Here is a 55,534-nt window from a genome sequence, read left to right on the forward strand (position 1 = left end):
CCGAGCCGCGGCTCTCCGTCAGCCGGGCGGCGGCGCTCACCGGCCTGCCGCGCCCGGCGGCGCGGCGCTGCCTCTATACTTTGGAGCGGCTGGGCTACCTGGCCGCCGAGCATGGCGAATGGCGGCTGCGCCCGCTGCTGCTGACGCTGGCGCGGGCCTACCTCACCTCCACCCGCTTCGCCGAGGCGGCCCAGCCGCACCTCGACGCCCTGCGCGACACGGTGGGCGAATCCTGCTCCATCGGCGTGCTGCAGGGGGGCGACGTGGTCTATGTCGCCCGCTCCGAAACCCGGCGCATCCTTTCCATCGCGCTCCAGGTGGGCAGCCGGCTGCCGGCCTATTGCACCTCCATGGGGCGGGTGCTGCTGGCCGCATTGCCGGCCGAGGCGCGCGAGGCCGCTCTGGCCGGGGCGCCGTTTCCCGCCCGCACGCCCTTCACCCGCACCGGCGCGGCGGAGCTGCGCGCGGAGCTGGAGCGGGTGGCGGCGCAGGGCCATTGCGTGATCGACCAGGAGCTGGAACCGGGGCTGCGCTCCATCGCCGTGCCGGTGCGCGATCCCGCCGGGCGCGTGGTGGCGGCGCTGAACGTGGGGGTGGCCGCGAACCGGGCCGGGGCCGCGGATCTCGTCGCCCGCATCCTGCCGCAGCTCCTGCGCACGGCGGCCGAACTGCGGGAGCTGGCGGACCTTCCTGCCTGACCTTCCCGCCTGACTTTCCCGCCCGACTTGCCTGTCCGGCTCTCCCGCCTGACTTGCCCGCCCGACCTGCCCGCCCGACTCTCCCGCCCGACCCGCGGCCGGGCGGGTCCTTTTCGATTCCATGAGGTGGACCGCGCCTACGGCGGCAGCAGGCGGTTTTCGGAGAGCTGGAGCCAGTCGGGCTGCGCCGCATACATCTCGCGGATCAGCTGCTTGATCTCCTCGATCCGGCCGGAGCGGTCGTTGGCGCGGTAGCTCATGATGATGGGCGAGACCAGCTTGCGGTCGTCGAAATGGCGATAGGCCACGTCGTAGCTGCGCAGACGCTGGGCCGCCGCGGGCACGATGGTGACGCCGGCATCGGCGGCCACCAGCCCAAGGGCCATCTGCAGCTCGCGCACCTCCTGGATCGCCGCCGGCCGCACGTGCCGGTCGGCCAGCAGCGACAGCACCTCGTCGGCGAAGCTGGGGCGCGGCTCGGAGGGATAGAGGATGAGGCTCTCCTCCTCCAGCGTGGCCAGGGGCAGGGGCGCCTTGGCGGCGGCCTTCGGGTGGTCCAGCGGCAGGGCCAGCACGAGGCGTTCCTCCCGCAGGATGATGCGCTCGATGGCCGGATCGGTGACGCGCACGCGGCCGAAGCCCACGTCGATGCGCCCTTCCTTCAGGGCCTGCACCTGCAGGCTGGAAATCATCTCCTTCAGCTCGATCTCCAGGTCCGGCCAGAGCCGGCGCATGCGGCGGGCGAGGTCGGGCATGCCGCCATAGAGGGTGGAGGCGACGCAGCCCACCACGAACAGGCTGCGGCCGGAGCGGCCCAGCTGGCGGGTGGTGTCGCGGATCTGCTCCATGCGGCCGATCATCTGCAGCGCCTGCTCGTAGAAGAAGCGCCCGGCCTCGGTGAGCTTCAGCGGCCGCTCGCTGCGGTCGATGAGCAGGACGCCCAGGTCCTCCTCCAGCGCCTGGATCTGCCGGCTCAGGGGCGGCTGGGCGATATGCAGGCGCTCGGCCGCGCGGCTGAAATTGCGCTCCTGCGCGACGGCGACGAAATAGCGAAGCTGGCGAACGTCCATCATACCCTGAGGGTATACAACCAGACCAACTCGGTTTTGGATTTGCCTCATCGTCGCGCCTATCACATTCGCATGACGATACATGCGACCCCTTCCAAGCCTGCGCTGAGCGTCGAGCGGATCGAGACCCTTCTCGTTGATCTGCCCACCATCCGGCCCCATCGCCTGTCGGTCGCGACCCTGGAGGGGCAGACCCTCATGCTGGTCCGCCTCCACATGTCCGATGGCATCGTCGGGGTGGGGGAGGGCACAACCATTGCCGGCCTGGCCTATGGGCCGGAAAGCCCCGAAGGTATGAAGCTGGCCATCGACACCTATATGGCGCCGGTGCTGCTGGCGTGTGATCCCGCCCGCATCCAGGCCACCATGGCCACCATCGGCAAGGTGGTGAAGGGCAATCACTTCGCCCGCTGCGCTATCGAAACGGCGCTTCTGGATGCCCAGGGCAAGCGGCTGGGCCTGCCGCTCTCGGAACTGCTGGGCGGGCGGGTGCGCGAGCGCCTGCCGGTGGCCTGGACGCTGGCCTCCGGCGACACCGGCCGCGACATCGCCGAGGCCGAGGAGATGCTGCAGCGCCGCCGCCACCGCATCTTCAAGCTCAAGATCGGCCGCCACGAGGTGCGCACGGACGTGGCCCATGTGGCCGCCATCAAGGCGGCGCTGGGCGATCGCGCCAGCGTGCGGGTGGATGTGAACATGGCGTGGAGCGAGAGCGAGGCGGCCTTCGCTCTGCCCGCCCTGGCGGATGCCGGCTGCGACCTGGCCGAGCAGCCGGTGGCCTCGGGCGCGGCGCTGGCGCGCCTGACCGCCCGCGGCCACCTGCCGGTGATGGCGGACGAGCTGCTGCAGGGCCCGGCCAGCGCCTTCGAGCTGGCCGCGGCCCGCGCCGCCGATGTGTTCGCGGTGAAGATCGAGCAATCGGGCGGCCTGTTCGCCGCCGGCCGGGTGGGCGCCATCGCCGATGCCGCGGGCATCGGCCTCTACGGCGGCACCATGCTGGAGGGCGCGGTGGCCACCACCGCCGCCGCGCACCTGTTTTCCACCTTCCCCAACCTCGCCTGGGGCACCGAGCTGTTCGGCCCGCTGCTGCTGACCGAGGAGATCCTGGCCGAGCCCCTCGATTATCGCGACTTCGAGCTTGCCGTCCCCGCCGGCCCCGGCCTCGGCCTCACCCTCGACGAGGACCGCATCGCCCGCTTCCGCCGCGATGGCGCCCGCCGCACCCTGTCCATCGCCGCGCTGAAAGTGGGGGCCTGAGCCATGCTGTTTCAAGTGGAAATGGATGTTCGCATTCCCCGCGACCTGCCAGAGGCCGAAGCCGCCGAATTGAAGAGCGTGGAGCGCGCGCGCGCCCAGGAGCTTCAGCAGGCGGGCAAGTGGCGACATCTTTGGCGCGTCGCCGGACGCTACGCAAACATCAGCATCTTCGACGTGAGCAGCCCCCAAGAGCTGCACGACATCCTGTCCACCCTGCCGTTGTTTCCGTTCATGGAAATCGCGGTCACCCCCCTGTGTCGCCACCCCTCGTCGATCCGCGAGGACGACACCTGACCCCTGCCCGACGCCGCATTCTGGAGGAAACGCCAATGCCCAAGAACATCATGGACAAAGCCACCATCGGCACCCTTGCCGACCGCGCCGCGGGCCTCGACGCCGCCGGCGGCAATGCCCGCCTCAAGGAGATCGTGCGCCGCCTGACCTTCGACCTCATGGTCGCCATCGACGACCTCGACATCTCCATGGATGAATTCTGGACGGGGGTCACCTACATCGCCGCCGCCGGCCGCAGCAACGAGCTGGGGCTCATCGTTCCCGGCATCGCGGTGGAGCATTATCTCGATCTGCGCCTGGACGAGGCCGAGCGCCTGGCGGGCCTTGCCGGCACCACCCAGCGCACCATCGAAGGGCCGCTCTATGTGGCCGGCGCCCCGCTCTCCACGGGCGAAGCGCGGCTTGACGACGGCTGCGACGACGGCGAGGTGCTGTTCGTGCAGGGCCGCGTCACCGGCACCGACGGCCGCCCGGTGGCGGGCGCCATCGTGGATGTGTGGCACGCCAACACCATGGGCAATTATTCCCACTTCGATCCCACCCAGCCGGCCTTCAACCTGCGGCGCCGCATCGAGACGCGGGCCGACGGCACCTACGGCTTCCGCACCATCATGCCCTCCGGCTACGGCTGCCCGCCCGGCTCCCAGAGCCGGCTGCTGATGGAAAGCCTCGGCCGCCATGCGGAGCGCCCGGCGCACATCCATTTCTTCGTCACCGCACCCGGCTATCGCAAGCTCACCACCCAGATCAACATCGAGGGCGACACCTATCTCGACACGGACTTCGCCTTCGGCACCCGCGATGGCCTCGTGCCGCCGGTGCGCCGGATCGACGACGCCGGCGAGATCCATGCGCGCGGGCTGAACAAGCCGTTCGCCGTCATCGACTTCGATTTCTCCATCGCCGCGCAGGCCGAGGGCGTGGCGGGCACCGAGGTCAGCCGCCCCCGCGCCGCGGCCTGAGGCCGACCCACCCGGTTCCCCACCCCTTCAACACCCCGCAGGGCCCGCCGCACCCGCCGGCGGGCCGCAGCGGAGGGAGGACAGCCATGACTGCACACGCCCCCATTCCCCCGGCCGCATCGGTGGCCGCCCGCATCGACGGCGCGGTGGTGGAGGACCGCGCCAACGGCCTCTACCGCTGCCGGCGCGACATCTTCACCGACCCGGAAATCTTCGAGCTGGAGATGCAGCACATCTTCGAAGGTAATTGGATCTACCTGGCGCATGAGAGCCAGATCCCCAATCCCAACGATTATTTCACCACCTTCATCGGCCGCCAGCCCATCGTCATCACCCGCGACCGCAAGGGCGAGCTGCACGCCCTCGTCAACGCCTGCTCCCACCGCGGGGCCATGCTGTGCCGGCACAAGCGCGGCAACAAGGCGACCTACACCTGCCCGTTCCACGGCTGGACCTTCGCCAATTCCGGCAAGCTCTTGAAGACCAAGGAGCCGGACGGCGCCGGCTATCCCGAAGGCTTCAACACCGATGGCTCCCACGACCTCGCCCGGGTGCCGCGCTTCGAGAATTACCGGGGCTTCCTGTTCGGCTCGCTGAAGCAAGATGTGCTGCCGCTGGCGGAACATCTCGGCGAGGCGGCGAAGATCATCGACATGATCGTGGACCAGTCGCCCCAGGGGCTCGAAGTCCTGCGCGGCAACTCCACCTATGTCTTCGACGGCAACTGGAAGGTGCAGGCGGAGAACGGGGCCGACGGCTATCACGTCTCCTCGGTGCACTGGAACTATGCCGCCACCGTCAACGCCCGCAAGGCCGCCGCCGCCGCCGCCGCGGGCAAGGACGACGTGCGGGCCATGGATGCGGGCAGCTGGGCCAAGCAGGGCGGCGGCTTCTATTCCTTCGCCCACGGCCATCTTCTGCTGTGGACCCGCTGGGCCAATCCCGAGGACCGCCCGCTCTACGAGCGCCGGGCCGAGCTGACCCAGACGTTCGGCGAGGCCATGGCGGACTGGATGATCAGCCGCTCGCGCAACCTGTGCCTCTACCCCAACGTCTATCTGATGGACCAGTTCTCCTCGCAGATCCGCACCTTCCGGCCCATCAGCGTGGATAAGACCGAGGTCACCATCTATTGCATCGCCCCCCGCGGCGAGAGCGCCGAGGCGCGGGCACGCCGCATCCGCCAGTATGAGGACTTCTTCAACGCCTCCGGCATGGCCACGCCCGACGACCTGGAGGAATTCCGCTCCTGCCAGATGGGCTTCATGGCCAAGGCCGCGCCCTGGAACGACCTGTCCCGCGGCGCCGCCCACTGGATCACCGGGCCCGACGCGGGCGCCGCCGCCATCGGCCTTCAGCCCCTCCTGTCGGGCGCGAAGACCGAGGACGAGGGCCTATTCGTGGTCCAGCACCAATATTGGAAGGACGTGCTTTCCGCCGCCCTCTCCGGCGACGCGCCGCGCGCCGCGGCGGCCGAATAGTCCGCCGCCATCGTGAAACAAGACGGCGATGCAGGACCGCCCGCGGCCGCATCGCAGGGGAGGACCACATGAACGTGACCCGCGAGGCGGTAGAGGCCTTTCTCTACCGCGAAGCCCGCTATCTCGACGACAAGGACTGGGACAGCTGGCTCGCCCTCTATGCTCCCGACGCGGTGTTCTGGATGCCGTCCTGGGATGACGACGACCTGCTGGTGGAAGATCCGCAGAAGGACATCTCGCTGATCTATTACGGCCAGAAGCAGGGGCTGGAGGACCGGGTGTTCCGCATCCGCACCGAGCGTTCCAGCGCCACCAGCCTGCCCGAGCCGCGCACCTCCCACAATCTCACCAATATCGAGATCCTGGAGGACACCGGCGCCAGCTTAAGCCTGCGCTTCAACTGGTTCACCCTGAGCTTCCGCTACAAGACGACGGACACCTATTTCGGTGCATCGTTCTATACGCTGGATACCAGCGGAAACGACTTCAGGATCAAGAACAAAAAAGTCGTGCTGAAGAACGACTACATTCATCAGGTGATCGACATCTACCACATCTGACCGCCGGATCGAACGTCCGGCCGCCCTCCGGGGCGGCCGCCGGCACGCGCGCGGGAGGCGGGCAATGACACACACGATCGCGTTGAGTTTCGAGGACGGCGTGACCCGCTTCATCGCCTGCGGCACCGGGGAAACGGTGGCGGATGCGGCCTACCGCTCGGGCATCAACGTGCCCTTCGACTGCCGCGACGGCGCCTGCGGCACCTGCAAGAGCTTCTGCGAGGCCGGCAGCTACGACGCGGGCGACTATATCGAGGATGCGCTGGCAGCGGACGAGGCGGCGCAGGGCTATGTGCTCACCTGCCAGATGCGGCCGAAAAGCGATTGCGTGGTGCGCATCGCCGCCACTTCGGCCATGTGCAAGGCGGCCGCGGGCACCTTCACGGCGCGGCTCTCGCGGGTGGAGCAACTTTCGGCCACCGCCATCCGCTTCGCCGTGAAGCTGGAGGCGGGGGCGCAGCTGTCCTTCCTGCCCGGGCAATATGCCAACCTGGCGGTGCCCGGCGGCGGCGAGGTGCGGGCCTATTCCTTCGCCTCGCTGCTGCGGGAGGGAGAGGTGGAATTCCTCGTCCGCAACATTCCCGGCGGGCGCATGTCGTCCTATCTCTCCGAGCGGGCGAGGGTGGGCGATGCCATCGCCTGTTCCGGCCCCATGGGCTCCTTCTACCTGCGGCCGGTGACGCGGCCGCTGCTGTTCCTCGCCGGCGGAACCGGGCTCGCGCCGTTCCTCGCCATGCTGGAGCTCTTGGAGCGCGACGGCCTCGGCGTGCCGGCGCACCTGGTCTATGGCGTCACCTCCGACCGCGACCTGGTGCTGGTGGACCGGCTGGAAGCGTTTGCGGCCCGCCTGCCGGGCTTCAGCTTCGTCACCTGCGTGGGCGATGCCGCCAGCACCCATCCGCGCAAGGGCTATGTGACCCACCACCTTGCGCCCGAGCACCTCCACTGCGGCGCGGTGGACACCTATCTGTGCGGGCCGCCGGCCATGGTGGATGCGGTGCGCCAGCACCTTGAGGCCGCGGGCGTGGTGCCCGCCGCCTTCCATTATGAGAAGTTCGCGCCCGGCGCGCAGGCGAAGGCGGCATGAGCACCCCCGGCATGAGCACCCCCGGCATGAGCGCCCCCGGCACGGCCCGCCCGGCCCGCTTCGCCGGCAAGGTGGCGGTGGTCACCGGCGCCGCCCAGGGCATCGGCCAGGAGGTGGCGCGGGGCCTTGCGGCGGAAGGGGCCTGCGTGGTCATCGCCGACCGTTCCCCCCTGCTGGCGCAGACCGAGGCGGAGCTGGCCGCGGCCGGCGGCACGGTGACGGCGGTGACGGCGGACCTGGAGGCCTTTTCCGGCGCCGTCGCGGTGATGGAGGCGGCCACGGCGCGCTTCGGCCGCATCGACATCCTGGTCAACAACGTGGGCGGCACCATCTGGGCGAAGCCTTACGAATATTATGCGGAAGCGGAGATCATCGCCGAGATCAACCGCTCCTTGTTCCCCACCCTGTGGTGCTGCCGCGCCGCCCTGCCGGTGATGCTGGGGCAGGGCGGCGGGGTGATCGTGAATGTCTCCTCCATCGCCACCCGCTCCATCCACCGCACGCCCTATGCGGCGGCCAAGGGCGGGGTGAACGCCATCACCGCCGCGCTGGCGTTCGAATATTCGGGCCGTGGCATCCGCGTGGTGGCCACCGCCCCGGGGGGCACCGAGGCGCCACCGCGCCGGATTCCCCGCAACAGCGCCGGGCGCTCCGCCGCCGAGGAGGCCTGGTACCAGGAGATCGTGGACCAGACCGTCTCCTCCAGCCTCATGAAGCGCTACGGAACCCTTGCCGAGCAGGCGGCGCCCATCCTGTTCCTGGCCTCCGACGAGGCCTCCTACATCACCGGCGTGACGCTGCCCGTGGGCGGCGGCGACCTCGGCTGAGCCGACCCGGCCGCAGCGGCCCAATAAGCCTGAAGAAAAATCTTCGCCCCGAGAGGAAACCCCGAGAGGAACCCCCATGTCTGCCAAAAGAACCATCAATGTCCAGCAACTGATAGACGACAGTCCCATCTCGCGTTTCCAGCTGCTCATCATCGTCCTGTGCTTCGTCATCGTGGCCGTGGACGGCTTCGACACGGCGGCGGCGGCCTTCATCGCCCCGGCCATCCGCGCCGAATGGCAGCTTGCCCCCGCCATGCTGGGGCCCATGTTCGGGGCCGGCCTGTTCGGGCTCATGGTGGGCGCCCTCGTCATCGGCCCGTTCGCCGACCGCTTCGGGCGCAAGCCGCTGCTGGTGTGCTCGGTGTTCTTCTTCGGCCTCGCCTCGCTGGGGGCGGCGTGGTCCGGCTCCATCACCGAATTGACCTGGTGGCGCTTCGTCACCGGGCTGGGCCTGGGCGCGGCCATGCCCAGCGCCATCACCCTCACCTCCGAATACTGCCCGCAGCGGCGGCGGTCGTTCCTGGTCACCGCCATGTTCTGCGGCTTCACCCTGGGCTCGGCCATGGGCGGCCTGCTCGCCGCGCACCTGGTGGCGGATTATGGCTGGCGCTCGGTGCTGGTGGTGGGCGGGGTGGTGCCCATCGCCATCGCCGTGCTGCTGCTGGTGCTGCTGCCGGAATCCATCCGCTTCCTGGTGATGAAGGACGAGCGCTCCGCCGCCGCCGCCCGCAACCTCGCCCGCATCGCGCCGGGAACCGACTTTTCGGGCGCCACCTTCGTGGGGCCGCAGAAGGCCAGGGGGCTGCCGGTGCAGCAGCTGTTCTCGCGCCATCTGGTGGGCGGCACGCTGCTGCTGTGGCTCACCTTCTTCATGAGCCTGCTGGTCTATTACCTGCTCACCAACTGGCTGCCCACCTTCATCAACAGCGCTGGCGCCACCATCCAGCAGGCGGCCCTGGTCACCATGCTGCTGCAGTTGGGCGGCACCCTCGGCGGGGTGGTGCTGGGCCTGTTCATGGACCGGGTGAACCCCCATGTGCTGCTCGGCTGCGCTTATGCGGCGGGGGCCTTGTGCGTCACCGCCATCGGCTATTCGGCGGGCGTGCCCGGCCTGCTGCCGGCGGCGGTGTTCGGGGCCGGCTTCTGCATCGCCGGCTCGCAGATCGGCATCAACGCGCTGGCGGCGGCCTTCTACCCCACCGCAAGCCGGGCTTCCGGGGTGAGCTGGGCCAATGGCGTCGGCCGCAGCGGCTCGGTGGTGGGCTCCATGGTGGGCGGGCTGCTGCTGTCCTTCAACTGGGGCTTCGACACCATCTTCGCCATCGCCGCGATTCCGGCGCTGCTGGCGGGCCTTGCCATCTTCCTCAAGGGCCGCCTGCAGGGCGAGGCGCCGGCCGAGGCGGCGCCGGCCGGCGAGGCGGTGCAGAACGCCTGAGGCGGAGCCGGCCCGCAGGGGCGGGGCGGTAAATTCGGCGCCCGGGCGGGTTCAACCCGGGCGCCGGCCGCACTAATCTGCCGCCCCGCGGCGGCTCAACGCCGCGCCAAGAGGAACGCACCATGGTCTATGAGGTCGCCACCATCGACATCAAGGAAGGCTCGGAAGCTGCCTTCGAGGCGGCGGTGAAGGAAGCCGCGCCCTATTTCCAGAAGTCGCGCGGCTGCCGCGGGCTGTCGCTGGAGCGCTCGGTGGAAACGCCCACCCGTTATTATCTCGTCGTCACCTGGGACAGCGTGGAAGACCACATGGTGCACTTCCGCAATGCGCCCGAGTTCCAGGAATGGCGCCGCCTCGCCAGCCCCCATTTCGCCAGCGCGCCGACGGTGGAGCATACCAGCGTCGCCGTCACCTGCTTCTGACGCGGCGGCGTCCGGCCCGGTTGCGGCAGCCGGACGCCCCGCTGCCCGGCCCTATCCGTAATGTCCCTCTGTTGAGCGATATTCCTGTGTGGATATAGCTTGTTCCATCTCAATGCGCCCGCCGCACCGCGTCGGCGAGCGTGGGGCAGCCCGTTGCGGGCGGATGGAATATTTGGAGGGTTTCGGTGGCGCAGCGTGATGAAACCCAGGGAGGGCCGGAGGCCGGCCCCGCCGCCTTCTTCCGCGCCCAGCATGCCGCCTTCGCCGCCACCCTCGGCGCCCACGCGGCCAGCGCGGAGCTGCTGGATCGCATCTGGATGCAGGCCTTTTCCAGCTATGAGCACAATGTGGCGGAACAGACCGGCGGCCTGCCGCCTTTGGCCTGCCGCAAGGGCTGCGGCACCTGCTGCCGCATCCTGGTGGTGGCCACCGCCCCCGAAGTGCTGATGGTGGCGCGCTACATCCGCGGCATGGCGGCTGGCTTCCGCACCATGGGCATCGACCTGCCCGCGCGCCTGGCCGCGACCCCCGATGCGCCGGCCGGGGCCTCCGGCACCATGGCGCTGGGGCACGATTGTCCGTTCCTCGTGGAAGGCATCTGCGTCATCTATCCGGTGCGCCCGCTGGCCTGCCGCGGCCATGCCTCGTTCGATGCCGACGCCTGCATCGCCGCGCTGGAGGGGGAGGCGGACGAGGTGCCGGTGTCCGAGCCGCACCGCACCGTGCGGGCCCTGGTGCAGGGCGCCCTGCAATCGGCCCTGCGCGATGCCGGGGCGCCGTGGGGGCTTTATGATCTCGTGGCCGCGCTCAAGATCGCCCTGGCCCGTCCCGATGCCGAGGCCGGCTTCGCGGCGGGATGCGATGTGCTTCACCCCGCTTTGGTGGACCATGTGAGCCGCGAGGAGATGGGCCGCACCTTCGACCGGCTGAAGGGGTAGGGCTCAGCCCTCCGCCTTCTGCGGCCGGGCCATCAGCGCCTCGATGGCGCCGTCGATGGACAGGCGGCCGCAGAGCACCGCATCCACCGCCGCGCTCACCGGCACATCCACGTTCCGCGCCCGGGCCATCTCCACCAGCACGCTGGCGGTGAAGGCGCCTTCCGCCAGCCTGCCGCCCCCCGCCGTGCCCGCGCCCAGGGCCTGGCCGAAGGCGAAATTGCGCGATTGCGGGCCGGAGGTGGTGAGGATGAGATCGCCGAGACCGGACAGGCCGGTGATGGTTTCCGCCTTCGCCCCATAGGCGCGGCCGAAGCGCATCAGTTCCGCAAAGCCGCGCGCCACCAGCGCCGCCGCCGCGCTGGCCCCGAGCCGGCGCCCGGCGACGATGCCGGCGGCGATGGCCAGCACGTTCTTGGCCGCGCCGCCGATCTCCACCCCGCGCACGTCGGTGGAATGGTAGAGCCGCAGGGTCGTCGAGCCCAGCGCCGCGGCCAGCGCCTGCGCCAGCGCCGCATCTTCGGCGGCCAGCGTCACCGCCGTGGGCAGGCCCGCCGCCACGTCGCTGGCGAAGCTGGGACCGGAGAGCACGGCGGGCACCGCGTGCGGCGCCGCCTGGGCGATCACCTCGCTCATGAAGGCGCGGGTGCCGCGCTCGATGCCCTTGGCGCAGGAGATCACCGGCGCGCCGGGGCGCAGCAGCGGTGCAAGGCGGCCGAGGGCCTCGCGGCAGGCCTGCGCCGGCACCACCAGCAGCACCGCATCGGCGGCGGCGAGGGCGTCCAGATCGCCGGTGGGGGTGACGGCGGGATCAAGGGCGATGCCAGGCAGGTCCGCCTGGTTCTCCCGCAGGCGGGCCATCTGCGCCATGGCGGGGGCATCGCGGCCCCACAGCACCGCCTGTTGCCCCGCGCGGGCAGCGGCATTGGCAAGGGCAGTGCCCCAGGCGCCGGCCCCCATGACGCCCACGCGCCGGAAGTCCCGGGTGCCCACGCTTCAGGCCCGCGCCGTGGCCGAGGCGGCCGCCGCCGGGTCCAGGGGCCAGCGCGCGCGCGGGCTCACGTCGAGCGTGTCGCGGATGCCGCGGGACAGCCGCTCGGCCCCCGCCCAGGCGATCATGGCGCCGTTGTCGGTGCACAATTCCGGCGCGGGCAGGGCGAAGCGGGTGTTCAGTTCCGCCGCCACCTTGGCGAGGCTTTCGCGGATCATGCCGTTGGCAGCCACGCCGCCGGCCACCACCAGAGCGGTGGGGCCGCGGCCCAGCCGGTCGCGGAAGGCGCGGGCGCCGGCGCGCACCCGGTCGGCGATGAGGTCCACCACCGCCGCCTGGAAGCTGGCGCACAGGTCCGCCACGTCGTCGTCGGAGAGCGGGGCGAGGCGGTCCGCCTCCAGCCGCACGGCGGTCTTCAGGCCGGAGAGGGAGAAGTCCGGCTCGCGCCGGCCCAGCATGGGGCGGGGGAAGGCGAAGCGCGCGCCGTAGCCCAGCTTCGCCTGCGCCTCCACCTGCGGCCCGCCGGGATAGGGCAGGCTCAGCATCTTGGCCACCTTGTCGAAGGCCTCGCCCACGGCGTCGTCCAGCGTGGTGCCGAGGCGGGTGTAGCGGCCCACGTCCTCCACCGCCAGAAGCTGGGTGTGGCCGCCGGACACCAGCAGCAGGAGGTAGGGAAAGGCCACCCCGTCGGTGAGGCGGGCGGTGAGCGCATGGGCTTCCAGATGGTTCACCGCAATCAGCGGCTTCTTCGCGGCGAGGGCGATGGCCTTGGCGGTGGTGAGCCCGACGATGACCCCGCCGATGAGCCCCGGCCCCGCCGCCGCCGCCACGCCGGACAGTTCGGAATAGTCCACGTTCGCCTGGTGCATGGCCTCGGCGATCACATGGTCGAGGATTTCCACATGGGCACGCGCGGCGATCTCCGGCACCACGCCGCCATAGGGGGAATGGATCTCCACCTGCGAGCGGATCACGTTGGAGCGGATGTCCGCCGCCCCCGAGGGCGAGCGCGCCACCACCGCCGCGGAGGTCTCGTCGCACGTGGTCTCGATGCCGAGGACCAGAAGATCCGCCAAACCCGTCACCCCTGAACGTTGTGCGCTGCGCCGGAACGCCGCTCTATTTTATTTCGATTCCGTTGAGCATTGTACGCGCCCGGGAACCAGAACGCGAAATGTGCCAGAACACCAGATGAGCCAGATCCCCACATCCGACACCGATTCCGCCGGCGCGGTGCTGCGCATCGGCACCCGTGGCAGCCCTTTGGCCTTGTGGCAGGCCCATGCGGTGCAGGCGGCGCTGGCGGCGGCCCTCGGCGTGGCGGCGGAGCGCATTCCCATCAGCGTCATCCGCACCTCGGGCGATGCCATCCAGGACCGTGCCCTGTCCGAGGCGGGGGGCAAGGGCCTGTTCACCAAGGAGATCGAGGAGGCGCTGCTGGACGGCCGGGTGGACCTGGCCGTGCATTCGGCCAAGGACGTGGCCACCGTCCTGCCGGAGGGGCTGCATCTGGCCGGCTACCTGCCGCGGGCGGATGTGCGCGACGCGCTGATCCTGAAGGCGGGCCACAGCCTGGCGGACCTTGCCCCCGGCGCCCGCGTGGGCACCGCCTCCCTGCGGCGCGAGGCGCAATTGCGCCGCATCCGGCCCGACCTGAGCGTGGAATTGCTGCGTGGCAATGTCCACACCCGCCTCGCCCGGGTGAAGGACGGCGATCTCGACGCCACCCTGCTGGCGTTCGCCGGCCTCAGCCGCCTGGGCCTTGCGGCGGCGGCGAGCTGCCTGCTGGAGCCGGGCGATTTCCTGCCGGCGGTGGGGCAGGGGGCGGTGGCCATCGAATGCCGCATGGCCGATCCCGCCACCAATGCCGCCATCGCCGCCATCGCCTGCCGCGACACCGGCATTGCGCTGGCCGCCGAGCGGGCCTTCCTGGGCGCGCTGGACGGCTCCTGCCGCACGCCCATCGGCGGGCTCGCGGTGGTGGAGGGCGACACGGTGCTCCTGCGCGGGCTGGTGCTGGCGCCCGATGGTTCGGATGCGGCGCAGACCGAGGCCCGCGCCCCGGTGGCCGATGCCGCCCGTCTCGGCGCCGAATGCGGCGCCCGCCTGCGCACCAGCGCCCCCGCCCGCGCGCTGGGCCTGTAAAGCCCGGCCGGACCTTGCCCCGGCCGGCGGCGCGCGACTGGGACAAGCCTTTCGCCCGCGGGCTCGCGGGGCAGGGGTTCTCAGGGCATGAGCGCGCGGGACATGGGCGCGCGGGACATGAGCGCGCGGGGAAATTCGGCTCCCACCGCGGCGGATCGCACCCTGCTGCTCCACCCGGCCCCATCCAGCGCCCGCCGCGGCAAGCGGCAGAGGGGGCGGCGTCGGGTGCCCTGCGGCGTGCCGGGGAGCGGCCGCTTCGGGCTTGACGAGACGGTGCCGGAAGGCCCCGCCCGCGAACGGAGGAGCCGCCGGATTGTCCAGGTGGTGGCGCGCCACCCCCGCCCTTGGCGCCCCCTCTCCCGCTTGCGGGGGAGGGGGAGGGCCTCGCCCGCGGACGGGGGTAGCGGAGGGTGCAGGCATCGCCACGGGAACAGGCCGGCCTCACCCGTTTCCGTCCGCCACCCCGGGAAACCCCGGGCTTGACGGAAGCAGGCGGGGGATGTCGCCTCAGCTATCGTTCACCCCCTTGAGGCGACGGGCGAGGGCCACGGGGCGAGGACCATGGAGCAAGGGCCACGGGCCACGAGGCAAGGGCCACACCCCAGTTGCGGATCGCGATGAGGCCCGTCCGGCGCCAGGAGCCGTTTCGTCGCGTCCCGGTTTCAAGCAGAGATTGTCCCGACCCATGCATATTCTCATCACCCGCCCCGAGCCCGCCGCCACTGAGACCGCCGAGCGCCTCGTCGCCCTCGGCCACCAGGTGACCGTGGACCCCATGCTGCGCATCGTGCCCAACGACGCGGCCATGCCGGAGGGGGATTTCGACGCGGTGGCCTTCACCTCCATCAATGGCGTCAAGGCGCTGGCGGCGCATCCGCGAGGACCCGGCCTGTTCCATCTGCCGGCCTATGCGGTGGGCACCCGCACGGCGCGCGAGGCCCGGGCGGTGGGCTTCACCCGTGTCACCGACAGCAAGGGCAATGCGGAGGCGCTGGCCGGCACCCTGGCCGAAACCCTGCCCCGGGGGGCGCGGGTGCTCCACCCAGCGGGGGAGGACCGGGCGGCGGACCTCTCGCAGCTGCTGGCGTCGCCCGGTATCGAGGTGGTGCTGGCGGTGATTTACGAGGCGGTGGCGGCGGATGCGCTCTCGCAATCGGCGCGCGCGGCGCTGGCCTCGGGAACCGTGACGGCCGCGCTGCACTTGTCCCACCGCACGGTGGACACCTTCCTGCGTTGTGTCGCCGCGGCGGGGCTGGAGGATCGATTGCCGGGCATTCGCGAGCTGTGCCTGTCCCATCAGGTGGCGGAACCTTTCCTGAAGGCGGGGCTCGCCGCGGAAATCGCCGCGGCACCCAACGAGGACGCGCTGATCGCCTTGCTGTGACGGCCAGCCGCCGGCAGGCGGTTGCGGCGGGGCGCCGGCCGGTCTATCCCGAAGCTGAACAGCGGATCCGATCTCACGAGGGAGGCCCATGGCGAGCGAAGATCCGAAGGCGGAAGGGCTCGCGTCCCGCCCGTCCCGCACCCCGCCCACGCTCGACCTGAAGGCCGAGGACATCACGCCGCCCGCCGCCGGGGAGCCCCCGGCGCAAGCGCCTGCACCGGCCGATGCGGATGGGGCTGCGCCCGCCGACGCGCCCGCCGTCGATGCTTCCACGGACGATACCTCCACCGCCGATGCGCCTCCGGCGCCGGCCGCTCCCGAATCACCTGCGCCGCAGCAGAGCGCCGAGCAGGCCGCCGAGGCGGAGCTGGCCGCCGCGGCCGTGCCGCCGGCGCCGCCGCCCGCCCGCTCCGGTGCCGGGCTGGTGATCGCCGCCCTTCTCGCCGGTGTGATCGGCGGTGGCGCCGCGGCCGGCGGCCTGTGGTACGGCCTGCCGCTTTGGTTGCCGCCGGCGCCTGCGGTCGCTCCCGCGCCGCCCCCGCCGCCGGTGGACCTTTCGCCGCTGGAGCGGCGCATTGCCGCGCTGGAGGCCCGCCCGGTGGCGGACCCGCAGGCGGTTTCCGCCCTGGCCGCGCGGCTCGACCGCAGCGAGGCGGCGCTGAAGGGGCTGGAAGGCGCCGTGGCGGCGCTGAAGGCGGCACCTGTTCCCGCCGCCCCTGTTCCCGTCGCGCCTGCCCCGGTCGTTCCCGTCGCTCCGGTTCCGGTTGCTCCGGTTCCCCCGGCGCCCGTCGCCGCGGTGCCGGCGGCGCTGGCCCGCTCGGTGGAGGAGCTGAAGACCGGCGCCGAAGCCACCCGGGAGGCCCTGGCCTCGGCCAAGCGGGAGATCGAGGCGCTGCGCACCGCGCAGGCGGGGCTGCAGGGCGCCCTTGCCGCCGCCACCGCCGGTGCCCAGCAGGTGCAGACCCAGTTGCAGGCGCAGGTGAATGCCCAGATCCAGGCGCTGGGCCCGCGCATCGACGCGGTGGGGCCGCGCCTGGATGCGCTGAAGAAGCAGATCGAGGAGGCGGCCGCCGCCGCCACCGCCTTCAACCGCGCCGCGGCAGGGCTGGTGGTGCTGGGCAGCTTCCGCGATGCCGTCGCCTCCGGCCGCCCGTTTCCGGCCGAGCTGGCCGCCGCCCGCGTGGCGCTGGGCCCGGCCGCCGGCGCGCTGGACCCGTTCGCGTCCGCCGCGGCGCAGGGCTATGCCCCGCCGGTGGCGCTGGCCTCCCGCCTCGCCGCCGCCGGCGCCAAGGCCGTCGGCGCCCTGGCGCCGCCCCCCGCGCCCGAGGGCGAGACGCTGGTGAACCGGCTTCTGGCCTCCGCCGAAAGCCTGGTGAAGGTTCGCCCGGCCACCGGCCCCGGCGCGGTGGACGTGCCGGCCCTCATCGACCGCGCGGTGGCCCAGGTGAAGGCCGGGCAGCTTGAGGAGGCCCTGGCCACCCTGAAGCCCCTGCCGCAGCCCGTGGCGGCACAGCTCGCCATCGTGACCGCCGAGATCGAGGCCCGCGTCGCCGCGCTGCGCACCGCCTCGGCTCTCTACCAGCAGTCGCTCGCCGCCATTTCGGGGAAGGTGCCGTGATCCGCCTCGTCTTCTTCCTCATCCTGCTTGCCGCCCTTGCCTTCGGCGCCTCCTGGCTGGCCGACCGGCCGGGCGAGATTTTTGTGGTCTGGCAGGGCTGGCAGGTGGAAACCACCGTGCCGGTGGCCCTGGCCGTCCTCGCCGTCGTCACCGGCGTCATGCTTGCGGTGTGGCGGCTGCTGTCGCTGCTGCTGCGCTCGCCGAAGCTGATTGCCGCCTTCTCCCGCCGCCGCCGGCGCGAGAAGGGCTGGAATGCGGTGACGCGCGGCCTGCTCGCCGTGGGCATCGGCGATACCGCCGCGGTGCGCCACGCCCGGGCCGAGGCGGTGAAGCTGCTGCCGCGCGAGCCGCTGACCCATCTGCTCACCGCCCAGGCGGCGCAACTCGACGGCAACCACGAGGTGGCCGTGGCCGCCTTCCGCTCCATGGTGGACGACCCCGCCACCCGCCTTCTGGGTCTGCGCGGCCTGCATATGGAAGCGCGCAGGGCCGGCGACATCCGCGCCGCCTATGCCATCGCCGAGGAGGCCGCTGCGGCCGCCCCCACTTTGGCCTGGGCGGCCGAAGCGGTCATCGAGGCGCGCTGCGCCGATGGCGACTTCCCCGGCGCCCGCGCCGTGCTGGAGCGGCAGATGGCCCAGAAGGGCATCGACAAGGCCCAGTACCGCCGCCGCAAGGCCGTGCTCCTCGCCGCCGAGGCGGTCGCCCTGGAGCACAGCGACCCTCTGGTCGCCCGCGAGCGGGCGGTGGAGGCGGTGCGGCTTGCGCCTACTCTGGTACCGGCTGCTGCCTGTGCGGGCCGCCTGCTCGGCGCCGCCGGGGAGCTGCGCAAGGCGGCGAAGATGGTGGAGACGGCCTTCGCCGCGAATCCCCATCCCGAACTCGCCGATGTCGAGGCCTATCTGCGCCCGGGCGACGCCGCCCAGGACCGGCTGAAGCGCATCCGCACCCTGGTCAACCGTGCGCCGGCCCACCGCGAAAGCGCCATCGCCCTTGCCCGCGCGGCCATCGACGCCCACGAGTTCGCCCAGGCCCGCATGGTGCTGGAGCCGCTGCTGGCCGAGCCGAGCCAGCGCGTCTGCCTGCTGATGGCTGAACTCGAAGCTGCCGAACATGCCGATATCGGCAAGGCGCGGGAATGGACCGCGCGGGCGGTGCGCGCCAACCGCGACCCGGCCTGGATCGCCGATGGCGTGGTGTCCGATCGCTGGGCGCCGGTCTCGCCGGTGTCGGGGCGGCTGGATGCCTTCGTGTGGGAAGTGCCGCCCGGCGTCTCCGCCACCCCCATTCTGGAACACGAGGCGGAGCGGGTGAAAGCCGCCATCGCCGCGGTGCGCGCCAGCGAGGACGCCAAGGCGGCCGCCCTCGCTGCCGCCACGGCCGAGCCGCCCGCCCCCCCGCCGCCTGCCCCGGAGCCGCCGCCCGCGCCCGTCCCGGCGGAGCCCGCGCCCATCGCAGCCCCGGCCGAAGCGCCTTCTGCCGCAACGGTTTTCACGCCGCCGCCGGCATCGCCGGCGAGCCCCGCGCGGGCCGGGGAGCGCAGCCGGCCGGCCCCCATCATCGCCCAGCCGCCCCTGCCGGACGACCCCGGCCCCGACCCGGACCTGCCCGACGAGCCGGAGAACGGCGGCAAGAAACGCCGGCTGATGGGGCTGTGAGAACAGGGGGCGCCGGGGCGCTCCCCTTCGCCTCGACCTTGTGGCCGCCCCGCGCCGATGCTATGCGGCGCGGATGACCGCCAGCGCCCAGAAGAACATTCGCAACTTCTCCATCGTCGCCCATATCGACCATGGGAAATCGACCCTCGCCGACCGCCTGATCCAGATGACCGGCGGGCTGAGCGAGCGCGAGATGACGGAGCAGGTGCTCGACAACATGGACATCGAGCGCGAGCGCGGCATCACCATCAAGGCCCAGACGGTGCGCCTCTCCTACAAGGCGCTGGACGGCGAGACCTACGTCCTCAACCTCATCGACACCCCCGGCCACGTGGACTTCGCCTATGAGGTGAACCGCTCGCTCGCCGCCGTGGAGGGCTCCCTGCTGGTGGTGGACGCCTCCCAGGGCGTGGAGGCGCAGACGCTGGCCAATGTCTACCAGGCCATCGACAACAACCACGACATCGTCCCGGTCCTCAACAAGATCGACCTTCCCGCCGCCGAGCCGGAGAAGGTGAAGGCGCAGATCGAGGACGTGATCGGCCTCGACGCCTCCAACGCCATCGGCATTTCGGCCAAGACCGGCCTGAACGTGGACCAGGTGCTGGAGGCCATCGTCACCCGCCTGCCGCCGCCGGTGGGCGACCGCGAGGCGCCGCTGAAGGCGCTCCTGGTGGACAGCTGGTACGACACCTATCTCGGCGTGGTGGTGCTGGTGCGCGTGGTCGACGGTGTGCTGAAGAAGGGCCAGCGCATCAAGATGATGGCCGCCGATGCGGTCTATGACGTGGACCGCGTGGGCGTCTTCACCCCCAAGATGGTGGCGCTGGCGGAGCTCGGCCCGGGCGAGATCGGCTTCCTCAACGGCTCCATCAAGGAGGTGGCGGACACCCGGGTGGGCGACACCATCACCGAGGAAAAGCGCCCCTGCGCGGAGATGCTGCCGGGCTTCAAGCCGGCGCAGCCGGTGGTGTTCTGCGGCCTGTTCCCGGTGGATGCGGCCCAGTTCGAAGATCTGCGCGCCGCCATGGGCAAGCTGCGCCTCAACGACGCCAGCTTCTCCTTCGAGATGGAGACCTCGGCCGCGCTGGGCTTCGGCTTCCGCTGCGGCTTCCTCGGGCTTCTGCACCTGGAGATCATCCAGGAGCGGCTGGAGCGCGAGTTCAACCTCGACCTCATCGCCACCGCCCCTTCGGTCATCTACGAGATCCAGATGACCGACGGCTCGGTGATCGATTTGCACAATCCCGCCGACATGCCGGACGTGGTGAAGATCGAGGAGATCCGCGAGCCGTGGATCCGCGCCACCATCCTCACCCCGGACGATTATCTGGGCAGCGTGCTGAAGCTCTGCCAGGACCGGCGCGGCACCCAGATCGAGCTCACCTATGTGGGCGCGCGGGCCATGGTGACCTATGACCTGCCGCTGAACGAGGTGGTGTTCGACTTCTACGACCGGCTGAAGTCCATCTCCAAGGGCTACGCCTCGTTCGACTATCAGATCACCGAATACCGCCCCGGCGACCTTGTGAAGATGTCCATCCTGGTGAATGCCGAGCCGGTGGACGCGCTCTCCATGCTGGTGCACCGCGCCCGCGCCGACGCCCGCGGCCGGGTGATGTGCGAGAAGCTGAAGGACCTCATCCCCCAGCATCTGTTCAACATCCCGATCCAGGCCGCCATCGGCGCCAAGATCATCGCCCGCGAGACCATCAAGGCGCTGCGCAAGGACGTGACGGCCAAGTGCTATGGCGGCGACATCAGCCGCAAGCGCAAGCTTCTGGATAAGCAGAAGGAAGGCAAGAAGAAGATGCGCCAGTTCGGCAAGGTGGAGATTCCGCAGGAAGCCTTCATCGCCGCGCTGAAGATGGATGAATGAGGCTTAGAGCGCGATCCGATCAAATTGAATCCATTTGATCGGATAACGCATTCTCTAGCCTCACTCCGCCGCAACCACCTTCGTCCGGGCGGCAGCCTTCGCCGCCCGCGCCTTGCGCCCCGTGCGCTTCATCCACCACACCATCACCCCGGTGACCGAGAGCATCGCCACCACGAGGCCCATGACGGCGACGAGGATGCGCCCCGGCAGGCCGAGAATGCGGCCGGAGTGGATGGGGAATTGCAGCTGGATGAAGACATCCCCCGCCGTTCCCACGCCGGGGATGAAGGCGCTGGTGAAGGCGCCGGTCTGGCCGTCGAAATAGAGCCAGCGCGTGTCCATGGGATCGTCATGGTCGCCGAAGGCCACGCCGAACACGCCGTAATGGGGCGAATAGAAGATCTCGCCTGCCGGCTCGTCCCAGCCCCGGGCCCGGGCCTCCTTCAGCCCCGCCTCCAGCACCATGTCGAAGGAGAGCGTGCGATCGCGCAGGGGGGCCAGCATGGCGCCGGAGAAGGGCGTGGGTGTCACCTCCGAGAACAGCCCCACCACGGGCTCCACCACCTGCTGGCGCAGATTCATGGTGACCGACGAGATGGCCACTACGATCAGCAGCAGAAACAGCCACAGGCCGGCGGCGCGGTGCAGGTCGATATTGAGGCGGAAGGTGCTGCCGCCCTTGATGGCGAAGGCGGATCGCCACTTGGCGAAGAACGGCCGCCCGCGCGGAAAGGTGAGGGCAAGGCCGATGAAGCCGTCCACCAGCCACAAGACCGCGACCACGCCCATGAACAGGATGCCGTACACCCCGGGCAGGCTGAGATTGTGGTGGAATTCATAGAGGAAGGGAATGAGCTTGAGGGGCGCGAAGCAGCACGCCCCCCACAGCCGTTCAGCGAGGATTTGCCCGCTCACCGGGTCCACCTGGAACACATCGGCCTTCAGCGCAACCGGCTCGCCGGTGGCGGGATCGGTCCGGCCGATGGCGGCGGCGTCGGCGGCATGGCCGGGCTCGTTCACCAGCGACATGTACCAGACCACCCGCTGCGGATCGCCCGCCTCGATGTGCTTTGCGAGCGCATCGGGGGAGAGGGGCGCGCCCACGGCGGTCGCCCGGTAGGCCGCGGGGTTCAGCCATTCGTCGAGCTCGTGGTGGAAGGCCAGCACGCTGCCGGTGATGCCGGCCACGAACAGGAACAAAGCCGTGGCGAGCCCGAGGATGCGGTGGGCCCACACCAGGCCCGGGCGGAGACTGAAGCGGCGCTCGGCTGGCATCGGCTCGCGCTCCCGTATCACCAGCGATACTTGGCGGTCAGGAGCACGGTGCGGCCCTGCTGCCAGTACCAATAGCCCTCATTGTTCAGCGCCTCCTGCTGGTCGAACAGGTTCTTGGCGTTGAGCGCGAGCTTCCAATCGTCCTTTTCGTAGTAGATGGCCGCATCCACCGGGAACTGGGCCGGGTTCTTGTAGGTGTTGTAATTGTCGGCCCAGAAGCCGCTGAAATAGCGGATGCCTGCGCCCACGCCGAAACCCTTCATGGGACCGTCGAGGAAGGTGTATTTCATCCACAGCGAGGCCACGTTGGCCGGCATGTTCACGGGTACGTTGCCGATGGTGGCGATATCGGCGCTGTCGATGATCTCGCCCTGGGTGAAGGTGTAGGCGGCGGTCAGGTCGAGGCCCTGCGCCAGCTCCACCATGGCCTCGGCCTCGAAGCCGCGCACCCGCACTTCGCCCACCGGGCTGTAGTAGAAGGTGTTCGGATCGGCCACCGCATAATTGCTCTGGGTGATCTGGTAGGCGGCCAGGGTGAAGAAGCTGCGTCCACCCTTGGGCTGGAACTTGATTCCCGCCTCGTATTGCTCGCCGGTGGAGGGCTCCAGCACCTGGCCCTGCGAATCCACATTGGTGGTGGGCAGGAAGGAGGTGGCGTAGCTCACATAAGGCGAGACACCGGCGGCGAATTCATAGAGCAGGCCGGCCTGCCAGGTGAAGGCCTGGTCGTCGCGCGAGGCGGTGGTGATGCCGAAGGTGCTCTGGTCGGTGGATGCGAAGTCCTGCCGGCCGCCGATGGTGAAGTGCCAGCCGTCGCCGAACGACATCTGGTCCTGGGCATAGAGGCCGATCTGGCTCAGGTTCACCCCGTAAGAGGTGGTGATCGGCGGCATGACCACGAGGTTGGGGACGTTGGGATTGAAGATGTTGACCGGGGCGGCATTGAAGCCGATGCCGTAGCCGAAATCCGTCGCGCCCCAGAGATAGTCGAGCCCGCCCAGAAGCTTGTGCTGCACCGCGCCGGTGGCGAACTTGGCGGTGAGCTGGTTGTCCACCTGGAAGGTGTTGTACGTCTCCTCGTAGTTCCAGGGATAGACGCCGATCTGCGGGCCGACCTTGGTGCCGGTGGGCTCCAGCCAGAAGCTGTGATTGTCGATATGGCCGTAGCGCAGGTTCTGCCGGGCGCTTACCGCATCGTTGAAATCATGCTCCAGAATATAGCCGATCTGCTCCTGGGTCTGCTGGATGGCGTTGTAGGTGGTGCCGAGCGGAATCTTGGTGAGGATGTTGTTCGGCTGGTAATAATAGGTGCTCGACGGCAGGCGGATGTCGAGGATGCTGGCGAGCAGGGTGAGGCGCGTGGCGTCGTTCTGGAAGGTCACCGCCGGCGCGATGTAAAGCTCGTTGTTGGTGGTGTAGTCCATGGTGCCGTCGGCGGCGCGGGCGACGCCGGTGAGGCGGTAGAGCACGCTGCCGTCCTCCTTCGCCTTTCCGCCCACGTCGAACGCCACCTGGGACCAGGCGGGGTCGCCGAGCTGTCCCTCGATCTCGGCGAAAGGCGTCTCCACCGGCATTTTGGCGATGCGGTTGATGAGGCCGCCGGGCACGGTCTGGCCATAGAGCACGCCGGCCGGACCCTTGATGATGTCGATGCGCTCCAGCCCGTAGGTTTCGGTGCGCCAATAGGCGAAATTGCCCGAGCCCTGGGACAGGCCGTTGAGGAAATCGCCGCGGGAGGTGACCGGGAAGCCGCGGATGTAGATGTCGTCGAAGCGCGGGTCGTAGCCATAGGCGCCGGTGACCACGCCGGCGGTGTAGGAGACGGCGTCCACCACGTTCTGCGCCGCGCGGTCGTCCATTTCCTGGCGGGTGACGACGGAGATGGAGCGCGGCGTCTCCATCAGCGGCGTATCGGTCTTGGTGCCGGCCGCCGAGCGCTCGGCAATATAGCCTTCCACCGGGCCCCAGGCGGTCTGGCCGGTGGTTTCCACCGTGACGGTGGGCAGGCTCACGCTGGTGTCCGCCTCCTGCGCCGCCGCTGGTCCGGGCGTGAGAATCTGCGGGGCGCAGAGGGCCGTGGCTGCAAGGAGAGCCGAAAATCTCTTGCGGCGGCAATGGGATGGCTCTTGATGAAAGAACACGCGCGCCATGTAATTTCTCTCGGGAAAAACAGATCGTGGTATTTTGATATTTGGCCGGGGAGCCGGGTGCAATGCACGCGTGGCCAGATTGGAAGTATTGAAAATGATGATTTTAACTATAGTAGTTACAAAGAATAAGTATCCACACTAGAATTATTACAATTTTCATGCGGGCCGCAAGCAGGATTCCGGGTGGGGCCGTGCGGCGCCACGGCTCTGGCATGTCCCATGCTTGCCGCAGGACCGGTGATGGATGACGGAGGTGGTGGCGTGCTTTCACGGGAGAAGGAGACTGCGGCCTACAGCCTCGAATCGGTGGTCGCGCGCGCCCTGACGCGGGCGCAGGGTGACCTTTCGGGCGAGCTTGCCGCCTATATTCCCGAGCTTGCCCGCGTGCCGCCCGATGCCTTCGGCGTGGCGGTGGCATCGGTGGGCGGGGACGTCGCCGCCGCCGGCGATACGGAGGTGCCCTTCACCATCCAGTCCATTTCGAAGGCACTCGCCTATTGTCTCGCCCTTGATGTGGTGGGCACGCCGACCGTTCTTTCCCATGTGGGCGTGGAGCCCTCGGGCGATGCGTTCAACGCCATCGTGTTCGATCCGGGCACCAACCGGCCCTTCAACCCCATGGTGAATGCCGGAGCCATCACCGTCACCGGCCTGCTGGCCGGCGCGCTCGGGGCGGAGGCGTTCGACTTCCTGCTGGATCGGTTCTCCGCCGCGGCCGGGCGGCCCCTGTCGTTCGACGCGGATGTCTACCGCTCGGAGGCCGAGACCGGCCATCGCAACCGCGGCATCGCCCATCTGCTGAAATGCTCCGGGGCGCTGGCCGCCGACGTGGACGCGACGCTGGACCTTTATTTCCGCCAGTGCTCCATCCTCGTCACCGCCTCCGATCTCGCCCGCATCGGCGCGACCCTGGCCAATATCGGGGAGAATCCGGGCACCGGGGCGGCGGTGTTCGCGGTGGAGGCCGTGCGTCACACCCTGTCGGTGATGTTCACCTGCGGCATGTACAATTTTGCCGGCAACTGGGCGTTCGACGTGGGCGTGCCGGCCAAGAGCGGCGTCGGCGGCGGCATCCTCGGCGTGGTGAACCGGCAGCTCGGCATCGCCACCTATTCCCCGCGGCTGGACGCCAAGGGCAATTCGGTGCGCGGCATCGCGGCGTTTCAGGAACTGGCCGAGGATCTCGGCCTGCACGTGTTCGACCCCACCAACCGGGGGTCGGCTCTGCTCGGTGCGTTCAAGGGCTGATCTTCACCGGGCCGGAGGCGGGGCGCGACGGCGCCCCGGTTTCCATCCCGGCCGCTGCCCGCTCAGGAGCAGCGCACATAGACCATGGTGCCGTAGCGCTTGGCCACTTCGGGGTCCACGAACCGCAGCACCAGCACATTGCCGTCGAAGCGCACCACCTGCCGGTCACGCTCGCCGCCGGCGGGATCTTCGGGCGGGCCGATATAGACGGGGCCGCCGGACACCTGCTTCGACACGACCTCGGTGAGCTTGTTATCGTCGGCGAGATACATCATCACACCGCCATTGGTGCCGGCGGTGATGACATAGGCATTGCTGCACTGGGCCCGGGCCTGCGCCTCGGTGCGGGTGGCATCATCCGGGCGATGATAGGCGGCAAGGCCCCAGCGGCCCACCAGGCGATCCGGCGGGATCGGGCTGGTATATTGCGGCCGGGCCGGAGGCGGGGGCTCGGTGGGGCCGGTGGTGCACGCCGCCAGAAGAAGGGCCGTGGCGGCGAAGACCGCTCCCGCCATGCTGGTGCGGCGGGCCCGGCCGGCCGGCGACTTCGACCACGCAAACATTTTCGTCATGAGCTTTCCGAGGCCTCCCGCCGCCCTGGATCTGATTTCCACCCGCCTGAACCTTGGCAGCGTGCCGCCGACCATAAAGGGAAGCGTCGCCCGCGTCGATTCCGCGCCTGCATCAAAACCATAGGGGGGCATAGTTACCGTTTTGCTATCTCCCGCGGGGGCTTCTCGCCCGGCGGATGCTGCGCCGCGCCTTGACGGACCGGGTCCGCCACCTTATCTCCGGCAGCGAGCTTGGCACTCTCCTCCCAAGAGTGCCAGAACCGGCGAGCTCCGGCTCGCGCTCCTCCAAGAGGTAACGACCCATGTCCTTCCGCCCCCTGCACGACCGCGTCGTGGTCAAGCGCATCGAAGCCGAGCAGAAGACCGCCGGCGGCATCATCATCCCCGACACCGCCAAGGAAAAGCCCCAGGAGGGCGAAGTGATCGCGGTGGGTCCCGGCGCGCGCGACGAGGCCGGCAAGCTCGTTCCCCTCGATGTGGCCGCGGGTGATCGCGTGCTGTTCGGCAAGTGGTCCGGCACCGAGGTGAAGATCGACGGCCAGGATCTCCTCATCATGAAGGAAAGCGACATCCTCGGCGTCATCGTCAAGTGATCCCTCGCTCGGGGCGCGCCGCTTCGTGATGCGCGCCCGACGGCATTGAAATTCCCATTCAGGAGGCCGAAATGGCTGCCAAGGAAGTGAAGTTTTCCGGCGAAGCGCGCGAGAAGCTGCTGCGCGGCGTCGATATCCTCGCCAATGCGGTGAAGGTCACCCTCGGTCCCAAGGGCCGCAACGTCGTGATCGAGAAGAGCTTCGGCGCCCCCCGCATCACCAAGGACGGTGTGTCGGTGGCCAAGGAGATCGAGCTTGAGGACAAGTTCGAGAACCTCGGCGCCCAGCTGGTGCGCGAGGTTGCCTCCAAGACCAACGACCTGGCCGGCGACGGCACCACCACCGCCACCGTGCTGGCCCAGTCCATCGTGAAGGAAGGCGCCAAGGCGGTTGCCGCCGGCATGAACCCCATGGACCTGAAGCGCGGCATCGACCTGGCCGTCGCCGCTGCCATCGCCGACATCAAGGGCCGTGCCAAGAAGGTCTCCTCCTCCGCGGAAGTCGCGCAGGTGGGCACCATCTCCGCCAACGGCGATGCCTCCATCGGCGAGATGATCGCCGGCGCCATGCAGCGCGTGGGCAATGAGGGCGTCATCACCGTCGAGGAAGCCAAGACCGCCGAGACCGAGCTCGAAGTGGTCGAGGGCATGCAGTTCGACCGCGGCTATCTCTCTCCCTATTTCATCACCAATGCGGAGAAGATGATCGCCGACCTGGAAGAGCCCTACCTCCTCATCTTCGAGAAGAAGCTCTCCGGCCTCCAGCCCATCCTGCCCGTGCTCGAAGCCGTGGTGCAGACCGGCCGTCCCCTCGTCATCGTCGCCGAGGACGTGGAAGGCGAGGCGCTGGCCACCCTGGTGGTGAACAAGCTGCGCGGCGGCCTCAAGGTCGCGGCGGTGAAGGCCCCCGGCTTCGGTGACCGCCGCAAGGCCATGCTGGAGGATATCGCCATCCTCACCGGCGGCCAGGTGATCTCCGAGGACCTCGGCATCAAGCTGGAGAACGTGACCCTCGCCCAGCTCGGCCGCGCCAAGAAGGTGATCCTCGAAAAGGAGAAGACCACCATCGTGGACGGCGTCGGCGAGAAGGCCGACATCGAGGCCCGCGTGAACCAGATCAAGGCCCAGATCGAGGAGACCTCCTCGGACTACGACCGCGAGAAGCTCCAGGAGCGCCTGGCCAAGCTCGCGGGCGGCGTGGCGGTGATCCGCGTCGGCGGCTCCACGGAAGTGGAAGTCAAGGAGAAGAAGGACCGCGTTGACGACGCCCTGAACGCCACCCGCGCCGCGGTGGAAGAAGGCATCGTCCCCGGCGGCGGCGTGGCCCTGCTGCGTGCCAAGGTGGCGGTGGCGGCTGTCACCTCCGACAATCCGGACATCAAGGCCGGCATCAAGATCGTGCTCCGCGCGCTCGAAGCCCCCATCCGCCAGATCGCCGAGAATTCCGGCGTGGAAGGCTCCATCGTGGTGGGCAAGGTGCAGGAGTCCAATGATCCGTCCTTCGGCTTCAATGCCCAGACGGAAGAATATGTGGACATGATCGCCGCCGGCATCGTCGATCCGGCCAAGGTCGTGCGCACCGCCCTGCAGGACGCGGCCTCCATCGCCGCCCTCATCGTCACCACCGAGGCGCTGGTCGCCGAGCTGCCCAAGAAGGACAGCGGCATGCCCTCCATGCCCGGCGGCGGCATGGGTGGCATGGGCGGCATGGACTTCTGAGGACGTCCAAGCCAGTCCAGGAATGACAGAGGGCGCGGCTTCGGCCGCGCCCTTTTCGTTTGCGGCGGCGCCGCTCACGTCCCGCAGAACGTCCGGTATCCCTCCATCTGCGGCGGCAGGCCGGCATAGGGGGCAAAGCGCGGCTGCTCCTCGTAAGGATGCGCCAGCGCGGCGGTGAGGGCTTCGAACGGGGCGAAGTCACCATCTTCCGTGGCCGCGGTGATGGCCCATTCCACCAGATGGTTGCGGGGAATGAAGAGGGGGTTCACCCGGTCCATCCCGGCGCGGACCTGCGCACCCTCCCGCCCGCCGGTGGCAAGGCGCGCGCGCCAGCGGTCCGCCCAGGCGTCGAACGCCTCCCGGTCCAGGAACAGGTCGCGCACCCCCTCCAGCGCCGCTGCGTCCTCGGCGGCCGGGCCCAGGCGGCGGAAGGTGAGGGTGAAGTCGGCCTTGCCGGCGGCCATCACCGCCAGAAGGTCGAGGGCGAGGGCCACATCCTCCTCATTCACGTCATCAAGGCCGATCTTGGCGAGAAGTCCGGCCCGGTAGGCACCCTTGAAGCGGGCGGGGAAGGCCGAAAGCGCGGCATTGGCGGCCGCCACGGCCGCCTCCTTGTCGTCGTCCAGCAGGGGCACCAGGCATTCGGCAAAGCGGGCGAGGTTCCAATGGGCGATGTCCGGCTGGTTGGCATAAGCGTAGCGCCCCATCTGGTCGATGGAGGAGAACACCGTCTCGGGATCATAGGCGTCCATGAAGGCGCAGGGGCCGTAGTCGATGGTCTCGCCGGACACCGACATGTTGTCCGTATTCATGACGCCATGGATGAAGCCCACGTTGAGCCAGCGCGCCACCAGCTCCGCCTGTCGGCCGATGACGGCTTCCAGCAGGGCCAGATGGGGCCGCGCCGCCCCCGCAAGGTCGGGATAGTGGCGGGCGATGGTGTAGTCGGCGAGCTGGCGCAGGGCCGGCGTGTCGCGGCGCGCGGCGAAGAACTGGAAGGTGCCGATGCGGATATGGCTCGCCGCCACCCGCGCCAGCACCGCCCCGGGCAGCGCCCGCTCGCGCCAGACGGGCTCGCCCGTGGTCACCGCCGCCAGCGCCCTTGTGGTGGGAATGCCCAGCGCCGCCATGGCCTCGCTGACGATATATTCCCGCAGCACCGGGCCGAGGCCGGCGCGGCCGTCGCCGCGGCGGGAGAAGGGGGTGGGGCCGGAGCCCTTGAGCTGGATGTCGCGCCGGCCGTTCCGCCCCACCACCTCGCCAAGCAGGATGGCGCGGCCGTCGCCCAGCTGCGGCACGAACTGGCCGAACTGGTGCCCGGCATAGGCCAGGGCGATGGGCTCGGCGCCGTCGGGCACGCGGCTGCCGGCGAACATCTCCACCGCTTCCGGCGAGGCGAGGGCCTGCGGGTCCAGGCCCAGTTCCTCGGCCAAAGCGGCATTCACCTTGATGAGCGCGGGCGCCGCCACCGGCGTCGGCACGGCGGGGGCGTAAAAGCCGCCGGGAAGGCGGGCATAGGAATTATCGAAGGGAAAGGGGGCAGTGGAAACGGAAGCAGTCATGGTCCGGCAATCTCCCCCGGGGCGGGAAAGGGGCAGTCCCCGGGTTCTCTACGATCAGGGAAGGGTGAAGCCTTCCCCCCTCCCTGTCCAGATCGGGAGCCGCGCGAGGCCCCGCAAGGGCGGCCGGGCCGGCGCGCATTGCGGGGATGCGCGGCGGCGTGCGCCGCTCCCCGGATCGTGACCCGGCGCTGTCTGGAAACATTCAAGCCTGCCCGCTAGTATCCCGCTTCGGACACCTGCGTCGGGGGCGATGCCTTGTCCTTATGGGGCGCAAAGGTTCGCCCCCGTTACCCTGCCATCTGCACAGATGCGGCTGTGCCTCTCGCAATCATGAGGTTCCCATGGCCGTCACACTCAATGTGAACGGGCAGGCGCGCACTGTTGACGCCGATCCCGATACGCCCCTGCTCTGGGCCCTGCGCGACGATCTCAATCTCGTCGGCACCAAGTTCGGCTGCGGGCAGGCCCTGTGCGGCGCCTGCACCGTGCATCTGGACGGCACCCCCGTCCGTTCCTGCCAGACCGCCATCGGCGATGTGGGCGACGCCAAGGTGGTGACCATCGAGGGCGTGTCCGGTCGCGAGGCAGAGGCGGTGAAAGCCGCCTGGGTCAGCCTCGACGTGGTGCAGTGCGGCTATTGCCAGTCGGGACAGATCATGTCCGCCGTGGCGCTGCTCGCGCAGAACAAGAAGCCCACCGACGCCGACATCGACAGCGCCATGGACGGCAACGTCTGCCGCTGCGCCACCTACCATCGCATCCGCGCCGCCATCCATGATGCGGCCCGCCGGCTGGAGGCCTGACCTCATGCACATGCTCCAGAAGCTCGCACCCGACGCCGTGTCCAAGGCCGCTGCCGCGCTGGCCGGGCCGGCCGCCGCGCTCCTCTCCCGCCGCTTCGTCCTTGCCGCCATGGGCGGCGTGGGGGTCGGCCTGATGCTCGGCTTCGCCCCCGCCGCCGAGGCTGCCGCCGATGCCGGAACCGGCGCCGCGTTCAACCCGTTCGTCCGCGTCGCGCCCGATGGCACGGTCACGGTCATCATCAAGCATCTGGACAAGGGGCAGGGCACCGCCACCGGCCTTGCCACCCTGGCGGCCGACGAGATGGATGCGGACTGGTCCAAGGTGACCACCGCGTTCGCCCCGGCCGATGCGAAATACTACGGCAACGCCCTTTTCGGCGGCGCCCAGGGCACCGGCGGTTCCACCTCCATGGCCGCCAGCTACGACGTCTACCGCAAGGCCGGCGCGGCCGCCCGTGCCATGCTGGTGGCCGCCGCCGCGCGGCAATGGAGCGTCGATCCCGCCACCGTCAAGGTTTCCAACGGTATGGTGAGCGCCGGTGGCCGGAGCGCCGGCTTCGGCGCGCTGGCCGAGGCGGCGGCCAGGGAGACGGTGCCGGCCGATCCGGTGCTGAAGGCGCCGTCCGCCTTCACCCTCATCGGCAAGGAGGGCGTGCACCGGCTGGACAACGTGGCCAAGACCACCGGCGCCGGCATCTATACCCAGGACGTGAAGCTGCCTGGCATGCTGGTGGCCGTGGTGGCCCATCCGCCACGCTTCGGCGCCAAGCCGAAGAGCTTCGACGGCGCCGCGGCCAGGGCGGTGAAGGGTGTCTCCGACGTGGTGATGGTGCCGCAGGGCGTCGCCGTGCTCGCCACCACCACCCATGCGGCCATCAAGGGGCGCGATGCCCTGAAGGTGGAGTGGGACGAAACCGCCGCCGAGACCCGCAGCACCGCCGACATGATCGGCGAATATCGCGCCGCTTTGGCGAAGCCGGGCGCGCCGGTGGAGAGCCACGGGGATGTGGAAAAGGCCCTCGCCGCGCCCGGCGTGAAGCTGGTGGAGGCCGAGTTCGAGTTCCCCTACCTCGCCCATGCGGCCATGGAGCCCATGAATGCGGTGGCGCAGCTGAAGGATGGCGGCGTCATCATCTGGACCGGTTCGCAGCTGCCGGTGGCCGACGTGCCCAACGCCGCGCGCACTGCCGGCGTGGCGCCGGAGAAGGTGGATATCCGCAGCCTCTGGACCGGCGGCAGCTTCGGCCGGCGGGCGCTGGCCAGCTCCGATTTCGTGGTGGAGGCGGTGGCCATCGCCAAGGCCCATGGCAAGGGCGTGCCGGTGAAGCTGGTGTGGACCCGCGAGGACGACATGAAGGCGGGCTATTATCGCCCGCTCTATCTCCACAAGGTCCGCGCCGCCGTGGATGCCTCCGGCAAGCCGGTGGCATGGCACCACCACGTGGTGGGCCAGTCCATCCTCTCCGGCACCTTCTTCGAACCGATGATGGTGAAGAACGGCATCGACGAGACCTCCATCGAGGGCACCCACGGCGCCTATGTGGTGCCCAACCTGAAGGTGGAGCTCACCACCGTGAAGACCGGCGTGCCGGTGCTGTGGTGGCGCTCGGTGGGCCACACCCACACCGCTTATGCGGTGGAGGTGATGATGGACCAGCTCGCCCGCGCCGCCGGGCAGGACCCGGTGGCCTTCCGCCTCGCCCACGCCACCGACGAGCGGATGAAGGCGGTGATCCGCCTGGCCGCCGAGAAGGCCGGCTGGGGCGGGCCGCTGCCGGCGGGGCGCACCCGCGGCATCGCCGCCCATCGCAGCTTCAACACTTATGTGGCCGAAGTGGTGGAAATCACCCTCGCCGATGCCGGCATCAAGGTGGAGCGAGTGGTGGCAGCGGTGGATTGCGGCCGCATCGTCAACCCGGACGTGGTGCGGGCCCAGGTGGAGGGCGGCATCGGCTTCGGCCTCGGGGCGGCGCTGCACGGTGCCATCACCCTGGACAAGGGGGCGGTGGAGCAGGCGAATTTCGACACCTATGTGCCGCTTCGCATGTCGGAGATGCCAAAGGTGGAAGTGCACATGGTGGCTTCCGACGCCGCGCCCACCGGCATCGGCGAGCCGGGCGTACCGCCGCTTGCCCCGGCGGTAGCCAATGCCATCTTCGCCGCTACCGGCCGCCCGGTGCACAGCCTGCCGTTCGCCGGCCAGACCTTCAAGCCGTCCTGACGCCGGGGTCGCGGCGCCGGGATTGGAGAGGGAGCCGCCCGGAGTGAATCGCCGCCGGCGTTTCACTCCGGGTCGCAATTCCGTTTCTGTTCAATAAGCTGGAGCGCGGTCGAACCACAACGCCTTGATCCACTAGAGCACGCGCCGATCAGCTTGCACCGCAAGCTGACCGGATAACCCGTGCTCTATCCTTAAGTGAGAGGGCGATTCACCGATCAAATTGAGTCCATTTGATCGGATCGCGTTCTAGGGGCGGATCGCGCTCAGGGGCCGGAAGCCCACCTCCCCGGCGTCGGCATCGAACAGATAGTCGAACGCGTTCAGCGCCCGCACCGTGGTGTTGACGAAGGGCGGGCGCGTCCCGCCGCCCACCACGATCACCCGCTCCGGCGCCACCGGGTTCGCGCGGTCGCCCACCGTGAAGCCGTAGGCGGGGGTGCTCGCGCCCTCTGACGGGCTCACGGCGAGGGTGGTTCCCGCCGCCAGCACCGGCTCGCCGCGCCGGTCCCGGGCCAGCAGGCCGGAGGTTTGCGCATCGGGCAGGCTCAGGAACATGGTGGTGACGCCGGTATCCATCAGCAGGCTGCCGCAGGCCGGCGGTGTGCGCTGGTCGAGGGCGAGGCAGGCGGGCGTGGGGGCAAAGTCGCCGGTGGCGGCGTCGGGCTGCAGCTTCACCAGCGAGAAACCGGCCTTGTCGTCCGGGGAAAGGCCCACCTTCACCGCCCGCCGGCCCACCACATAGCCGCGGCCGGCCTGCTCCATGCCCGCAGGATTGAGGAAGGGGTTGCGCTCCGGCCCGGTGCCGGCATGACGGCTCCGCGCGAAGCCGATGCCGAGCATGGCGACCCGGCGCGGCGCCTCCACCGGCACGCAATTGCGCGCAGTGGCCAGGCAGTCGATGCGGGTGACCGCCAGCACCACGATGGGGCGCGTGGTGAGGCGCGTGCCGTCGGCCCCCACCACGGTGACGGGCGTGCGCACATGAACGCCGCGCATCACCCGGCCGGATGAGGTGTAGGTGATCTGCCCCGTCCCCAGCGGCTCCAGCGCGGCAAAGCCGGGAATGGAGCTCGCGGCAATGACCACGCCGGTGGAGCCCGTATCCATCACCGCCCGGTGCACCGCCCCGCCGATGGCAAGGCCGAGGGTGGGCGGGCGCCGGATCGGCGCGCCTTCGGCCGGCGCGTTGAAATAGGGCAGGGTCACCGCCTGCTGCGCCGCCGCCGGAATGGCGCCGGGCAGGAGGGCGAGAAGCAGCGCGGCAACGCCGCGGCGTTGCCTGCTGGAGAAACCCCGAATCCGGGGCAAGAAGGCCCCGCTCACCCGTGCATGAGGGCGGAGACGTGGGCGGCGGCGGAGGAGGCGAGCCCCTCCAGGTCATAGCCGCCCTCCAGCACCGACACCACGCGGCCCTTGCAGGTCTTGTCGGCGATGGCCATCAGCTCGCGCGTGACCCAGGCGAAATCCGTATCCACCAGCCGCAGCGAGGCGAGCGGGTCGCGCACATGGGCGTCGAAGCCGGCCGAGATGAGGATGAGGTCCGGGGAGAAGGCGGAGATGCGCGGCAGGATACACGTCTCCATGGCTTCCTTGAAGATGGCGCCGTCATCGCCCGAACGCAGGGGCGCATTCACGATGGTGTTGGCTTCCCCGGTCTCGCCCACGGCCCCGGTGCCGGGGTAAAGCGGCATCTCGTGGGTGGAGCAATACATCACGCTGTCGTCGGCCCAGAAGATTTCCTGGGTGCCGTTGCCGTGGTGCACGTCGAAATCCATGATGGCGACGCGGCCCAGCCCGTACTTCGCCTGGGCGTGACGGGCGGCGATGGCCACCTGGTTGAGCAGGCAGAAGCCCATGGGCTTGCGCGTCTCGCAATGGTGGCCGGGCGGGCGCATGGCGACGAACGCATTGTGCACCTTGCCGTCCATCACCTCGTCCACCGCGAAGCAGGCGCCGCCCACCGCGCGCAGCACCGCATCCCAGCTGCCGGGGGAGAGGAGGGTGTCGGAATCGATGCGCACCAGCCCTTCCTTCGGGGTGGCCTCGCCCATGGCGTCCACGAAGTCGGCGGGATGGACGCGGATGATGTCCTCCCGCTCGCCCAGCGGGGCGAGGTCGCGGACGAGATGGGAGAATTTTTCCTGCTCGAAGATGCGGTCCAGCACCCGCAGCCGGTCGGCCCGCTCGGGGTGGCCGGGGGGCGTGGCGTGATTCAGGCCGGCAGGATGGGTGACGAGCAGCGTGGACATGGACCTTGGCGCCTCCCTGGCGTCATCTTTGGCTTGTCGCTTTTGACATACCATATTCCAGCTGCAGCCGCAGGATGTTGCGCCGGATCAAGAACTCCGGTCCGCGCTTCATTTTCCATCGAGGCGGCGGGAAAAGACGATGCGCGGCTCCTCGTCATAGCCGGCCGCCTGGTAGAAGCCGCGGACCTTCTCATTCTCCGGGCGCACCAGCAGCATCAGCTTCGGCACCGCGCGGGCGCGCAGCCAGTCTTCCGCCGCGCGCACCAGCACCCGGCCGATGCCGCGCCCCTGCATCGCGGGTTCCACCGAGAGGTAATAGACCCAGCCGCGGTGGCCATCGTGGCCCACCATGACCGAGCCGGCGAGGGTAGCGCCGTCTTTCGCCACCAGGATGGTGGAATGGGGTCCGCGGCGGGCGAGGGCGATGTCCGCATGGGGATCGTTCCATGGCCGGATGAGGCCGCAGCGGTCCCACAGGACGATGAGGCCCGCGGTGTCGGCATCCTCGGCATGGGTGAGATTGAGCTGGAGGCCGGCGACGGCTTCGGGGGTCGCGGTGTCGGTCATGTGGGGATCTCTCGTTCGGGTCGTGGCGCCGCGGCGCGGGCCAGACGGTCGGCGATGGCTTCGCCGAGGCCGGTGCGCGGCAGGCGTACCACGGCAATGGAGGGGCAGCCCGAGGCATCGAGGCTCCGCAGGGCGCCATAGAGCCGGGCGGCCGCCTCGGTGAGGTCGCCGGCGGGGCTGAGGTCCAGCACCTGCGCGGCGTCCTGCGCCCCCGGCGGCCGCGCACCGGCGAAGGTGAGCAGGCCCTCGCCCGGCAGCACCCGGTCGGCATCGAGCCGCAGCACGGCGCGCGGCGCATAATGGGAGGCGAGGCGGCCGGGCGCCAGCGGGCGGGCCGCATCATCCGCCGCCGCCCCGGCAAGGGGAACGCCAAGGGCGGCCTCGATCTCCTCCCGCGCCAGGCCGCCGGGGCGCAGCAGAACGGGCGCGTCGCCGGTGAGGTCGAGGATGGTGGATTCCACCCCCACCGGCGTCGGCCCGCCATCGAGCACCGCGTCGATGCGTCCGGCAAGGTCGCCCATCACATGGGCTGCGGTGGTGGGGGAGACGTGGCCGGAGCGATTCGCGCTCGGCGCCACCACGGCGCCACCGAAGGCCGCAAGCAGGGCCAGGGCATCGCCATGGGCGGGAACCCGCACCGCCACCGTGTCGAGGCCGGCCCGGGCCAGATCGCACACCGCCGCACCGCCCGCATAGGGCACCACCAGGGTGAGCGGGCCGGGCCAGAACCGCTCCGCGAGCCGCTGCGCCGCCGGGTTGAAATGGCCGAGCCGCAGCGCCGCGGCGGTGTCGTGCACATGGGCGATGAGCGGATTGAAGGCCGGCCGGCCCTTCGCGGCGTAAAGGTCCGCCACGGCCTGCGGGCGCGCCGCATCGGCGCCGAGGCCGTAGACGGTTTCCGTGGGGAAGGCCACGAGCCCGCCCTCGGCCAGCTGCCGCGCCGCCTGCGCCAGGGATTGCGGCCGGTCCACCGGCAGCAGGAGGGTGTGTCGCGGCGGGAGCGAGCTGGATGAAGCCATGTGCGGAACCCGCGCACTCCGGCCAAAGGCCGAGGCGCGCCTCTTGACGAAGACCGCCGGCCCCGCGATTTGGAAAGCCGGCTGACGCGCGCCTGGAGCACGCACCGGACTGCCCGCGGCACGGGCAGTCCGGATGCTGCGTTCTCTAGCTTGAAACACGGGCGGGAGACAATGACGGGACCGGCGCGGCCGCCCTGTCAGTCGATCGGACCCGGATTTTCGCGCCAGCCGGCCCCGCGTGCGCGCAGCGCCGCATTTTCAGGAGGTGTCCATGAGCTATCGCGCGCCGGTTGAAGAGGTGTCCTTCTTCCTCAAGAGCTGCACGGCGCTGCCCAAGCTCATGGAGCAGGGGCTGGTGGACCTGTCCTTCGACGTGGTCGATCCGGTGCTGGAGGAAGCCGGCAAGTTCGCCGCCGCCGCCATCGCCCCGCTGGATGCCGGGGCCGACCGGCAGGGCTGCCGGCTGAAGGACGGCGCGGTGACCACCCCCGACGGCTGGCGCGACGCCTATGCCGCCTGGACCGCGGCGGGCTGGGGCTCGGTGGCGGCGGAGGAGGAGTTCGGTGGCCAGCACCTGCCCACCTCCATCACCTCGGCGCTCACCGAATTCTGGAACTCGGCCTCGCCCTCCTTCGGCATCGGCGGGGTGCTCACCATGGGCGCCATCGAGGCGCTCACCGCCCATGGCGCGCCAAACCTGCAGGCCATCTACCTGCCGAAGATGGTGGCCGGCACCTGGACCGGCACCATGAACCTCACCGAGCCGCAGGCGGGCTCCGACCTTGCCGCCCTGCGCGCGCGGGCGGTGAAGGCGGCGGACGGCACCTACCGCATCTTCGGCACCAAGATCTTCATTTCCTACGGCGAGCACGACCTTGCCGAGAACATCATCCACCTGGTGCTGGCCCGCCTGCCGGACGCGCCGGCGGGAACGCGGGGCATCTCGCTGTTCCTGGTGCCGAAATTCCTGGTGAATGCGGACGGCAGCCCGGGCGCGCGCAACGATGTGGTCTGCGCCGGCATCGAGCACAAGCTGGGCCTGCACGGCTCGCCCACCTGCACCATGGCCTTCGGCGAACAGGGCGAGGGCGCGGTGGGCTATCTGGTGGGCGAGGAGAATCGCGGTCTCGCCTGCATGTTCACCATGATGAACAATGCCCGCCTCGCCGTGGGCGTGCAGGGCGTGGCGGTGGCCGAGCGCGCCACCCAGCGCGCCTTCGCCTTCGCCAGGGAGCGCCGGCAGGGCAAGGCGGCGGGCTTCGAGGGGGCGGCGCCCATCATCGCCCACCCGGACGTGAAGCGCATGCTGCTCACCATGCGGGCCGAAACCGACGCCGCCCGCGCGATCTGCCTCGTCACCGCCGACGCGCTCGACCGCTCCCGCCGCCTGCCGGACCCGCTGGCCCGCGCCGTGGCGCTGGCGGAGGCGAGCCTGCTGACACCGGTGGCCAAGGCCTTCTCCACCGACATCGGCATCGAGGTGGCCTCGGTGGGCGTCCAGGTGCACGGCGGCATGGGCTATATCGAGGAGACGGGCGCGGCCCAGCATCTGCGCGATGCGCGCATCTTCGCCATCTATGAGGGCACCAACGGCATCCAGGCCATCGACCTGGTGACCCGCAAGCTGCCGCAGGAAGGCGGTGACGTGGTGAACGCCCTGATCGCCGATTACCGCGACATCGCCGACGAGGTGGCCGCCCTCAATGCGGTGGATTTCGGCCATGCCGGCGTGCGCCTCGGCGAGGCGGTGGACGCGCTGGGCCGGGCGACGCGCAAGATGCTGGACTGGCTGGCGGACGACCAGGCCAAGGCGCTGGCCGGCGCCACGCCCTACCTGCGGCTGTTCGCCCGCGCCGCCGGGGGCGCCTACCTCGCCAAGGCGGCGCTGGCGGCCCATGCGGAGCGTTCCGCCGGCGGAACCGATCCGCGTCTGTCGGCCCGCGTCGCCATCGCCCGCTTCTTCGCGGAGAACATGTGCACCCAGGCCCGCGGGCTGGAGGAGGCCGTGGTGGGCGGTGCCGGCGGCGTGCTGGAGGCTGAGGCGGTGCTCGGCCTCGCCTGACGGCGGGGCGACGGTCCGCCCCAGCGGGACGTGGGCCGCGCGGCAGCAGAGCGCGATCCGGTCACATCGGCTCGACGGGATCGGCGAAGGCGTGCTCCCGCGCCGGGGACGATCGGCGGCGCCCGGCGCCGGCATCGGGCGGTGGTGCCGGCGTTCCCCTGCCGGGCAGGGCGTGGGCGCCGCATGGCCGCGCGCAATGGCCACAGGTTCGCCCTCGCCGGGCGGGGCCGGGCATCCGCGTGCGATAGCGGATGGGCAGCACCCGTCGTGCAGGAGCGCCGGCGCGGGCCGTCAGGCGATTTCAGTTCAGGAGCGCGCTGCGCCCGCCCATCATGGCACCGGGAGAGGCGGCCACCCCCACCGCGCGCCAGGTGCCGCGGCCGGCATCCTTGGCCGCATAGAGGGCGGCGTCGGCCTCGGCGATGAGGGCGGCGGCGTCGATGGTGCGGTCGTCGGCCACCACCATGCCCATGGAGAAGGAGGCGGGGAGCGCCAGCCCCTCCACCTCCACCGGCCGGGACAGCTGCATGTGGAGGCGATCGGCCATGGCGGCGAACTCCTCCTTGCTCTTGCCGGACGCGATCATGGCGAACTCGTCGCCGCCATAGCGGGCCACGAGGTCGCCGGCGCGGATCGCCGCCTGCAGGCGGCGGGCGGCGGTGGTGAGCAGGAGATCGCCGGCCATGTGGCCGAACTTGTCGTTCACCGCCTTGAAGTGGTCGATGTCGATGAGCACCACCGCGAACAGCGCGCCGTCGCGGGTCAGGCGGCGGCGGGCCTGCTCCAGCGCGCGGTCGAAGCCCGCCCGGTTGGACAGGCCGGTGAGGGGATCATGGGAGGCGGCGTGCTCCAGCGCGGCTTCCAGGTGCTTGCGCTGGGAGATGTCGGTCAGCGTGCCCACCGCCCGCACCGGCCGCCCCTCCGCGTCGCGCTCCACCACCTTGCCGCGCTTCAGCAGCCACACATAGGTGCCGTTGCGGTGGCGTGCCCGCAATTCCTGCTGGTACAGGATGTGGCGCGCGTCCGCGTGATCCTTGAAGGACTTGATGAGGGTTGGCAGGTCGTCTGGATGCACCAGGCCCTGGTAGGCGGCAAGCGTCTGGGCGGCGTTCTCCGGGTCGTAGCCCAGCATCCGGTGTGCCCGGGCGCTGAAGAAAATGGCGTCGGTGGGAACGTGCCAGTCCCAGATGCCGTCGTTCGCCCCTTCCAGCGCATAGGCCAGGCGCCGCCGGTCTTCCTTCAGCTCCCGCTCCTGGTGGGCGCGCTGGGCCATGATGGCGGCGATGAGCAAGGCGGGGAAGGCGGCGAGCACCAGCCGGCCCTGCAGCCGCAGCAGGGTGGTCATCACGTCCTCCTGCGGCACCGTCCAGACCTGGGCCACCGCGAGGCCGATCACAGCCAGGGAAAAGGCGCAGGCGGCGACGGCGGTGGGGAACACGCCGAGGCGGAAGGCGAACCACAGGAGGATGGCGGCACCGATGTCGAGGAGCAGCGGCTCGCCATAATAGGCCGCGGCGGCGAATGCGCCGGCGAGCGCAAGGCCGGCCAGGACCAGCTCCTCATCCCGGCTGACCTTGAACAGGGAGAAGTGGCCATCATCCGGCGCAGCAGCCGGCCGCTCCTCCGATCGGGCGGTCCACAGCAGGACGGGCGGCAGCAGCAGCACCACGCTGGCCATTTCCGGCATCCAGCGGCGCATGAAAAGGGTGGGGAAGCTGCCGCCCAGGTCCAGCAGGTGCACGAAGGCGGTCAGCAGGGCGCCGGGGAGGGTGCCCACCAGGGCCACCACGGCGAGGCTCACCACCATGGGCACGCTGAGCAGGGCCCTGCGCTCCATCCCCGCACGCTCGCAGCCCCAGCCCACCAGAGCGAAGGTGAGGGCGCTGCCGATGCCGCCGGCGAGGGACAAGGCGAGGTCGTCGCCCAGAACCAGCAGGTGGACCAGGAAGGTGACGCCCCCCACTGCGGTGGCATGGCGCCCCAGCTCGCGCTTCTGCAGCAGGAAATAGATGCCCACCGCCAGCGCATCGGTGGGCCACAGGGCCGGAAACACCCCGAGCCTGCGGCCGATCTGCGTCGCCGCCAGCATCAGGCAGCCGTAGAAGAGGCTGAACAGGGCGAGTTCCAGGGCATCCTGCCGCCGCCGCGCGCGGGCGGCGGCGCGCTGGCGGGCGTCGGGCGAATCAGGTCCCGTGCCGGCGGCGGGCGGAGCCCGGCTGTCGGTCGCGGGGGGGCCGGCGGGGTGCATCGCGAAGGGGCGCATCTCACCTGATCCGAGGACGGGGCCGGCCCGCATTCTGCTGCGGGCCTGCGGCGAAACCTTGAGCGCGCAAAAATCCCGGCCGGTGAACGCGCGCCGGAAGCGCTATGCATCCGACGCATGACAACTTCAGCGGGGGCAGGCGCGCGCGTGCCTGCGATCTGCGCGGCAACTATGCCACGAACAACGCCAGGAACAAGGAAGGCGTGCCTCCCGGCGCCTCAGCGGCCGGAAAAAGCCTCGAAAATGTAGTCCGGCGCGCTGGTGTTGTGGCGCGACGGCACCAGCCGGCCGGCCCAGAACATGGCGACGTTCTCCGCATCGCTGAAGCTCATCACCGGCGATTCGCCCATGGCGCCGTGCGCCGTGCCGCGCCAGGCGACGCGGGCCACGTCCGCATTGCCTTCCGTGACATACATGGAGCGAAGGGCGGCGAAGGTGCGCGGGGCGGCGCCGTCGAACTGCACTTCCAGAAAGAGCGCGTCGCGGTCCAGCTTGGCGATCTGCATCCGCGCCTTGCCGCCCTCGGCGAAATGCAGGGTGAAGGTGCGGGTCTGGGGGGCGAAGTCGATCTCCTTCAGCCGCACCAGGGGGCGTTCCGCCTGCTCCACCGGCCCGACGAGGAAGGAGGAGCCATAAGCGGTGCTGCGCATATGGGCGGGGGAGAGGGGGCGGGCACGCCAGTAGCCGTCCGGCGGGTACACCACCAGCACTTCCTCGGCCTTGCCCTCGTGGCGCACCCAGACCTGCACCATGTGCAGGCCCTGCGTCACCTCCCCGCCGACCCGGAAGGGCACGGTGGCGGCGCGCCAGAAGGAGGGGAAGATATAGCCCGTCAGCCAGAGGTCCGGCGTCTCGAAGATGGTGACGCGGCGGGGTTCGGTCCTGGCGTCCGGCTTGCCCGCCGGCACCGCGGCGCCGGCCTTGGCGGGCGGCGGCTCGCTGGGCACCACCGGGTCGCGCGACATGTCGCAGGTTTCGAAATCCGGGTCGGTGCGGTCCATGAGGAGCGTGCCGATATAGGCCGGATGGCGGGCCATGATGCGAAACTTTTCCACCTTGTCCGAGCTGAAGGTGAGGGTCACGTTGTCGGTTTCCGCGCAGGTGGCCGACACGCTCTCGTTGCGCACGACGACGCCCAGCGGCTCGGCACCCGCCGCCGCCGGGGCCAGCAGCGCGGCGGAACAGGCGATGAGGCGCAGGGCTCGCAAAGCAAAGGCGGACATGGACAGCTCCGGAAGGGCACTGCATCGCAGGCAGGCGGCGGGACCTTAGCAGTGTGCATCCCATCGGCCAACGCGTGCGCGTGCCGCCACGGCGCCCCTCTCGCAATCCGGCGCGCGCGCCCTATATGAAGCGGGATTGCCGCTGCGGCAGCTATGGTGCGGTACCTACCGAGGGGTCGGCGAAGATGTGGATGTTGCGCAGGCGTTCAGTGCTGGTGGCGCTGGCTGTGGTCGGGGGCCTGAGCCTCCTTTGCGCCGACCACGCCGAAGCGCGTAAGGGCGGCTCCATCGGCAGCCGGGGGACACGGACCTACCAGTCCCCGGCCCCGACCACCACGGCGCCGGGAACCGTCGCGCCGGTGCAGCGCTCCACCACGCCCCAGCCATCGGCCCAGCCTGCTCCGTCCGCCGCGCGTCCGCAGCCGGCGGCCCGCCCTTCCATGTTCGGCAGCGGCCTTGGCGGCTCGCTGATGCGTGGCCTTCTGATCGGCGGCGTCATCGGCCTGCTGCTGGGCCATGGGCTCGGCGGCCTTGCCGGCATGCTCGGCCTTCTGGTGCAGGTCGCCCTGGTCGCGCTGGTCGTCATGCTGGTGCTGCGCTTCATGCGCCGGCCGCAGCCTGCGGCGGCGGGGGCCGGCGCGGGTCCCCATCCGCGGATGCCGCACCCCGCCGGGGCCATGGGCGGCGCGATGGGTCCCCGTGCCACCCCGGCCGGCGGTGCCCCGGCTTCCCGCCCGGCGCAGCGCGACGAGATCGGCATCACGCCGGCTGATCTGGATACCTTCGAGCGCCTGCTGGGCACCATCCAGACCGCCTTCGGGCAGGAGGACCAGGCGGCGCTGAAGGCCAATACGACGCCCGAGATCTTCGGCTTCCTCGCCGACGAGCTGCGCGACAATGCCGAACGCGGCGTCCGCAACAAGGTGTCCGACGTGAAGCTGCTGCAGGGCGACGTGGCCGAAGCCTGGCGCGAGGGCACACGGGACTACGCCACCGTGGCCATGCGCTATGCCAGCCGCGACGCCATGGTGGATCGGGCCACCGGCCGCGTCCTGTCCGGCGACCGCGCGGGGACGGGCGAGAGCACGGAGGTGTGGACCTTCACCCGTGAGCGCGGCGGCCCATGGCTGCTGGGCGCCATCCAGGGCAGCTGAGCCCTTGGGAAGGGGGACGGCGCGCGGGGCGGGGCTTCCCGTCGCCCGTGCGTCGTGGTCTAAAACGCGCCCATGCAGAGCGCGCCCATGACGAGCGTCATCACCGTCTCCCACCTGAACAAGACCTACGCCACCGGCCACAGCGCCCTGAAGGATGTCTGCCTGGACATCCGCCGGGGCGAGATCTTCGCCCTGCTCGGACCGAACGGGGCGGGGAAGACCACGCTCATTTCCATCATCTGCGGGCTGGTGAACGCCACCTCCGGCACGGTGGAGGTGGCGGGCCATGATATCGTCGCCGACTATCGCGCCGCCCGCGCCACCATCGGCCTGGTGCCGCAGGAGCTCACCACCGATTCGTTCGAGAGCGTGTGGGCGACGGTGAGCTTCTCCCGCGGCCTGTTCGGCCGTGCCGCGAACCCGGCGCATATCGAGCAGGTGCTGCGCAGCCTCTCCCTGTGGGACAAGAAGGACGCGAAGATCATGACGCTCTCCGGCGGCATGAAGCGGCGCGTGCTCATCGCCAAGGCGCTTTCCCACGAACCGCAAGTGCTGTTCCTCGACGAGCCCTCCGCCGGGGTGGACGTGGAGCTGCGCCGCGACATGTGGCGGCTGGTGCGCGAGCTGCGCGACAAAGGCGTCACCATCATCCTCACCACCCATTATCTGGAGGAGGCCGAGGAGATGGCCGACCGGGTGGGGGTGATCGCCAAGGGCGAATTGATCCTGGTGGAGGACAAGGCCACCCTCATGCGCAAGCTGGGCAAGAAGCAGCTCACGGTGGAGCTGACCGCCCCGCTGGGCGCGGTGCCGGACCGCCTTTCGCCCTACGGCCTCACGGTTTCGGCGGACCGCGCCTGCCTCACCTTCAGCTATGCCACCCACGGGGCGGGGGGGCAGGAGGACGGGCTTTCCATCGCCGGCCTTTTGGCCGACCTCTCGGCCGAGGGCATCGCCTTCAAGGATCTCCACACGGAGCAAAGTTCCCTCGAAGACATCTTCGTAAGCCTGGTGAGGCGCGCGCCATGAACCTGTACGCCATCCGCGCCATCTACGCCTTCGAGATGAACCGTACCCGGCGCACGCTGGGGCAGAGCGTGGTCTCGCCGGTGCTCTCCACCTCGCTCTATTTCGTGGTGTTCGGCTCGGCCATCGGATCGCGCATGGCGGAGATCGACGGGGTGCCCTACGGCGCCTTCATCGTGCCCGGGCTGATGATGCTGACGCTGCTGACGCAATCCATCAGCAACTCGGCCTTCGCCATCTATTTCCCCCGCTTCACCGGCACCATCTACGAACTGCTGTCCGCCCCGGTGTCCCCGTTCGAGATCGTGGCCGGCTATGTGGGGGCGGCGGCGACGAAATCCGTGGCGCTGGGCCTCATCATCCTGGCCACCGCATCCCTGTTCGTGCCGATGGAGATCCGCCATCCGTTCTGGATGCTGGCCTTCCTGGTACTCACCGCGGTCACCTTCTCGCTGTTCGGCTTCATCATCGGCATCTGGGCCGATGGCTTCGAGAAGCTGCAGATGATCCCGCTGCTGGTGATCACGCCGCTCACCTTCCTGGGCGGCACCTTCTATTCCCTGGACATGCTGCCCCCGGCCTGGCGCGCGGTGACCATGTTCAATCCCGTGGTCTATCTCATCTCCGGCTTCCGCTGGAGCTTCTTCGGCCATTCGGACGTGCGGGTGGAGGTGAGCCTTGCCATGACGCTGGGCTTCCTCGTCCTGTGCCTCGCCACCGTGCGCTGGATGTTCCGCACCGGCTACCGCCTGAAGAATTGAGGCGAAGCCGCGCCGTTCCCACCCATCGCCGTACCGGCGAAGCCGAAGGACACTCCCGTGAGCGACCACCTGCCCCGCCCCACCTACCAGGACTTCACCCGGCAGGCGCCGGACATCTATGCCGCGCTTTCCGCCCTCACCCGGGGGGTGGACGCCTCCGGCCTCGACAAGGGACTGACGGAGCTGGTGAAGCTGCGGGTGTCGCAGATCAACGCCTGCGCTTTCTGCCTGAAGTTCCACCTGGGGGTGGCGCGCAAGGCCGGCGTGCCGCAGGAGAAGCTGGACCTTCTGGCCGCGTGGCCCGATGCCGGCGTCTTCTCCGAGCGGGAAAGGGCGGCGCTGGCCTTTGCCGAGGATCTCACGGTGCTGGACGGCGCGGCGGCGTCCGATGATGCATGGGCGGCGGTGCGCGCGCATTTCTCGCAGGACGAGGCCATGTTCCTCACCGTCACCGTCGGCGCCATCAATGCCTGGAACCGCATCGGCATCGGCCTGCGCTTCGTCCCGCCGGCGGGCTGAGCGGGGCGAAGACGGGCCCGGCCCCGCGGCAGGCGGCCATGCAAAAGGCCCGTGAGCGTCACTCACGGGCCTTCGCAAAAGAGCGGTCGGCCCCGGCCAAAGTCCGGGGCCGGTGGCTTCAGAGCCCGCCGAGGCACATATACTTGATGCTCAGATAGTCGTCGCAGCCGTATTTGGAGCCTTCGCGGCCCATGCCGCTCTCCTTGACGCCGCCGAAGGGGGCGACCTCGGTGGTGATGACGCCGGCATTGATGCCCACCTGGCCATATTCCAGCTTCTCCGCCACCCGGAAGGCGCGGCCGAGGTCCTTCGTGAAGAAGTAGCAGGCGAGGCCGTATTCGGTGGCATTGGCGTAGGAGATGGCTTCCTCCTCCGTCTCGAACTTGAACAGGGGCGCCAGCGGGCCGAAGATCTCGTCGCGCGCGAACGCCATGTCCTGCGTGGCGCCGGTGAGGACGGTGGGCTCGAAGAAGGTGGTGCCCAGCGCCGAGCGCTTGCCGCCGGTGGCCACCTGCGCGCCCTTTTCGAGGGCGTCCGCCAGCAGCCGCTCCACCTTGGCGACGGCGCGGTCGTCGATCAGCGGGCCGGCGGAAACGCCTTCCTCCAGGCCGTTGCCCACCTTCAGCTTCTTGGTCGCCTCGGTGAACTTGGCGGCGAAGGCGTCATAGACCCCCGCCTGCACATAGAAGCGGTTGGCGCAGACGCAGGTCTGGCCGACATTGCGGTACTTGGAGGCGATGGCCTGTTCCACGGCGAGGTCGAGGTCGGCATCGTCGAAGATGAGGAAGGGCGCGTTGCCGCCCAGCTCCATGGAGATCTTCTTCATGGTGTCGGCCGACTGCTTCATCAGCAGCTTGCCCACCGGGGTGGAGCCGGTGAAGGTCACCTTCTTCACCAGCGGGTTGGAAGTCATCTCGGCGCCGATGGCGGGAGCGTCGCCCACCACGATGTTCACCACGCCGGCCGGAATGCCCGCCATCTCTGCCAGCACACCCCAGGCGAGGCCGGAATAGGGGGTCAGTTCGGAGGGCTTGCACACCACGGTGCAGCCCGCCGCCAGCGCCGCGCCAATCTTGCGCGAGAGCATGGAGGAGGGGAAGTTCCAGGGCGTGATGGCGGCCGCCACGCCCACCGGCTCCTTGGTGACGATGATCTTGCGGTTGGCCCAGGGGGAGGGGATTACGTCGCCGTAAAGGCGCCGCGCCTCTTCCGCGAACCAGCGCACATAAGCGGCGGAGGCGCCGATTTCGCCACGGGCTTCCGGCAGCGGCTTGCCCTGCTCGGTGGTGAGCAGAACGGCCAGTTCCTCGGCATTCTGGGTGATGAGGTCGGCGAGCTTGTGCAGCTTGGCGGCGCGCTCGGCGGCGGTGGTGGCGCGCCAGGTCTTGAACGCCTCGGCGGCGGCCTCGATGGCGCGGCGGGTCTCGGCGCCGCCGGCCTTGGGGATGGAGCCGATCAGCCCGCCGGTGGCGGGATTGTGGACTGCGATGGTCTCGCCGCTGTCCGCCCCCACCCAGGCGCCTCCGATCAGCATCGCCTCGCGCAGCAGGGTGAAGCTCGGGGTTTCGCTACGGGAAATAGGCTGGGGTGCTGCCATGTGTCTGCTCCTGAGGGCGTGAGCGGGCGCGGCGCTGAAAGGCGCGCGCGCCTCGATATAGGATATAGGACCAAAGTGCCAGAGGCACCCGTTGCGGTATCAACGTATGCAGGTGATGGAGTGGAAGGGGACGATCTGTTCCTTTTGCCCGGCGCCTATGGCCACCTGGCAGCGCAGATAGTCGCGGCCCACGCTGAGTGGCGCGAAGCCGGTTATGGTGTTGCCGCCCACCACCTGGATGATGATGGCCTGGCCGGCTTTTTCACTCACGATATCGAGCACGGCCTGGCGGAAATCGTCTTCCTTGCACTGGCACTGCATCGCGTCCCTCCCGGGGAAGGAAAACGCGTCTTTTCCCAAGGCCGGAGCCCGCGCCGATCAGCTTGCATCGCAAGCGGATCGGATAACGCGTTCTCTATCCTTAAGTTAGAGGGCGACTCACCGATCAAATTGAGTCAATTTGATCGGATCGCGCTCTAGGGTGCGCGTCCGTTGCGACTATAGACCCATCGCGCAACAACGGGGCATGCAGGAAACGCATGGATGCCCCGGCGGCCATCCGCCTTTGATCGGCGTCAAGCGCCTCCGTTGCGGAAAGGCCTATCAAGGAGCGTCTGCTGCGGGAGCCTCGCCGATGTTGAAGGTCGCAATTATTGTTTGGCTCGTGCTGGCCACCGTGTTCGCCGGTGTGGCCATCATGGCTGTGCTCGCCATGCCGTCGCTGAACGGCAAGGACATGAGCCTTATCCCCATCGTGGCCGGTCTCGGGGCCCTGGTGGCCATCCCTGCGGCGCTGCTGGTGGCCAAGCGCATCGTTGCCATCGGCTCGTCCCGCACCTGAAAGGGGCGTTGTCGGCCGGCGCAGGGCTCATTTGCGTGGCCCCCGCGCGTGGCGGCTCACGCCCGGGCAATGGCGTGGAAGAAGCTGCCGGTGACGGTTCCGCGGCGGCTGCCGGAGACGCCCAGCGGCCGGCCCTCGGCGTCGCAGAGGTCGGCGAGGGGCGCGTCCGCCCCGCGGGACACGACGGTGGCATAGTGGAATTCATGTCCGCGCACCCGCGCCCCCGGCATGCCGAGGGGCGAGGGGGCAAGGAGCGTGGCTTCCCGGTAGCCCAGGTTCATCCGGCGGCGGGAAAAGCTCGTTTCCAGGTCGAGGAGGCCCGCAAGGGCGTGGGTGGTCCCGTCCGCATCCTCAAGGGTGCGGCCCAGCGCCATGTAGCCCCCGCACTCCCCATGCACCGGCCTGGTCTGCGCGAAGTGCCGCAGGCCTTCCAGGAAGCGTGAGGCCGCGGCCAGCCGGCCGGCGTGCAGCTCGGGATAGCCGCCGGGCAGCCAGCACACGTCGCAGGACGGGTCCGGCGCCGCGTCGGCGAGGGGCGAGAAGGCGACGATTTCCGCGCCCATGGCGCGCCACGCCTCCAGCACATGGGCATACATGAAGCTGAAGGCGGCATCGCGCGCGAGGGCGATGCGCTGGCCGGGCGGCGGCAGGTGGTGCGCCGCTGTGGCGGCGCAGGCGAGCGGGCCGGCGGCGGCGCGGATGCCGTCCATGTCGAGATGGCGTTCCGCAAGGTCGGCGAGGGCACGCAGGCGGGCGGAAAGATCGTCCGTCTCCCCCGCCTGCACCAGGCCGAGATGGCGCTCCGGCAGCACGATGCCCGCCTCGCGCGGCACCGCGCCCAGCACCGGCACGCCCAGCGGCGCCACCGCCTCGCGAATCATGCGCTCGTGCCGGGCGCTGCCCAGCTTGTTGAGCACCACGCCGGCCATCCGCACCCGCGGATCATGCCCGAGAAAGCCGCGCAGCACGGCCGCGGCGGTCTGGGATTGGCCGGACACATCCAGCACCAGCAGCACCGGCAAGGCAAAGCGGGCGGCGATATCGGCCCCGGCGCCGGTGCGCCCGGGCTCTGCCGCCACGCCGTCGAACAGGCCCATGGCGCCTTCCGCCACGATGATGTCCGCATCCTGCGCCGCCCCGGCCATCAGGTGGTCGAGCAGGGCGGGGGGCATGGCCCAGCTGTCGAGGTTCAGCCCGGGCCGGCCGGTGGCGGCGGCATGGAAGGCGGGGTCGATATAGTCCGGCCCCGATTTCACCGCGCGCACCGCCACGCCGCGCCGGGCGAGGGCCGCCAGCAGGGCGAGGGTGACGGTGGTCTTGCCCGAGCCCGAGCGCGGGGCGGCGACGAGAAGCCCGCGCGCCGGCGGAACGGGGCTCATAACGCGCCGCCCTGCGGCGCGCGATCAACGCCAATGGCAGCGCGCCGCCGCATGCCCCCTTTTCCCGCCCGGCGCGCGTCTCTATCAAGGCAGGCATGAGCGATGCGCCCGAACCCGACGGCCCGCCGGACCGGCCGCTGAAGCGCGGCTGGACCACCGGCACCTGCGCCGCGGGCGCCGCCAAGGCCGCCTTCGCCGCGCTCGTCACCGGCGCCTTTCCCGACCCGGTGGAGGTGGAGCTGCCCGGCGGCACCCGCCCGGCCTTCGCTCTCGCCATCCAGGCGCGGGTGGGCGCGGGCGCCATGGCCGGCATCGTCAAGGATGCCGGCGACGACCCGGACGTGACCCACGGCGCGCTGGTGAAGGCGACGGTGACGCGCGCGCCGGCAGGGGCCGGCATCATCTTCCGCGCCGGGGAGGGGGTGGGCACCGTCACCCGTCCGGGCCTGCCGGTTGCGCCCGGCGAGCCGGCCATCAATCCGGTGCCGCGCCGCATGATCGCCGCCGGCATCCGCGAGGTGGCGCAGGCGGCGGGCGTGGCGGCGGATGCGGTGGTGGAAATCGCCATCGAGGACGGGGCGCGGATCGCGCAGAAGACCCTGAACCCGCGGCTGGGCATCGTCGGCGGCCTGTCGGTGCTGGGCACCACCGGCATCGTCGTGCCCTATTCCTGCGCCGCGTGGATTCACTCCATCCATCGCGGCATCGACGTGGCCCGCGCCATGGGCCTCCAGCATGTGGCCGGCGCCACCGGCAGCGCCTCCGAGGCGGCGGTCCAGAAGCTGCACGGGCTCGACGAGGTGGCCCTCATCGACATGGGCGATTTCGTCGGCGGGATGCTGAAATATCTCCACGCCCACCCGGTGCCGAAGGTGACGGTGGCGGGCGGCGTGGCGAAGATGACCAAGCTGGCCCAGGGCCGGCTCGACCTGCATTCCAAGCGCGGCAGCGCCGACATGGAGGCCCTTGCCGCCCTTGCCGCGGCGGCCGGCGCGGCGCCGGCCCTCGCCGCGCGCATCGGCGCCGCGCACATGGTGGCGCAGGCCTTCCGCATTGCCGGCGACGACGGGATGGCGCTGGGGGATGCGGTGGCGCAAGCCGCATGGCGCACCGCTGCGCGCGCCCTCGCCCGCGCCGATGTGGCGCTGGAGGTGGTGGTGTTCGACCGCGACGGAACGCTCATGGGTCGCGCCCCCTTCGCCCCGGCAGGCGGCTGACGCGGCGCGGGTCATGTGCCGGCTCCGCGGAAGCGGCGCACATAAGCGGCATCGTAGAGCGCGCTCTCGCGGAAATCCGCCGCCGCGAGCGCCCGCCCCACCAGGATCAGCGCGGTGCGGGCGATGGGATCGGCGGCGAGCTGGCCGGCAATGTCCCCGAGGGTGCCGGTGACCATGCGCGCATCGGGCCAGGAGGCCCGGGCCACCACGGCCACCGGGCAGTCGGCCCCCAGCACCGGGGTGAGCTCCGCCACCACCCGGTCCAGCGCATGGATGGCCAGATGGATGGCCAGCGTCGCCCCGGTGGCGGCGAAGGCGGCGAGGCTTTCCCCCGCCGGCATGGCCGAGGCGCGGCCCGATATGCGGGTGATGACGAGGCTCTGGGCCACCTCCGGCACGGTGAATTCCCGCCCGAGGGCCGCCGCGGCGGCGGCGAAGGCGGGCACGCCGGGGGTGAGGGTGTAGGGAATGCCGCGCCGGTCGAGCCGGCGCATCTGCTCGGCCACGGCGCTGTAGACCGAAAGGTCGCCCGAATGCAGCCGCGCCACATCCTCCCCCGCCGCGAAGGCACGCACGTATTCGGCTTCGATCCGGTCGAGGTCGAGGGGGGCGGTGTCCACGATGCGCGCGCCCGGCGGGCAATAGGCCAGCAGCTCCGGCGCCACGATGGAGCCGGCATAGAGGCACACCGGGCAGCGGGCGATCAGGTCGCGCCCGCGTACGGTGATGAGGTCTGCCGCGCCCGGCCCGGCGCCGATGAAATGCACGCTCACGCCGCCTCCTCCCGCCGCGCCAGGGCGCAGGTGACGGGCCCCAGCGCCAGGCGCGGGCCGAGCAGGCTGGCCTGCGCCCCCGCCGCCGCCAGCGCCGCCGTCTCCGCCGCCGAGGGCACATGCAGCAGCGCCACCACCCGTTCGGATCGTGTCCTGGTGCGGCTGGAGGCGGCTTCCATGCGGGTCTGCGGCACCAGCACCAGCGGCAGCCCGAGCTTGGCCGCCGCCTCGCTGATGCCGGCCTCGCCGCCCTTCACCGCCGGGGTGGCCATGAGGTCGATGTCGCCGCGGGCGAGCGCCGCCCGCTCCAGCGCCGCATCAAGGGCGGCGAGCACATCCTCGGCGCTGACGCCGCGCCTGGAGCCGATGCCGGCCACGATCATGCCCCGCCTCCCGCCGCGTGTGCGCGGTCCTTCACATGGCGCCACTGGGTCACCGGCATGGCCGGGCGCCATCCCGTCATGCCCTTCACCGGCGCCGCGCGGGCGAGGGCGATGCGCACCAGCTCGCCGCCCAGCCGGGCATGGGCGCCAAGCAGCAGCGCTTCGGTTTCCAGCGTCACCGCATTGGCCACCAGCCGGCCGCCCGGCTTCAGCGCCGCGAGGGCGGCATCCAGCACCCCCGGTTCGCTGGCGCCGCCGCCCAGGAAGATCACATCGGCAGGGGGCAGTCCCGCAAGGGCGCCGGGTGCCGCACCCTCCACCACCGCCAGGTGCGGCACGCCGAGGGCGCAGGCGTTGCGGGCGATGCGCGCGGCCCGCGCCGGGTCCTGCTCCACCGCCACTGCGGCGAGGGAGGGGTGGCACAGCAGCCATTCTATGGCGATGGAGCCGGCGCCCGCGCCGATGTCCCACAGCACTTCGCCCCGCCGCGGGGCCAGGGCGGAGAGGGTGAGGGCGCGAATCTCCCTCTTGGTGATCTGCCCGTCATGCTCGAACATCGTGTCGGGCAGGCCGCAGGCGAGGGGCAGCACCGGTGCATCCGCCGCCGCCGCCACCTCCAGCGCCACCACGTTCAGGGCGGCCACCCCGTCAAGGTCGAAGCCGTCGGCGCGGCAGGCGCGCACCCGCTCGCGCGGGCCACCCAGGGCTTCCAGCACCACGAGGCGCGAGGCCCCCAGACCCAGGCCCGCCGCCATCTGCGCCACCTGCCGCGGGCCGTCCCCGTCGCAGGTGAGGATGAGCAGGCGGGCGCCGTCCTGCAGGTGGGGCCGCAGCAAAGCGAGGGGCCGGCCGTGGAGGGAGACGAGATCCACCTCCTGCAGCGGCCAGCCCAGCCGCGCCGCCGCCAGCGAGACCGCGGAGGGGGCGGGCAGCACGCGCATTTCCGCCGCCGGCACATGGCGGGCAAGGCTTGCGCCCACGCCGTGGAAGAACGGATCGCCGGAGGCGAGCACGCACACCGGCCGTCCGCGCGCCGCCAGCACGGCGGAGAGGCTGAAGGGGCTCGGCCAGGGGTGGGCCTCGCCTTTCACCAGCGCCACCGCCAGCGCCAGGTGGCGCGCGCCGCCGAACACCATCTGCGCGCTGGAAATGGCGGCGCGGGCGGCGGGCGAGAGGCCGTCCACGCCATCCTCGCCGATGCCGACGATGGACAGCCAGCAGCCGGCTGGGGCACTACTGCCCGCCATGACGGTTTCCTCTTCCGCGTCAGCCATGGCCCCGCGCATCCTTCTCCTCGGCGGCACCAGCGAGGCCAGCGCCCTTGCCGCACGCCTCGCGCCCGGGCGGCATCCCGAGCTGCCGCAGCTTCAGGTCATCCTGTCCCTTGCCGGGCGCACGGAACACCCCGCGCCCCAGCCTGTGCCGGTGCGGGTGGGCGGCTTCGGCGGGCCGGCCGGCCTTGAACACTACCTCAGGACGGAACGGATCGCTGCCGTGGTGGATGCCACCCATCCCTATGCCGCCCGCATGTCCTTCAATGCCGCTGCGGCCTGCGCCGCCGCCGGCGTGCCGCTCATCGCCCTGCGGCGCGGGCCGTGGGCGCCGGTGCCGGGGGATTGCTGGCAGGAGGTGGCGGACGTGGCTGCGGCGGTGACGGCGCTGGGCGCGGCGCCGCGCCGGGTGTTCCTCGCCCTCGGCCGCAACGAGGTGCGGGCCTTCGAGGCGGCGCCGCACCATGCCTATCTGGTGCGCAGCGTCGATCCGGTGCGCCCGCCCCTGGCGGTGCCCGCGGCCGATTATGTGCTGGGCCGCGGACCCTTCAGCGAAGAAGACGACCGGGCGCTGCTCGGCGCCCACCGCATCGAGCTGATCGTGGCCAAGAACAGCGGCGGCGCCGCCACCTACGGCAAGATGGCGGCGGCGCGGGCGCTGGGCATCGGCGTGGTGCTCATTGCCCGCCCGCCGGTGCCGGACGTGCCGGCGGTGGAGCGGCCGCAGGAGGCGCAGGCGTGGCTCGCCGCCCTGTTCGGCGGTGCAGGCGCGGGTCACGGCGCCGCTGCGGCCGAGCGCGGCGCATAGACGAGGGGTGTGCGCCCCGGCCGCGGCACGATGCGCGTCTCCCCGGTGCCGATGACGATGCAGGTGGCCATGTCGGCCTGCGCCGGGTCGGCCTGCGCCAGGGTGGTGAGGGTGATGCGCTCGTCGGCACGCCCCGCCGCCCGGCCGAACACCACCGGCACCGTGCCCGGCAAAGCCTGCCGCAGCAGCTCGAAGGCGCGCCCCAATTGCCACGGCCGCGCGCGGCTGACCGGATTGTAGAGGGCGATGACGAAGCCCGCCTGCGCCGCCAGCTGCAGCCGGTGCTCCACCAGAGCCCAGGGCTTCAGGTTGTCGGACAGGGAGAGGGCGCAGAAATCGTGTCCCAGCGGGGCGCCGCAGCGGGCGGCCACGGCCAGCATGGCGGTGACGCCGGGCACGATTTCCAGCTCCAGCTCGCGCCAGGCCGCCGGCCCGTGCTCGATGGCCTCGCACACGGCGGCGGCCATGGCGAACACGCCGGGATCGCCGCCGGACACCATGGCCACCCGTGCCCCGTTCGCCGCCGCCTCCAGCGCCGCGCCGGCGCGGGCGATCTCCTCGCGGTTGTCGGAGGGGTGCCGGGCCTGCCCGGGCTTCGGCGGGATGCGGGCGAGATAGGGGCCGTAGCCGAACAGGATGTCGGCCGCCTCCACCGCCGCGCGCGCCTGCGGCGTCATCTGGTCGTCGGCGCCGGGACCAAGGCCCACCACCGTCAGCTGCCCGCCCCGGCCGGCCGCGCCGCCGCTCATGCCGCGCGCTCCCAGCCGGGCACCAGCACGATGGAGAAATAGGGGGCCGGCGTGTCCGCCCGCTCGGCCAGGGGCACGAGGGCGCCGCCGGCCATGGTGCCGCGCTCCACATAGAGCGCCCGTTCCAGCCGGCCGGCGGCGGCCAGGGCCCGGCGGATCTTCGGCAAATTGCGGCCCACCTTCATGATCACCGCCGCGTCGGCCTCGGCGAGGCGGCGGGCCAGCTCGCCCTCCTCCAGGGTGCCGGGCAGCACGGTGAGCACGTCGTCGCCCTGGGCGATGGGCGCACCCGCCTGCGACCAGCAGCCGGACATGCCGGTGACGCCGGCCACCACCTCGGTGGGGAAGCGGGAGGCGAGGCGCACATGCAGGTGCATGTAGGAGCCATAGAACAGGGGGTCGCCCTCGCTCAGCACCGCCACGGTGCGGCCGGCATCCAGATGGGCGGCCACCGCCGCGGCGGAGGCGTCGTAGAAGGCGCCGATGGCGTCGCGATAGGCGGCGTCGTGGCGGTGGATTTCCGTGGTGACCGGGTAGAGCAGGGGCAGTTCGTGGGTCTGCGGCCGGAAATGCGCATGGGCGATGGCGCGGGCGTGGCTCGCATTGCCCGCCTTGGCGAAATAGGCCACCACATCGGCCGCGCCGATGGCCTTCACCGCCTTGAGGGTGAGAAGGTCCGGGTCGCCGGGGCCGACGCCCACGCCCACGAGGCGGCCGCTCATAGCCCCGCCCTCGCCAGCGCGTTGAGGCAGGCGGAGGTAATGGCGCTGCCGCCCAGCCGCCCGCGCACGATGGCGAAGGGCACGCCGCGCGGGTCCGCGGCCAGCG

General features: G+C 70.6%; 51 protein-coding genes (2 of these 51 cut by a window edge). 29 read left to right on the forward strand and 22 right to left on the reverse strand.

The annotated features are described in order from the left end of the window. Positions 1-698, forward strand: the 3' portion of a protein-coding gene (locus tag ACI7BZ_RS12830; RefSeq protein ID WP_414119161.1) for an IclR family transcriptional regulator domain-containing protein. 46 nt of this gene lie to the left of the window's left edge; the window shows 698 of its 744 coding nt (coding positions 47-744); its start codon lies beyond the left edge, outside the window; it ends in the stop codon at positions 696-698. Between the two features lie 137 nt (positions 699-835). Here ACI7BZ_RS12830 and ACI7BZ_RS12835 read toward each other — a convergent pair whose 3' ends face one another. After that, on the reverse strand, positions 836-1,768 hold the full coding sequence (locus ACI7BZ_RS12835; protein WP_414117534.1) for a LysR family transcriptional regulator: 933 nt from the start codon (positions 1,766-1,768) through the stop codon (positions 836-838). 72 nt (positions 1,769-1,840) lie between these two features. Here ACI7BZ_RS12835 and ACI7BZ_RS12840 point away from each other — a divergent pair, with 72 nt between their 5' ends. The 10 genes from ACI7BZ_RS12840 to ACI7BZ_RS12885 all read left to right on the forward strand — a co-directional run bounded on the left by ACI7BZ_RS12840 (position 1,841) and on the right by ACI7BZ_RS12885 (position 11,031). Further along, complete coding sequence (locus ACI7BZ_RS12840) at positions 1,841-3,025, forward strand: muconate/chloromuconate family cycloisomerase (protein WP_414117535.1); 1,185 nt, start codon at positions 1,841-1,843, stop codon at positions 3,023-3,025. A gap of 3 nt (positions 3,026-3,028) precedes the next feature. Continuing rightward, a complete protein-coding gene (gene catC, locus ACI7BZ_RS12845) occupies positions 3,029-3,319 on the forward strand; it encodes a muconolactone Delta-isomerase (RefSeq protein ID WP_414117536.1) in 291 nt (96 codons plus the stop codon). A 35-nt stretch (positions 3,320-3,354) separates the two neighbouring features. Then, complete coding sequence (locus ACI7BZ_RS12850; RefSeq protein ID WP_414117537.1) at positions 3,355-4,281, forward strand: dioxygenase family protein; 927 nt, start codon at positions 3,355-3,357, stop codon at positions 4,279-4,281. Between the two features lie 86 nt (positions 4,282-4,367). Continuing rightward, positions 4,368-5,762: a benzoate 1,2-dioxygenase large subunit gene (gene benA / locus ACI7BZ_RS12855; protein ID WP_414117538.1), complete on the forward strand. Its 1,395-nt coding sequence runs from the start codon at positions 4,368-4,370 to the stop codon at positions 5,760-5,762. Positions 5,763-5,830: 68 nt separating this feature from the next. After that, complete coding sequence (gene benB / locus ACI7BZ_RS12860; RefSeq protein WP_414117539.1) at positions 5,831-6,322, forward strand: benzoate 1,2-dioxygenase small subunit; 492 nt, start codon at positions 5,831-5,833, stop codon at positions 6,320-6,322. A gap of 64 nt (positions 6,323-6,386) precedes the next feature. Further along, a complete protein-coding gene (gene benC, locus ACI7BZ_RS12865) occupies positions 6,387-7,409 on the forward strand; it encodes a benzoate 1,2-dioxygenase electron transfer component BenC (RefSeq protein ID WP_414117540.1) in 1,023 nt (340 codons plus the stop codon). Between the two features lie 26 nt (positions 7,410-7,435). Then, the gene (locus tag ACI7BZ_RS12870) at positions 7,436-8,236 is read left to right on the forward strand and encodes a 1,6-dihydroxycyclohexa-2,4-diene-1-carboxylate dehydrogenase (protein ID WP_414119162.1); all 801 of its coding nucleotides are present in this window, start codon (positions 7,436-7,438) and stop codon (positions 8,234-8,236) included. A gap of 76 nt (positions 8,237-8,312) precedes the next feature. After that, positions 8,313-9,671, forward strand: coding sequence for an MFS transporter (locus ACI7BZ_RS12875; RefSeq protein ID WP_414117541.1), 1,359 nt, complete (start codon positions 8,313-8,315; stop codon positions 9,669-9,671). 122 nt (positions 9,672-9,793) lie between these two features. Further along, a complete protein-coding gene (locus ACI7BZ_RS12880; RefSeq protein ID WP_414117542.1) occupies positions 9,794-10,093 on the forward strand; it encodes an antibiotic biosynthesis monooxygenase family protein in 300 nt (99 codons plus the stop codon). 185 nt (positions 10,094-10,278) lie between these two features. Further along, positions 10,279-11,031 (forward strand): YkgJ family cysteine cluster protein, encoded by a 753-nt coding sequence (locus ACI7BZ_RS12885; RefSeq protein WP_414117543.1) that lies wholly within the window; start codon positions 10,279-10,281, stop codon positions 11,029-11,031. A 3-nt stretch (positions 11,032-11,034) separates the two neighbouring features. Here the strand turns inward: ACI7BZ_RS12885 and ACI7BZ_RS12890 are convergent, their stop codons facing one another. Together ACI7BZ_RS12890 and tsaD are read right to left on the reverse strand one after the other, a co-directional pair. Next, the gene (locus ACI7BZ_RS12890) at positions 11,035-12,021 is read right to left on the reverse strand and encodes an NAD(P)H-dependent glycerol-3-phosphate dehydrogenase (RefSeq protein WP_414117545.1); all 987 of its coding nucleotides are present in this window, start codon (positions 12,019-12,021) and stop codon (positions 11,035-11,037) included. 3 nt (positions 12,022-12,024) lie between these two features. Beyond that, positions 12,025-13,104: a tRNA (adenosine(37)-N6)-threonylcarbamoyltransferase complex transferase subunit TsaD gene (gene tsaD, locus ACI7BZ_RS12895; RefSeq protein ID WP_414117546.1), complete on the reverse strand. Its 1,080-nt coding sequence runs from the start codon at positions 13,102-13,104 to the stop codon at positions 12,025-12,027. 106 nt (positions 13,105-13,210) lie between these two features. On the opposite strand from tsaD, the gene hemC reads away from it, so the two are divergent. From hemC to lepA, 5 genes are all read left to right on the forward strand, one after another. Then, on the forward strand, positions 13,211-14,164 hold the full coding sequence (hemC, locus tag ACI7BZ_RS12900) for a hydroxymethylbilane synthase (protein ID WP_414117547.1): 954 nt from the start codon (positions 13,211-13,213) through the stop codon (positions 14,162-14,164). 685 nt (positions 14,165-14,849) lie between these two features. Then, positions 14,850-15,548, forward strand: a complete 699-nt coding sequence (locus tag ACI7BZ_RS12905; protein ID WP_414117548.1) for a uroporphyrinogen-III synthase — start codon at positions 14,850-14,852, stop codon at positions 15,546-15,548. Between the two features lie 88 nt (positions 15,549-15,636). After that, positions 15,637-17,166 carry a COG4223 family protein gene (locus ACI7BZ_RS12910; protein ID WP_414117549.1) on the forward strand — a complete coding sequence of 510 codons (1,530 nt, stop codon included), beginning with the start codon at positions 15,637-15,639 and terminating at the stop codon, positions 17,164-17,166. Beyond that, positions 17,163-18,824 carry a heme biosynthesis protein HemY gene (locus ACI7BZ_RS12915; protein ID WP_414117550.1) on the forward strand — a complete coding sequence of 554 codons (1,662 nt, stop codon included), beginning with the start codon at positions 17,163-17,165 and terminating at the stop codon, positions 18,822-18,824. The genes ACI7BZ_RS12910 and ACI7BZ_RS12915 overlap by 4 nt, the downstream gene beginning before the upstream one ends. Positions 18,825-18,897: 73 nt before the next feature. Continuing rightward, a complete protein-coding gene (gene lepA / locus ACI7BZ_RS12920; protein WP_414117551.1) occupies positions 18,898-20,703 on the forward strand; it encodes a translation elongation factor 4 in 1,806 nt (601 codons plus the stop codon). Between the two features lie 60 nt (positions 20,704-20,763). On the opposite strand, the gene ACI7BZ_RS12925 is transcribed toward lepA, so the two are convergent. Continuing rightward, on the reverse strand, positions 20,764-21,978 hold the full coding sequence (locus ACI7BZ_RS12925) for a PepSY-associated TM helix domain-containing protein (RefSeq protein ID WP_414117552.1): 1,215 nt from the start codon (positions 21,976-21,978) through the stop codon (positions 20,764-20,766). Positions 21,979-21,995: 17 nt separating this feature from the next. After that, positions 21,996-23,990, reverse strand: a complete 1,995-nt coding sequence (locus ACI7BZ_RS12930) for a TonB-dependent siderophore receptor (RefSeq protein WP_414117553.1) — start codon at positions 23,988-23,990, stop codon at positions 21,996-21,998. A gap of 399 nt (positions 23,991-24,389) precedes the next feature. Here ACI7BZ_RS12930 and glsA point away from each other — a divergent pair, with 399 nt between their 5' ends. Beyond that, on the forward strand, positions 24,390-25,376 hold the full coding sequence (gene glsA, locus ACI7BZ_RS12935) for a glutaminase A (protein WP_414117554.1): 987 nt from the start codon (positions 24,390-24,392) through the stop codon (positions 25,374-25,376). A 62-nt stretch (positions 25,377-25,438) separates the two neighbouring features. On the opposite strand, the gene ACI7BZ_RS12940 is transcribed toward glsA, so the two are convergent. Then, entirely contained in the window at positions 25,439-25,939 is a 501-nt protein-coding gene (locus ACI7BZ_RS12940) for a hypothetical protein (protein WP_414119163.1), read from the reverse strand. A 311-nt stretch (positions 25,940-26,250) separates the two neighbouring features. On the opposite strand from ACI7BZ_RS12940, the gene groES reads away from it, so the two are divergent. Together groES and groL are read left to right on the forward strand one after the other, a co-directional pair. Further along, the gene (gene groES, locus ACI7BZ_RS12945; RefSeq protein ID WP_414117555.1) at positions 26,251-26,541 is read left to right on the forward strand and encodes a co-chaperone GroES; all 291 of its coding nucleotides are present in this window, start codon (positions 26,251-26,253) and stop codon (positions 26,539-26,541) included. Between the two features lie 71 nt (positions 26,542-26,612). Continuing rightward, complete coding sequence (groL, locus tag ACI7BZ_RS12950) at positions 26,613-28,259, forward strand: chaperonin GroEL (protein ID WP_414117556.1); 1,647 nt, start codon at positions 26,613-26,615, stop codon at positions 28,257-28,259. A 74-nt stretch (positions 28,260-28,333) separates the two neighbouring features. Here groL and ACI7BZ_RS12955 read toward each other — a convergent pair whose 3' ends face one another. After that, a complete protein-coding gene (locus ACI7BZ_RS12955; protein ID WP_414117557.1) occupies positions 28,334-29,821 on the reverse strand; it encodes a protein adenylyltransferase SelO in 1,488 nt (495 codons plus the stop codon). 341 nt (positions 29,822-30,162) lie between these two features. Here ACI7BZ_RS12955 and ACI7BZ_RS12960 point away from each other — a divergent pair, with 341 nt between their 5' ends. After that, a complete protein-coding gene (locus ACI7BZ_RS12960; protein WP_414117558.1) occupies positions 30,163-30,624 on the forward strand; it encodes a (2Fe-2S)-binding protein in 462 nt (153 codons plus the stop codon). Between the two features lie 4 nt (positions 30,625-30,628). Beyond that, the gene (locus tag ACI7BZ_RS12965) at positions 30,629-32,845 is read left to right on the forward strand and encodes a xanthine dehydrogenase family protein molybdopterin-binding subunit (protein WP_414117559.1); all 2,217 of its coding nucleotides are present in this window, start codon (positions 30,629-30,631) and stop codon (positions 32,843-32,845) included. Between the two features lie 246 nt (positions 32,846-33,091). Here the strand turns inward: ACI7BZ_RS12965 and ACI7BZ_RS12970 are convergent, their stop codons facing one another. From ACI7BZ_RS12970 to ACI7BZ_RS12985, 4 genes are all read right to left on the reverse strand, one after another. Beyond that, positions 33,092-34,153, reverse strand: coding sequence for a hypothetical protein (locus tag ACI7BZ_RS12970; protein WP_414117560.1), 1,062 nt, complete (start codon positions 34,151-34,153; stop codon positions 33,092-33,094). A gap of 11 nt (positions 34,154-34,164) precedes the next feature. Further along, on the reverse strand, positions 34,165-35,094 hold the full coding sequence (locus ACI7BZ_RS12975) for a histone deacetylase family protein (RefSeq protein ID WP_414117561.1): 930 nt from the start codon (positions 35,092-35,094) through the stop codon (positions 34,165-34,167). 108 nt (positions 35,095-35,202) lie between these two features. After that, a complete protein-coding gene (locus ACI7BZ_RS12980; RefSeq protein WP_414117562.1) occupies positions 35,203-35,661 on the reverse strand; it encodes a GNAT family acetyltransferase in 459 nt (152 codons plus the stop codon). Then, a complete protein-coding gene (locus ACI7BZ_RS12985; RefSeq protein ID WP_414117563.1) occupies positions 35,658-36,680 on the reverse strand; it encodes an L-threonylcarbamoyladenylate synthase in 1,023 nt (340 codons plus the stop codon). Before ACI7BZ_RS12985 ends, ACI7BZ_RS12980 begins: the two co-directional genes overlap by 4 nt. A 271-nt stretch (positions 36,681-36,951) precedes the next feature. Between ACI7BZ_RS12985 and ACI7BZ_RS12990 the strand changes: the two genes are divergently transcribed. Further along, positions 36,952-38,742, forward strand: a complete 1,791-nt coding sequence (locus ACI7BZ_RS12990) for an acyl-CoA dehydrogenase family protein (protein WP_414117564.1) — start codon at positions 36,952-36,954, stop codon at positions 38,740-38,742. 301 nt (positions 38,743-39,043) lie between these two features. On the opposite strand, the gene ACI7BZ_RS12995 is transcribed toward ACI7BZ_RS12990, so the two are convergent. Together ACI7BZ_RS12995 and ACI7BZ_RS13000 are read right to left on the reverse strand one after the other, a co-directional pair. Beyond that, positions 39,044-41,005: a diguanylate cyclase domain-containing protein gene (locus tag ACI7BZ_RS12995; protein ID WP_414117565.1), complete on the reverse strand. Its 1,962-nt coding sequence runs from the start codon at positions 41,003-41,005 to the stop codon at positions 39,044-39,046. Between the two features lie 218 nt (positions 41,006-41,223). Beyond that, entirely contained in the window at positions 41,224-42,228 is a 1,005-nt protein-coding gene (locus tag ACI7BZ_RS13000; protein WP_414117566.1) for a hypothetical protein, read from the reverse strand. A gap of 191 nt (positions 42,229-42,419) precedes the next feature. Between ACI7BZ_RS13000 and ACI7BZ_RS13005 the strand changes: the two genes are divergently transcribed. The 4 genes from ACI7BZ_RS13005 (at position 42,420) to ACI7BZ_RS13020 (ending at position 45,688) form a co-directional block, all read left to right on the forward strand. Beyond that, complete coding sequence (locus tag ACI7BZ_RS13005; protein WP_414117567.1) at positions 42,420-43,382, forward strand: TIM44-like domain-containing protein; 963 nt, start codon at positions 42,420-42,422, stop codon at positions 43,380-43,382. Between the two features lie 87 nt (positions 43,383-43,469). Continuing rightward, positions 43,470-44,411 (forward strand): ABC transporter ATP-binding protein, encoded by a 942-nt coding sequence (locus ACI7BZ_RS13010; protein ID WP_414117568.1) that lies wholly within the window; start codon positions 43,470-43,472, stop codon positions 44,409-44,411. Continuing rightward, positions 44,408-45,169 carry an ABC transporter permease gene (locus ACI7BZ_RS13015; protein WP_414117569.1) on the forward strand — a complete coding sequence of 254 codons (762 nt, stop codon included), beginning with the start codon at positions 44,408-44,410 and terminating at the stop codon, positions 45,167-45,169. Before ACI7BZ_RS13010 ends, ACI7BZ_RS13015 begins: the two co-directional genes overlap by 4 nt. Before the next feature lie 57 nt (positions 45,170-45,226). Further along, complete coding sequence (locus ACI7BZ_RS13020) at positions 45,227-45,688, forward strand: carboxymuconolactone decarboxylase family protein (RefSeq protein ID WP_414117570.1); 462 nt, start codon at positions 45,227-45,229, stop codon at positions 45,686-45,688. A 118-nt stretch (positions 45,689-45,806) separates the two neighbouring features. Here ACI7BZ_RS13020 and ACI7BZ_RS13025 read toward each other — a convergent pair whose 3' ends face one another. After that, positions 45,807-47,285: an NAD-dependent succinate-semialdehyde dehydrogenase gene (locus ACI7BZ_RS13025; protein ID WP_414117571.1), complete on the reverse strand. Its 1,479-nt coding sequence runs from the start codon at positions 47,283-47,285 to the stop codon at positions 45,807-45,809. A 99-nt stretch (positions 47,286-47,384) separates the two neighbouring features. Next, positions 47,385-47,606, reverse strand: a complete 222-nt coding sequence (locus ACI7BZ_RS13030; protein ID WP_414117572.1) for a hypothetical protein — start codon at positions 47,604-47,606, stop codon at positions 47,385-47,387. Between the two features lie 313 nt (positions 47,607-47,919). On the opposite strand from ACI7BZ_RS13030, the gene ACI7BZ_RS13035 reads away from it, so the two are divergent. Further along, complete coding sequence (locus tag ACI7BZ_RS13035; RefSeq protein WP_414117573.1) at positions 47,920-48,126, forward strand: hypothetical protein; 207 nt, start codon at positions 47,920-47,922, stop codon at positions 48,124-48,126. Positions 48,127-48,182: 56 nt separating this feature from the next. On the opposite strand, the gene ACI7BZ_RS13040 is transcribed toward ACI7BZ_RS13035, so the two are convergent. Beyond that, positions 48,183-49,505 (reverse strand): cobyrinic acid a,c-diamide synthase CobB, encoded by a 1,323-nt coding sequence (locus tag ACI7BZ_RS13040; RefSeq protein ID WP_414117574.1) that lies wholly within the window; start codon positions 49,503-49,505, stop codon positions 48,183-48,185. A 95-nt stretch (positions 49,506-49,600) separates the two neighbouring features. Here ACI7BZ_RS13040 and ACI7BZ_RS13045 point away from each other — a divergent pair, with 95 nt between their 5' ends. Next, the gene (locus tag ACI7BZ_RS13045) at positions 49,601-50,722 is read left to right on the forward strand and encodes a cobalt-precorrin-5B (C(1))-methyltransferase (RefSeq protein WP_414117575.1); all 1,122 of its coding nucleotides are present in this window, start codon (positions 49,601-49,603) and stop codon (positions 50,720-50,722) included. 11 nt (positions 50,723-50,733) lie between these two features. On the opposite strand, the gene cobM is transcribed toward ACI7BZ_RS13045, so the two are convergent. From cobM to cbiE, 3 genes are read right to left on the reverse strand one after another with little or no spacing between them, the layout of a single operon-like run. Beyond that, positions 50,734-51,495, reverse strand: coding sequence for a precorrin-4 C(11)-methyltransferase (cobM, locus tag ACI7BZ_RS13050; protein WP_414117576.1), 762 nt, complete (start codon positions 51,493-51,495; stop codon positions 50,734-50,736). Then, complete coding sequence (locus tag ACI7BZ_RS13055; RefSeq protein ID WP_414117577.1) at positions 51,492-51,878, reverse strand: cobalamin biosynthesis protein; 387 nt, start codon at positions 51,876-51,878, stop codon at positions 51,492-51,494. The genes cobM and ACI7BZ_RS13055 overlap by 4 nt, the downstream gene beginning before the upstream one ends. Beyond that, on the reverse strand, positions 51,875-53,125 hold the full coding sequence (gene cbiE, locus ACI7BZ_RS13060; protein WP_414119164.1) for a precorrin-6y C5,15-methyltransferase (decarboxylating) subunit CbiE: 1,251 nt from the start codon (positions 53,123-53,125) through the stop codon (positions 51,875-51,877). Before cbiE ends, ACI7BZ_RS13055 begins: the two co-directional genes overlap by 4 nt. A gap of 25 nt (positions 53,126-53,150) precedes the next feature. Between cbiE and ACI7BZ_RS13065 the strand changes: the two genes are divergently transcribed. Then, positions 53,151-53,957 (forward strand): cobalt-precorrin-6A reductase, encoded by an 807-nt coding sequence (locus tag ACI7BZ_RS13065; RefSeq protein WP_414117578.1) that lies wholly within the window; start codon positions 53,151-53,153, stop codon positions 53,955-53,957. Here ACI7BZ_RS13065 and ACI7BZ_RS13070 read toward each other — a convergent pair. The 3 genes in view from ACI7BZ_RS13070 to ACI7BZ_RS13080 are tightly spaced (each overlapping or abutting the next) and all read right to left on the reverse strand, a layout consistent with a single transcriptional unit that may run on beyond the window. Next, positions 53,924-54,706 (reverse strand): precorrin-3B C(17)-methyltransferase, encoded by a 783-nt coding sequence (locus tag ACI7BZ_RS13070; RefSeq protein ID WP_414117579.1) that lies wholly within the window; start codon positions 54,704-54,706, stop codon positions 53,924-53,926. The genes ACI7BZ_RS13065 and ACI7BZ_RS13070 overlap by 34 nt on opposite strands. After that, a complete protein-coding gene (locus ACI7BZ_RS13075; RefSeq protein WP_414117580.1) occupies positions 54,703-55,428 on the reverse strand; it encodes a precorrin-2 C(20)-methyltransferase in 726 nt (241 codons plus the stop codon). Before ACI7BZ_RS13075 ends, ACI7BZ_RS13070 begins: the two co-directional genes overlap by 4 nt. Continuing rightward, positions 55,425-55,534 carry the end of a precorrin-8X methylmutase gene (locus ACI7BZ_RS13080; protein WP_414117581.1) on the reverse strand. The gene runs 526 nt beyond the window's last position, so the window shows 110 of its 636 coding nt (coding positions 527-636); its start codon lies beyond the right edge, outside the window; the stop codon is at positions 55,425-55,427. Before ACI7BZ_RS13080 ends, ACI7BZ_RS13075 begins: the two co-directional genes overlap by 4 nt.

The organism is Xanthobacter sp. AM11 (assembly GCF_047444035.1).
Taxonomy (GTDB): domain Bacteria; phylum Pseudomonadota; class Alphaproteobacteria; order Rhizobiales; family Xanthobacteraceae; genus Xanthobacter.

Excerpts from the sequence above, each read along its gene's own strand:
- ACI7BZ_RS13000 (WP_414117566.1), bottom strand. The coding sequence starts at position 42,228 with ATGTCCGCCTTTGCTTTGCGAGCCCTGCGCCTCATCGCCTGTTCCGCC.
- ACI7BZ_RS13075 (WP_414117580.1), bottom strand. The coding sequence starts at position 55,428 with ATGAGCGGCCGCCTCGTGGGCGTGGGCGTCGGCCCCGGCGACCCGGAC.
- ACI7BZ_RS13025 (WP_414117571.1), bottom strand. The coding sequence starts at position 47,285 with ATGGCAGCACCCCAGCCTATTTCCCGTAGCGAAACCCCGAGCTTCACC.
- ACI7BZ_RS12910 (WP_414117549.1), top strand. The coding sequence starts at position 15,637 with ATGGCGAGCGAAGATCCGAAGGCGGAAGGGCTCGCGTCCCGCCCGTCC.
- ACI7BZ_RS13055 (WP_414117577.1), bottom strand. The coding sequence starts at position 51,878 with ATGATCGTGGCCGGCATCGGCTCCAGGCGCGGCGTCAGCGCCGAGGAT.
- ACI7BZ_RS13005 (WP_414117567.1), top strand. The coding sequence starts at position 42,420 with ATGTTGCGCAGGCGTTCAGTGCTGGTGGCGCTGGCTGTGGTCGGGGGC.
- benB (WP_414117539.1), top strand. The coding sequence starts at position 5,831 with ATGAACGTGACCCGCGAGGCGGTAGAGGCCTTTCTCTACCGCGAAGCC.
- groL (WP_414117556.1), top strand. The coding sequence starts at position 26,613 with ATGGCTGCCAAGGAAGTGAAGTTTTCCGGCGAAGCGCGCGAGAAGCTG.
- ACI7BZ_RS13010 (WP_414117568.1), top strand. The coding sequence starts at position 43,470 with ATGACGAGCGTCATCACCGTCTCCCACCTGAACAAGACCTACGCCACC.
- ACI7BZ_RS12875 (WP_414117541.1), top strand. The coding sequence starts at position 8,313 with ATGTCTGCCAAAAGAACCATCAATGTCCAGCAACTGATAGACGACAGT.
- ACI7BZ_RS13035 (WP_414117573.1), top strand. The coding sequence starts at position 47,920 with ATGTTGAAGGTCGCAATTATTGTTTGGCTCGTGCTGGCCACCGTGTTC.
- hemC (WP_414117547.1), top strand. The coding sequence starts at position 13,211 with ATGAGCCAGATCCCCACATCCGACACCGATTCCGCCGGCGCGGTGCTG.
- ACI7BZ_RS13045 (WP_414117575.1), top strand. The coding sequence starts at position 49,601 with ATGAGCGATGCGCCCGAACCCGACGGCCCGCCGGACCGGCCGCTGAAG.
- ACI7BZ_RS12980 (WP_414117562.1), bottom strand. The coding sequence starts at position 35,661 with ATGACCGACACCGCGACCCCCGAAGCCGTCGCCGGCCTCCAGCTCAAT.
- ACI7BZ_RS12870 (WP_414119162.1), top strand. The coding sequence starts at position 7,436 with ATGAGCGCCCCCGGCACGGCCCGCCCGGCCCGCTTCGCCGGCAAGGTG.
- ACI7BZ_RS12975 (WP_414117561.1), bottom strand. The coding sequence starts at position 35,094 with ATGTCCACGCTGCTCGTCACCCATCCTGCCGGCCTGAATCACGCCACG.
- groES (WP_414117555.1), top strand. The coding sequence starts at position 26,251 with ATGTCCTTCCGCCCCCTGCACGACCGCGTCGTGGTCAAGCGCATCGAA.
- benA (WP_414117538.1), top strand. The coding sequence starts at position 4,368 with ATGACTGCACACGCCCCCATTCCCCCGGCCGCATCGGTGGCCGCCCGC.
- ACI7BZ_RS12905 (WP_414117548.1), top strand. The coding sequence starts at position 14,850 with ATGCATATTCTCATCACCCGCCCCGAGCCCGCCGCCACTGAGACCGCC.
- ACI7BZ_RS12990 (WP_414117564.1), top strand. The coding sequence starts at position 36,952 with ATGAGCTATCGCGCGCCGGTTGAAGAGGTGTCCTTCTTCCTCAAGAGC.
- cbiE (WP_414119164.1), bottom strand. The coding sequence starts at position 53,125 with ATGGCGGGCAGTAGTGCCCCAGCCGGCTGCTGGCTGTCCATCGTCGGC.
- ACI7BZ_RS12835 (WP_414117534.1), bottom strand. The coding sequence starts at position 1,768 with ATGGACGTTCGCCAGCTTCGCTATTTCGTCGCCGTCGCGCAGGAGCGC.
- ACI7BZ_RS12940 (WP_414119163.1), bottom strand. The coding sequence starts at position 25,939 with ATGTTTGCGTGGTCGAAGTCGCCGGCCGGCCGGGCCCGCCGCACCAGC.
- ACI7BZ_RS12965 (WP_414117559.1), top strand. The coding sequence starts at position 30,629 with ATGCACATGCTCCAGAAGCTCGCACCCGACGCCGTGTCCAAGGCCGCT.
- lepA (WP_414117551.1), top strand. The coding sequence starts at position 18,898 with ATGACCGCCAGCGCCCAGAAGAACATTCGCAACTTCTCCATCGTCGCC.
- ACI7BZ_RS12850 (WP_414117537.1), top strand. The coding sequence starts at position 3,355 with ATGCCCAAGAACATCATGGACAAAGCCACCATCGGCACCCTTGCCGAC.
- ACI7BZ_RS12955 (WP_414117557.1), bottom strand. The coding sequence starts at position 29,821 with ATGACTGCTTCCGTTTCCACTGCCCCCTTTCCCTTCGATAATTCCTAT.
- ACI7BZ_RS13040 (WP_414117574.1), bottom strand. The coding sequence starts at position 49,505 with ATGAGCCCCGTTCCGCCGGCGCGCGGGCTTCTCGTCGCCGCCCCGCGC.
- catC (WP_414117536.1), top strand. The coding sequence starts at position 3,029 with ATGCTGTTTCAAGTGGAAATGGATGTTCGCATTCCCCGCGACCTGCCA.
- ACI7BZ_RS12960 (WP_414117558.1), top strand. The coding sequence starts at position 30,163 with ATGGCCGTCACACTCAATGTGAACGGGCAGGCGCGCACTGTTGACGCC.
- ACI7BZ_RS12925 (WP_414117552.1), bottom strand. The coding sequence starts at position 21,978 with ATGCCAGCCGAGCGCCGCTTCAGTCTCCGCCCGGGCCTGGTGTGGGCC.
- ACI7BZ_RS12985 (WP_414117563.1), bottom strand. The coding sequence starts at position 36,680 with ATGGCTTCATCCAGCTCGCTCCCGCCGCGACACACCCTCCTGCTGCCG.
- ACI7BZ_RS13065 (WP_414117578.1), top strand. The coding sequence starts at position 53,151 with ATGGCCCCGCGCATCCTTCTCCTCGGCGGCACCAGCGAGGCCAGCGCC.
- ACI7BZ_RS13030 (WP_414117572.1), bottom strand. The coding sequence starts at position 47,606 with ATGCAGTGCCAGTGCAAGGAAGACGATTTCCGCCAGGCCGTGCTCGAT.
- ACI7BZ_RS13015 (WP_414117569.1), top strand. The coding sequence starts at position 44,408 with ATGAACCTGTACGCCATCCGCGCCATCTACGCCTTCGAGATGAACCGT.
- ACI7BZ_RS12995 (WP_414117565.1), bottom strand. The coding sequence starts at position 41,005 with ATGCGCCCCTTCGCGATGCACCCCGCCGGCCCCCCCGCGACCGACAGC.
- benC (WP_414117540.1), top strand. The coding sequence starts at position 6,387 with ATGACACACACGATCGCGTTGAGTTTCGAGGACGGCGTGACCCGCTTC.
- ACI7BZ_RS12840 (WP_414117535.1), top strand. The coding sequence starts at position 1,841 with ATGACGATACATGCGACCCCTTCCAAGCCTGCGCTGAGCGTCGAGCGG.
- ACI7BZ_RS12880 (WP_414117542.1), top strand. The coding sequence starts at position 9,794 with ATGGTCTATGAGGTCGCCACCATCGACATCAAGGAAGGCTCGGAAGCT.
- ACI7BZ_RS13070 (WP_414117579.1), bottom strand. The coding sequence starts at position 54,706 with ATGAGCGGCGGCGCGGCCGGCCGGGGCGGGCAGCTGACGGTGGTGGGC.